Source organism: Cellulosimicrobium sp. BMG9.22 (assembly GCF_059159975.1).
Genome location: NZ_JBZGBY010000022.1, coordinates 1 through 57,671 on the forward strand (window position 1 = coordinate 1; position 57,671 = coordinate 57,671).

Here is a 57,671-nt window from a genome sequence, read left to right on the forward strand (position 1 = left end):
ACCCTGGTCCTCACTCACCCGGGCAGGCCCGCGGTGCCGCGCCGAGCATGTCGTTGCGGCTCGTCCTAGGCATCCGGCCGGCCACAACGGTCTGCTCGACCGGCTACGACCGCATGGTCGCCACGAGCACGACCGCGCCGGCTCGCCCGGCACGGCCCGCGCTGGCAGCGGTTGCCGTCGTCACCGGACCACGGTAATCCTTGGCGGAACCACGGTTCTACCTCGCGCGACCAGGGTTCTACCTCGGCAGACCACGGCTCTACCTCGGCGGACCCGGGGCACCGCCACGGTGCGATGACGGCTGAGCGGGCGGGGCGGCGTCGGATGCGAAGGGCGTCAAGGCCGCGCTCCTCAAACCCACGGCTGACAGACCACGGTGACGGCGCGGCCAGCCCGAGCACCGACGCCGCCCCGTCCGCGGACCCGACCACGAACCGCCCAGCCGAGCCCGAACACCGGCGCCGCCTCGCACGCGGATCCGACCGCGAGCCGCCACCGAGCGGTGTCGGGGATCAGTACAGGCTGATCGCGAGGCGCTGGCGGGCCTTGCCGACGCGGGGGTCGGTCGGGCCGATGATCTCGAAGTAGTCGAGGAGGCGGACGCGGAGCTTCTCCTTGCCGTCGGCGTCCGCCCCGGGCAGGAGGTCGAGGAGGCGGCCGAGCGCGTCGTCGACGTGTCCTCCGAGCAGGTCGAGGTCGGCGATCGCCAGCTGGGCGTCGAGGTCGTCGGGAGCTGCGGCGGCGGCCGCGCGCGCGGTCGCGAGGTCCGCGTCGCGCGTGCGCTGCAGGAGCCGAACCTGCGCTAGGCCGGCGACGGCGAGCGCGTCCTTCGGGTCCTGCTTGATCGCCTTCTGGTAGGCCGCGACGGCCGCGTCGAGGTCGTCGCGCTCGATCGCGTCGTACGCCTCCTGGTGCAGCGGCGGAAGCTCGGGCTCGGGCTCCGGCGTGGTCTCCGTGGGCACCTGGGGCGCCGCCTCGCCGTCCGCGCCCTGCGCGGGCGCGCGACCCGTGACGCCGTTCGCCTCGGCCGCCTCGAGCATCTGATCGAGCACGGCGCGGACCTGCTCGGCGGGCGCCGCGCCCTGGAACAGCGGGACGGGCTGGCCCTGGAGCACGGCCACGACCGTCGGCACGCCCTGCACCTGGAACGCCGCCGCGACCTGCGGGTACGCCTGCGCGTCGACGCGCGCGAGCAGGAACCGGCCCGCGTACTCGTCGGCGAGCGCGCCCAGGTCGGTGCCGAGCTGCGCGTTGGCCTGGTCGGTGGGGATCCACAGCAGCACCACGACGGGGTACTGCGTGGAGTCCTGGACCAGCTGGCCGAAGGTCTCCTCGGTCACGTCGACGACGTACCCGCCTGCGGCGGGAGCGCCGCCCTCGGCACCCGGAGGGGGTGCCTGCGGCCTGGTCAGCGCGGAGAGGTCGACCGCTCCTCGCACGTCGAACGCGGGCTGCTGGGTGGGTTCGCTCATGGGTGCATCCTACGGACGGTCAGGCAGGGATCACTGGTTCGCGATCGAGGTCGCGACGTGCGTGTAGCCGAGCAGGCGCGGCGTCTCCTCGCTGTCCGCCGGCGGGATGTACATCGCAACGATGTCGTTGTACCCGACCTTGAGGACGTTCGTCGGCGCGGCCGCCCCGAAGAGCGCCTTCTGCGTCTCCGTCGTCGGGCTCACGAAGCCGCCCGCCTCGACCTGGAACGTCTCGAGCGACGACAGCGCCGCCATGACCATCGCCCCGCCGTCGGCGGTGCGCACGGCCCGGACGGGCTCCTCGGTCGTCGCGAACGTCAGGGTGCGGCTGCCCGCCGCGGTCTCGAGCGGCACCCGGTGACGCTCCGCCTCGGCGGCGAGGAACTGGCGCAGCGTGTCGTCCGGGAACGCCGCGGCGAAGCCCGAGCCCGCGCCGAGGTTGAGCACGTCGACGTACTGCGCGACGGCGTCCGTCGGGGTGATCTGGAGCGAGTCGTCGTCGGGAGCGACGGCCTCGCTCCCGATGCTCGGGTCGGCGAAGCTCGGCATCGTGACGCCCGGCAGCAGCGGGACGAAGCCCCAGAGCGCGTACTGGTCGCGCGCACCCGCCTGCTCGAGCGCGACCAGCCGCGGCGACTCGAGGTTCTCCGGCTGGACGCTCACGGCGTACGAGGTGCGGGCCCAGGTCTGCGTCGTCGGGATGATCGTCTGCTGGACCTCGGTGGGGATCTCGGTCACGAGGTCGCTGTTGCCGCGAGCCGCGGCGACGGCGAGCTGGCTCGTCCGGATCCCGAGGGCGGGCCCGGTGACGCGGCCCTCGAGCTGCGCCGGGTCGTTCGCCTCGCCGGCCGCCGTGAGCGCGGCACCGACGGCGTCGAGCACCTCGGTCTCCTGGCCCTCGCTGAGCACGGGCGGCGGCGGGTCCTGCGTCTCGTCGGGCTGCGGCGTCGGGAGCGGCGCGGTGCAGCCGGCCAGCAGGACCGCACCGACTAGCCCGGTGGTCACGCCGAGGTGGCGGCGGGCACGGCGCGTGCGGGCCGTGGCTCGGGTGGTGGTGGTCATCGCGTGGTGTCCTTCGTCTCGTCCGCCGTGTCGTGCGGGTCCGCGGGCCGCTGCGCGTCGGGCGTCGTGCTCGCACTGAACCCCCAGGCGCGGCGCCAGGCGTCGGCGCGGGTCGTCGCGCTGTCCTGCGCGGTGGGGTGGCCGTCCGTCGCCTCGACCGTCGGCTGGGCGGCGGTCTTCGGGCGCCGCTCCCCCCGGGGGACGACGGGGATCTGCCCGGTCAGCCACGCGCGTCGCGGCTTCTGGGGCGCCGCCTGCTGCTGCGCGAGCCGCTGGGCGTCCTCGCGCTCGCGCAGCTCGCGGCGCGTGAGCATCCGCACCTGGGCGGTGTCGGTCAGCGCCTCGCCCGAGGTCGCGCCTGTGCCCGACGACGGCGCGTCGGTCGCGGGCGCGGTCGCCTCAGTGGTCGTCGCCGCCGGGCTGCGTCCTGTCGTCGGCCCGCGGCGCTTCGGGCGCAGGCTCGCCGCGCCGATGCCCAGGCCGAGCAGGATGAGCACCGCGCCGCCGATCACGCCCGGCCACAGGAACGGGGTCTCGACCTCTCGCGGCCACGAGAGCTCGAGCGTCGGCGCGACCGCGCCCTCGCCCACCCCGGCGGCCAGGAGCTGGAAACGGCCCTGCTGGTCCGACCAGCGCAGGCTCGCCGAGCCGGTGCCCGACGACTCCTCGAGCCACATGTCCGAGCCGGCCGGGTCCGCGCCGACGACGGGAGCCTCGTCTGCGGGCGTCTCACCCTCCGCAGGAGCCTCGCCCTCTGCTGGGGTCTCGGCCGGCTCCGGGGTCTCGGGGACGACGGCGCGCGTCGTGAGGGCGTCCCAGTCGGACAACCCCGTGACCACGCCGTGCGGGTCCGGGCCGACCCATCCCGTGACGTCGACCTCGCGACCGATCGCGAGCGTCACCTGCTGCTCGCCCGGCACGGTCGCGCGGATCGTGACGTCCTCCGCGACGAGGTCCAGGACCCCGGGATCGGTGACGAGCATGGTCCCGTCGCCCGTGAACGCCGTGGTCGCCACGACCGTGTCGCTGTCCCGCCACACCGTGGCGGACGCGACGCCGAGGCCGACGGCGGCGAGTCCTCCCACGAGCAGGAGGGCGGCGATGATTCGTTGCAGCACCGAGCTTCCCTTCGTCGATCGACGTTCCAGGATAGGTGCGAAACTCCTCGTCGATCGACTGCTGGCTCTCCCGGGCGGATCCTCACGAACCGTTCACGCCCTCCTTCCGGTCCGGTCCCACGAACATCGTGATCGCTGGCCGCGGCCAGCGGCCGGTCGCCGGTCCGTTCCCGGGCGCAGCGCCCCGATCCTCGTCTTTCGGGCACCATTCCGGGTATTCAGGACAGGGCGATCCCCGTATCCTGGTCGAAGCACGGCGGGGCCGTGGTGTGACCGCCGCCCCCTCAACCGGCTCTGGGGGCACCCGCCAGGGCCGGCGGGCAGCCGCCCAGCAGCGGCGAACCCGCGACGAACAGCACCGGAGGTCATCGACGTGTCCGACGAGCGCACGCTCTTCCCCATCACCATGCGTGGCTACGACCGCATCCAGGTCGAGTCCCAGCTCGCGAAGCTGGAGAAGGCGCTCGAGGACGCGCGCTCGCGCGTCGAGGCCGCGGACTCGCGCGCCATGCAGCTCACGAGCGAGCTGGGCGACGCCCAGCGTCAGCTCCGCGAGGCCGATCGTCCGTCGTACGCCGGCCTCGGGTCACGCATCGAGCAGCTGATGCGGTCCGCGGAGGAGCAGTCGGCGGACATCCTCTCCCAGGCGAACGCCCAGGCCGCGGACATCATGGCGCGCGCGAAGCTCTCCGCGGGCCAGGTCCGGTCGCGCGCGGAGAACGAGGTCGCGGAGCTGCTCAACAGCGCGCGGCTGGAGTCGGAGGAGATCCGGTCGACGAGCGCGTCGGAGGCCGAGGGCACGCTCCTCAGCGCCCAGCGTCGGGCCGAGGAGCTCGTGGGCTCGGCCGAGCGCGAGGCGGCTCGCATCCAGAGCATCGTCGCGACGGAGGAGAGCGAGCGCCGTGCGTCGCTCGAGCGTGAGCTCGGGACGCTGCGCGCCACCGTCGAGCGGGAGACCACCGAGCTCCGGGTCGCCACGGAGCGCGAGGCGGCCGAGCTGCGCGCCCGGGTCGCGGCCGAGACCGCGGCGCAGCGCGAGAGCGCGGAGCGCGAGTCCTCCGAGCTCCTCGAGAACGCTCGCCGCGAGGCGCAGCGCCAGGTCGACGAGGCGCAGCGGAAGGCGACCGAGGCCGCCAACGCGGTGACCTCCGAGATGGAGGAGCTGCGCGACAGGGCCCGCACGGCGCTCGCCGACGCCGAGCTCGAGGTCGTCCGCCGCCGCGAGGGGGCCGAGCGTGAGAACGCGGAGCGGCACACGGCTGCCAAGGCCGAGACGGAGAAGCTCGTCACGACCGCCGAGGAGCACGCCGCCGAGGCGGAGAAGCGCGTCGCGCTCGCGCTCGAGCAGGCGGAGAAGGTGCGCGCCGAGTCTGACGCCTACCTCAAGGAGCTCATGGGGACGGCGCGCCGCAACGCGGACCGCATCGTCGCGGAGGCGCGCGAGTTCGCCGAGCAGACCGTGAGCGACGCGAAGGCGGAGGCGGAGCAGCAGCGGGGTGCCGCGCAGCGTCAGCTCGAGGACCTCACGCGCCAGCACGACTCGATCAACACCTATCTCGACGAGCTGAGGGGTCTGCTCGGCAGCGAGAACGAAGCGGCCGCCAAGGCGCCCCCCACGGCGCCCGCCGTCCCGTCGGGCACGCCGGCCCAGCAGGCGCGAGCGGCCACGCTCCTCACGGCGGACCTTCCCGCCGTCCCCGAGGACGCCGCGCAGCAGCAGGTGGGGACGGTCGACACGCCGCCCGCGAAGCGTCGGGGGTCGACGCCGGCCGCGGCGGACACCGAGACCGACGCCCCCGCGCCCGCCTGACGGGAGATCGCGTCCCGTGGTCGCCTCGGTCCCCGATGCTTCCGCTGCCGCCGACGACTGGCGGCGGCAGCGGACGGAGGCCGCCGCCCACCAGCAGCGTGAGCTCGACCGGCGCCGGGCACGCGAGACCGAGGCGGCCCGGGCCCTGCTCGCCGGCTTCGTCGCCGACGCGCGAGCGCGAGGGCTCGAGCCCGAGCCGTTGCGCGCTCGCGCGTTCGACGGCTCGGCCACCTACCGGACGCCGCTGCGGGGCTGGTACCTGCGCCGCAACCGGAGCGTCGCCGTCGGGACCGACGGCGAGTTCTACGTGCTCAGCGTCCCCGGCAGCCTCGTCGCCCGCGTGCGCGGAACGACGGTCGAGCCCTCGGACCCGCCGCTCGTGCTCGGCAAGGGCGGCCGTGACGGTGAGTCGATCGACCTCGCGGACGCCCTCGCGCTCGTGCTCGACGCGCGCTGACCCGGGGTCAGCTCGACGCGCGCGCCAGGAGGTCCGCCAGCGCGTCCGCGACCGCGGCGGGGTCCTCGATCGCGCTCATGTGGCCCGCGCCGGTGACCTGGACGAGCCGGGCGTCCTGTGCGGCGGCGGTCATGTGCTCCGCCTCGGCGACCGGTGCGACGACGTCCTCCTCTCCCACGACGACCGCGACCGGGCCCGCGAAGGACTCGAGCACGTGGGTGCGGTCGGGCCGCGCCGCCATGGCGCGCTGCGTCCAGGCGACGCCGACGGGCCGCTGACCCCGGATCCACTCCTCGAGCCGCGCGGTGAGGTGCTTGCGCGCGGCCTTGCTCGTCTCCCCCAGGAGCACCCCGGGCATCCCGAGGACCGCCTCCACCGTCTGGTCGGCCGTCACCTGGTCCGCGATCCGCAGCCGGTTCGCCCGGGCCTCGTCGGTGTCGGCGGTGGACTTGGTGTCCACAAGACCGAGACCGGCGACGACGTCGGGGCGACGCTCCGCCAGCGCGAGCGCGACGTAGCCGCCCAGCGACAGCCCGGCGACCACGGCGCGTGTCACGCCGATGCGCGAGAGCGCCGCGACCGTGGCGTCGGCGGAGGTCTCGAGCGAGGGCGGGTCGCCGGCGACCGGGCTCCCTCCGAGACCCGGCAGGTCGACGGCGACGACGGTCGGTTCGCCGGGGAGCATCGCCGCGACCTCCGCCCACATGCGGTGGTCCAGGGGGAAACCGTGCAGCAGCACGAGCGGGAGGCCGTGGCCCTCGCGCAGCGTGAAGGTCTCGAGCGATGGCGTCGTCACGTCGTCTCCTCAGGTGGTCGTCGTCGCGTCCCGCGTCCCACGCTGCCACGTCGTCGCCGACCCTGCCGAGGCAGCGGGCCGGGCCCTCAGTCGGCGACGCCGTCCGAGCGGCTCGCGTCGTAGCTCGGCTGGTCCGAGTCGGCGGTGTCGCGGTCCGCGGTCTGCACGCCCGACGCCGCGGCCGGGCCGTCGTCCGAACCGTCGCCCGACCACTGCGTGGGCAGCGGGAGCGGGAACCCGGGCCGCACGTGGCCGACGATCTCGTCGAGCACGCGCCGCACCGACGGCTCCCCCACCCACAGGTGCTTCGCGCCGTCGACCCCGATGACCTCGGCGTTGCGCACGCGCGCGAAGCGTCGCCGTGCCTCGTCGGGACGCAGGTAGTCGTCGAGCTCGGGGACGAGCACGACGAGCGGCCTGCCGAACGCGTCCCACCGGTCGAGGTCCTCGTCGGTCGCGCGGTGCAACGGAGGCGAGAGCAGGATCGCGCCCTCGACGGCCGGGTCCGTCCCGTGCTTGAGCGCGAGCTCGGTCCCGAACGACCAGCCCACGAGCCACCGGTGCGGCAGGTCGCGGAACTCGGCGAGCTCGATCGCCGCGGCGACGTCGAGACGTTCCGCCGCGCCGCCGTCGAACGTGCCCTCGCTCGTGCCCCGCGGCGACGACGTGCCGCGCGTGTTGAACCGCAGGACCGCGAGGTCCGCGAGCGCCGGCAACCGCCAGGCCGCCTTGCGGTAGACGTGGGAGTCCATGTACCCGCCGTGGGTCGGCAGCGGGTGCAGCGTGACGAGGGTCGCGACGGGGTCGCGGTCCACGGGGAGGGCGAGCTCGCCGACGAGCGTCAGCCCGTCCGCGGTGTGCAGCTCGACGTCCTCGCGCCGCGCCGGCAGGACGGTCGTGGACCGGATGGGGGTCGGTTCGGGGGCCGGCGCGGCGGCGGGCCCAGGTGCGGTGCTCATCGACCCCGAGCCTAGTTCGTCACCGCGGTCGACGGCGGCCGCGCGCCTGCCAGCAGGCCGTGTGCCAGTGCCGGCGCTGCTCGAGCGCCGTCTCGGCCCCGAAGAACGAGTCCTCCTGCCAGGCGACGACGTGCCCCGTCCCGGGCGGGATCTCCTGGTTGCAGCCCGGGCAGACGTAGGACTTCGCGCCGCCGCGGACCGTGCGGACCGACCACTCGCCGTCGGACCCGGACTCGCGCCGTGCGCCACCGAGCGCACGGTCCAGGTCGAGGGGTGCGGGCTCCGCACCCCAGGGGCGCTTGCGGGAGGGTCGACGGGACGGCATGCCCACCATTCTCACCCGGCGGGCACGCCGCGTGCCGGGCGCCCTTGCCGGCAGGTCGGTGCTCCCAGCAAGGATTCAGCCTCGCCCGCTAGAGTGTCCGCGCCGGTGCTGCACCCGGCGCTCGGCCGCGAGGCGACCCGACCCCGGGACGCCGAGGACCGCCGTCGTGCCGGTGCGGCCCAGACCCGACGGCCACGCGCCGTCCCACCGACCGAAGGACTCCTACTCGTGAAGCACCGCACCCTGCGCGGCGTCGCCGCGCTCACCCTGGGCGCTGCCCTCGTCCTCTCCGGCTGCTCGTCCGACGGCGGCTCCGGCGACGAGTCGCCGTCGAGCCCGTCCGCGACCGACGGCGAGACCGACGGCGCGACGTCGTCGCCCGAGGACATCGCGGTTCTCGAGGCCGTGACGGTCACCGGCGACCCGGGCACCGAACCGACCCTCGCGTTCGAGTCCCCGCTCGAGGTCTCCGGCCCGGCCGCCCTCTCGCTGAGCGACGGCGACGGCGACGAGGTCGCCGAGGGCCAGGAGGTCACGCTGAACCAGGCGGCCTACTCCGGTGCGGACGGATCGAAGCTCGGGTCGTCCTGGGAGGACGACTCGGCACAGCCGGTCGTGCTCGACGACACCGTGTACCCGCAGCTGCTCGACGTGCTCGTCGGCAAGAAGGTCGGTACGCGCTTCCTCTTCGCCGCACCGGGCCAGGACGGCACGGTGGTCCTCACCGTCGGCGAGGTCGTCTCGGCGAAGGACGTGCCGAGCGTCGACGACGTCCCCTCGCGCGCCGAGGGCGAGGCCGTGACGCCGGCCGAGGGCCTGCCCGTCGTCACGCTCGACGACACGGGCAAGCCGAGCGTCGCGATTCCCGAGGGCTACACCGCCCCGACCGAGCTCGTCGTGCAGCCGCTCATCAAGGGCACCGGCCCGGAGATCACGGCGGACCAGACCGTCATCGCGCACTACACGGGCTGGAAGCTCGACGGCGAGCAGTTCGACTCGTCCTGGGACCGCGGCGAGCCGTCGACGTTCCCGCTGACCGGCGTCGTCGCGGGATGGACGCAGGGCCTCGCCGGGCAGACCGTCGGCAGCCAGGTCCTCCTCGTGATCCCGCCGTCGCTCGGCTACGGCGCGAACGAGGGGCACGAGCTGCAGAACGAGACGCTCGTGTTCGTCGTGGACCTCCTCGCGGCGTACTGACCGACGCCCCGAGCGCGAAGGGCCGCACCCTCTGGGGTGCGGCCCTTCGTGCGTCCGGGCCGGGCGCTCGTCCGGGCAGCCAGGCGGCGGCCCGTAGGCTCGAGGCATGACGGATGCTTCGCCGACCCCTGTCTCCCCGCCCTCCACGGTGCCCGACGGCGGCGCGCCGGCCGCTCCTGCCGTGTCGGCCGAGCGCGAGGTGCTCACGTGGGAGACGTTCGGCGTCGCCGCACGGGAGCTCGCCGAGCAGGTCGTCGCGAGCGGCTTCCGGCCCGAGGTCGTCGTCGCGGTCGCGCGCGGCGGGCTGCTTCCCGGCGGTGCGGTCGCCTACGCGCTCGGCACCAAGGGCGTCGGGACGCTGAACGTCGAGTTCTACACGGACATCGGCCAGACCCTCACCGACCCGCGCGTCCTCCCGCCGCTCATGGACACGTCCGACCTGCCGGGCGCGCACGTCCTCGTGGTCGACGACGTCGCCGACTCGGGCCGCACGCTCGCCCTGGTCATGGAGATGCTGAGCGACCACGGCGCGGAGACGCGCTCCGCGGTGCTCTACACCAAGCCGCGCACGATCATCCAGCCGGACTACTCGTGGAAGGACACCGACCTCTGGATCACGTTCCCGTGGTCGGCCGACCCGCCCGTCGAGGGCGCGCAGTCCCGCCCGAACGACTGACCGACGATCACGAACGGCCGCACCCCGCGGGGGACGGCCGTTCGTCGTCTGTCAGGGTCGCGCGGGCTCAGAAGTCCCAGTCGTCGTCCTCGGTGTTGACGGCCTTGCCGATGACGTACGACGAGCCGGACCCGGAGAAGAAGTCGTGGTTCTCGTCGGCGTTGGGCGACAGGGCCGAGAGGATCGCCGGGTTGACGTCGGCCTCGTCCTTGGGGAAGAGCGCCTCGTAGCCGAGGTTCATGAGCGCCTTGTTGGCGTTGTACCGCAGGAACTTCTTGACGTCCTCGGTGAGCCCGACGCCGTCGTAGAGGTCCTCCGTGTACTGCACCTCGTTGTCGTACAGCTCGAAGAGCAGCTCGAACGTGTACGCCTTGAGCTCGTCGCGCTCCTGCGGGCTGAGCTTCTCGAGCCCCTTCTGGTACTTGTAGCCGATGTAGTACCCGTGCACGGCCTCGTCGCGGATGATGAGGCGGATGAGGTCGGCCGTGTTGGTGAGCTTGGCACGCGATGACCAGTACATCGGCAGGTAGAAGCCGGAGTAGAAGAGGAACGACTCGAGCAGCGTGCTCGCGACCTTGCGCTTGAGCGGCGAGTCGCCCTTGTAGTACTCCATGACGATCTCGGCCTTGCGCTGCAGGTTCGGGTTCTCCTCCGACCAGCGGAACGCGTCGTCGATCTCGCGCGTCGAGCACAGCGTCGAGAAGATCGACGAGTAGCTCTTGGCGTGCACCGACTCCATGAACGCGATGTTGGTGTACACCGCCTCCTCGTGCGGCGTGATCGCGTCCGGGATCAGCGACACCGCGCCGACCGTGCCCTGGATGGTGTCCAGCAGCGTCAGCCCGGTGAACACGCGCATCGTGAGCTCCTGCTCCTGCGCGGTGAGCGTGTGCCACGACTGGATGTCGTTCGACACCGGCACCTTCTCGGGCAGCCAGAAGTTCCCGACGAGGCGGTCCCACACCTCGAGGTCTTTCTCGTCCTCGAGACGGTTCCAGTTGATCGCGCTCACGCGATCGATGAGCTTGAGCTTCCCCGTGGGCGACATCTGCCTTCTTCTCTCCTGCTGACCCGGACCGACCGGGTCGAACTCGACTGACCGAAACCCTACGTCGTCGGACACCGCGGCGACCGGCGACGAAGGTGAGCCGCACGCTGAGCGGCGGGAGGAGAGAGGGGCGCCGGTCGTGGCGGGCCTGGCGGGAGGCCGCGAGGCACGAGCGGCCGGATGGTAGACCGGCGCCCCTCTCTCCGGACGTCGCGACGGCGGGACCGCCGCGACGTCAGCGACTCACAGCATGCACGAGACGCAGTTCTCCACCTCGGTGCCCTCGAGGGCCATCTGGCGGAGACGGATGTAGTACAGCGTCTTGATGCCCTTGCGCCACGCGTAGATCTGCGCGCGGTTGACGTCACGCGTCGTGACCGAGTCCTTGAAGAACAGCGTGAGGCTCAGGCCCTGGTCGACGTGCTGCGTCGCGGCGGCGTACGTGTCGATGATCTTCTCGTAGCCGATCTCGTACGCGTCCTCGTAGTACTCGAGGTTGTCGTTCGTCAGGTAGGGCGCCGGGTAGTAGACGCGCCCGATCTTGCCCTCCTTGCGGATCTCGATCTTCGACGGCACCGGGTGGATCGACGACGTCGAGTTGTTGATGTAGGAGATCGAGCCGGTCGGCGGGACGGCCTGGAGGTTCTGGTTGTAGATCCCGTGCTCGACGACCGAGGCCTTGAGCGCCTTCCAGTCGTCCTGCGTCGGGATGTGCACGCCGGCGTCGGCGAACAGTGCACGGACGCGGTCGGTCTCGGGCTCCCACACCCGGTCGGTGTACTTGTCGAAGTACTCGCCGCTCGCGTACTTCGAGTCCTCGAAGCCGGCGAACGCGCGACCGCGCTCGATCGCGAGCCGGTTGGAGGCCGCGATCGCGTGGTACGCGACCGTGTAGAAGTAGATGTTCGTGAAGTCGACGCCTTCGGTGGAGCCGTAGTGGATCCGCTCGCGCGCGAGGTAGCCGTGCAGGTTCATCTGCCCGAGGCCGATGGCGTGGCCACCCTCGTTGGCGCGCTTGATCGACGGCACGGACTCGATGCTCGTCTGGTCCGAGACGGCGGTGAGCGCGCGGATCGCGGTGTCGATGGTCTTCGCGAAGTCGGGCGAGTCCATCGCCTTGGCGATGTTCAGCGAGCCGAGGTTGCAGGAGATGTCGCGGCCGACGTGGTCGTACGAGAGGTCCTCGTTGAACGTCGACGGCGTCGAGACCTGGAGGATCTCCGAGCACAGGTTCGAGTGGGTGATGCGGCCCTTGATCGGGTTCGCCTTGTTCACCGTGTCCTCGAACATGATGTACGGGTAGCCGGACTCGAACTGCAGCTCGGCGATCGTCTGGAAGAAGTCGCGCGCCTTGATCTTCGTCTTGCGGATGCGCGAGTCGTCGACCATCTCGTCGTACTTCTCGGTGACCGAGATGTCGGCGAACGGCGTGCCGTAGACGCGCTCGACGTCGTACGGCGAGAAGAGGTACATGTCCTCGTTCTTCTTCGCCAGCTCGAACGTGATGTCCGGGATCACGACGCCGAGGGACAGCGTCTTGATGCGGATCTTCTCGTCCGCGTTCTCGCGCTTGGTGTCGAGGAACCGCATGATGTCCGGGTGGTGCGCGTGCAGGTAGACGGCACCGGCACCCTGGCGCGCGCCGAGCTGGTTCGCGTAGGAGAAGGAGTCCTCGAGGAGCTTCATCACGGGGATGACGCCCGACGACTGGTTCTCGATGTGCTTGATCGGCGCGCCGTGCTCGCGGATGTTCGACAGGAGCAGGGCGACGCCGCCGCCGCGCTTGGAGAGCTGCAGCGCGGAGTTGATGCCGCGCGCGATGGACTCCATGTTGTCCTCGATGCGCAGCAGGAAGCAGGACACGGGCTCGCCGCGCTGCGCCTTGCCGACGTTGAGGAACGTCGGGGTCGCGGGCTGGAACCGGCCCGAGATGACCTCCTCGACGATGTCGAGCGCGGCCTGCTCGTTGCCGTCGGCGAGGCCGAGCGCGACCATGCACACGCGGTCCTCGAAGCGCTCGAGGTAACGCTTGCCGTCGAACGTCTTCAGCGTGTACGAGGTGTAGTACTTGAACGCGCCGAGGAACGTCTCGAACCGGAACTTCTTCGAGTAGGCGAACTCGAACAGCGACTTGACGAACGCGCGGTCGTACTTCCCGAGCACGGCCGGGTCGTAGTACTTGTTCTCGACGAGGTAGTCGAGCTTCTCCGCGAGGTCGTGGAAGAAGACGGTGTTCTGGTTGACGTGCTGCAGGAAGTACTGCCGCGCGGCCTCACGGTCCTTGTCGAACTGGATCTCGCCGTTCGGGCCGTAGAGGTTGAGCATCGCGTTGAGCGCGTGGAAGTCGAGCTGCGCGCTCGTGAGCGGGACCTTGATCTCGCTCACCGTCGCCGACCCACCGCCTGCCACGCTCACGCTGGAATCCGTGACTGTCGTTGCCAAAATCGTCCCAATCCGTCGCGGACGCGCGCGGCGTCCTCGGCTGTTCCCAGGAGTTCGAAGGCGTACAGGTAGGGCACCTGGCACTTCGCGGAGATGATGTCGCCGGCGATGCAGTACGCCTCGCCGAAGTTGGTGTTGCCCGCGGCGATGACGCCACGGATCAACGACCGGTTGTGCACGTCGTTCAGGAACTTCACGACCTGACGCGGGACGGCGCCGCCCTCGTTGCCGCCGCCGTAGGTCGGGACCATGAGCACGAAGGGCTCGTCGACCCGCAGGAAGTCGTCGGTCGGACGCACCGGGATGCGCCGCACGTCGATGCCCAGGTGCGGGAGGTCGAGGCGCTGGACGAACCGGTGCGTGTTCTCGCTGACGCTGGAGAAGTACACGAGCGACCCCACGGGGACGCACCTCCGTCCTGCTGAACCTCGCGCGTGCTGTGCCGGGGCCCGCTCTCGCGGGCCGGCGGGTGCGACGGCCGTCACCGGCCGACGCTGCCGGTCACGTCAGGCGACGACCGACGAGACCTTCTGGGCGAGCGCGTTGATCTGGTCGGGCCGGAACCCGGACCAGTGCTCCTCGTCGGCCACGACCACAGGCGCCTGCAGGTAGCCGAGCCCGCGCACGAGCTCGAGCGCCTCGGCGTCCTGGCTGATGTCGACGACCGAGTACTCGATGCCCTTCTTGTCGAGGGCGCGGTACGTCGCGTCGCACTGGACGCAAGCCGGCTTGCTGTAGACCGTGACGCTCATGGGGTGACTCCTCGTCTCTCGCCGCTCTGCCCGGGCGTGGTCCTCGGGGAGGGAGAAGAGTCTCTGACCTCGAAGGACACCGGTGGAACTACGTCTGTGTGATTCGCCAGGAGGCCTCCGGCCCCCTGGGTGTGCAACCACTATACCTAGTGGTCGACACCGTGCCACCGCACTAGATGTCGTGGTTGAACTTCACCCACGCACCTGTGGTAGCAGCCATGGATCTATCGTCCCAGCCCCCTCTGACACGCCCTGAGGAGCGTCATCCACAGCTCGTCGTCCACCGTCGCCGAGGCCGGAATCGGCTCGTTCTCGCCCCCGCCGAGGCGCCGTCCACAGGGTGGGGACGGGGTCGATCCACAGCCTGTGCGGCGCGATGGAGGACGCGTCCATGAGGCCGACACCCGCCGTCGGACAGGGGCGCGCCATCCCGCGAACCGCTCAATCCGGACACGACAGGCATCGAAGTTCTCGGCGTGTCGCGTCCCTTCGGCGTGTCGCCGCTGCGAGCCGTGGGTGCGAGAAGGATCACCCACCCGGCTCGGCCCCGTCCCACGCCCACCCCGCGCGCGCCCGACGCCGCTGACGTGGCTCCGCTCGCCCGACCAGGGTTCTCTCTCGCCCGACCAGGGCTCTACCTGACCGGACCAGGGTTCTACTTCAGCGAACCACGGTTCTACCTCGGCAGGTGCGGCGACGGACGAGCGGGTGGGGCGGAGCGGGCGGGGCGCGGGTCGTGGTGGGTCTGGCGGGAGGCCGCGAGGCACGAGCGGCCGGATGGTAGACCCGCGCCCCCGCCCGTGGAGCCCCACCCGCGGACGCACGCCAGACCCGCGAGGTGCGTCCTGAAGACGGGCGAAGGCCCGCCCGGAAAGTCCGGACGGGCCTTCGGTGCGGAACGGTTCAGGCGGTCTCGTCGACCCCCGGGAGCACGTTCGACGTCGCGAGCCGGCGGTACCAGTGCGCGGAGTCCTTCCACGTGCGCTCGAGCGTCTCGTAGTCGACGCGGATGATGCCGAACCGGCGGTCGTAGCCGTAGCCCCACTCGAAGTTGTCGAGCAGGGACCACGCGAAGTACCCGCGCACGTCGGCGCCGGCGTCGACCGCGGCGCCGACGGCGTCGACGTGGTCGTGCAGGTACGCCACGCGCCGGTCGTCGTGCACGCGGGCGCGGCCGTCGTCGTCGACCGTGACCTCGTCGTCGAACGCGGCGCCGTTCTCGGTGACCATCATGGGCTGGCCGGGGTACGTCTTCGCGACGGACACGAGCAGCTCGGTCATGCCGGCGGGCTCGATGTTCCAGCCCATCGCGGTGTAGGGGCCTGGCTGCTGGACGAACTCGACGTCGGTGACGCCGATCCACGGGCTGTGGGTGGAGGCGCCGTGGCCGTCGTTCTCGGTCCGCTCGCCCTCGCCCGAGAAGTGGCGCACGCGCACGGTCGAGTAGTAGTTCACGCCGAGGATCGACAGCGGCTGGCGCACGGTCTCGAGGTCGCCCTCCTGCACGAACGACCAGTCGCTGACGTGCGCGGTGTCGGCGAGGAGGTCCGCAGGGTACTCCCCGTCGAGGATCGGGCTGAGGAACGCGCGGTTGGCGAGCGCGTCGATCTTGCGCACGGCGTCGAGGTCGGCGTCGGACGTCGGGTCGTCGGGCCGGATGACGTGGAGGTTGAGCGTGACGGACGTCTTGGCGTCCTCGCCGAGCTCGTCGCGGATGGCCTGGACGGCGAGGCCGTGCGCGAGGTTGAGGTGGTGCACGGCAGCGAGCGCCGCGGCGGGCTCGGTGCGGCCGGGCGCGTGCACGCCGGAGCCGTACCCGAGGTAGGCGGAGCACCACGGCTCGTTGAGCGTGGTCCACGTGTCGATGCGGTCACCGAGCTCGCGCGCCATGTGACGGGCGTACTCCGCGAACGCGTACGCGGTGTCGCGGTTGGCCCAGCCGCCCGCGTCCTCGAGCTCCTGGGGAAGGTCCCAGTGGTAGAGCGTGACGACGGGCTTGACGCCCTTCTCGATGAGCGCGTCGACGAGCCGGGAGTAGAACGCCACGCCCTCGGGGTTGATCGGGCCCGTGCCGCCGGGCTGCACGCGCGACCACGCGATGGAGAACCGGTACGCGCCGAGGCCGAGGTCGGCGATGTGCTGCACGTCCTCCTCCCACCGGTGGTAGTGGTCGTCCGCCACGTCGCCGGTGTCACCGTTGAGGATCTTGCCGGGCGTGTGCGAGTACGTGTCCCAGATGGAGGGGGTGCGGCCGCCCTCGGCGGCGGCGCCCTCGATCTGGTAGGAGGCGGTGGCGGAGCCCCAGAGGAAGTCTGTGGGGAACGCCCGGGCGCCCGACGGCGTGGGCGTGGCCCGGGTGCCGACGGCGGACGGCGCGGTGGTGGTCTCGGTGGTCACGGGATCCTCGCTGATCGGTCTCCCCCGGGTCGTCTGCCGCCCGGGTCGTGGCTGTTCGGAGAGCATGCTGTGGAAGCGCTTCCATGCTCTGCGTCCAGGATACGTCCTCGACCAGGGTCTCAGGTCCGGGGCGGCGAGCGCCTGCGAAGAGTGCCGAGCGGGCGGGGCGTCCTCAGCCGATCTCGGCGCACCTGTCGGCAACGGCCTCGCCCGCACGCAGCACGTCGCGCACCCTCAGGTCGTGGTCCGTCACGACGACGTCGGCACGGCGGCCGGCGACGAGGCCGCCGCGGTCGTCGAGGCCGAGCACCCCGGCGGGGGTCCACGACGCTGCCCGGACCGCGTCGACGAGCGGGACGCCCGCGCCCACCGTCTCGCGCACGACGTCGAGCAGGTGGTAGGTCCCGCCCGCGATGGATCCGCCCTCGGCGAGACGGGCGACGCCGTCCGCGACGGTGACGCGCATCGGGCCGAGCTCGTACGCGCCGTCGGGCATCCCCGCGGCCGCCATCGCGTCGGTGACGAGCGCGACGGCGTCGTGCCCGGCGACCGTGCCGTCGGCACCGACGTGCGACCCCACGAGCTCGACGACGCTGCGGGTCGTCCCGTGCGCGAGGTGCGTCCCGTCGGCGACGAGCTCGACGACCATCTCGCCGCGGGCCGCGGCCGCCAGGCATGCCGCGACGGGCCCGGGCTCACGGTGGTGCAACGGCCGCATGCCGTTGAACAGGTGCGTGGCGGTCAGGCGCGCACCCGGTCGCCCGGCGGCGGCGAGCGCCGCGACGCCGGAGGCGATGGCGGCCTCGGTCTGCTCGGTGGTCGCGTCGGTGTGGCCGATCGACGGCACGGCGCCCACCTCGACGAGCGCCTCGATCACTCCCCCGGGCCCGACGACGCCCGGCACCTCGGGCGCGACCGTCATGGTGCGCAGGTGGCCGCGCGCGGCGGCCGCGATCGCGCGCACGAGGTCCGCGTCGCCGTCGAGCATGTCGTCGGGGTTCTGCGCGCCGCAGCGGACCACGGAGAGGAACGGGCCCTCGAGGTGGATGCCGACGATCTCGCCCGCGTCGGCGAGGTCGGCGAGGTTCGCGGTGCGTGCGAGGAGCACGTCGCGTTGCGCGGTGACGAGCGACGCGACGAGGCTGGTCGTGCCGTGCCGCAGGTGCTCGCGCGCGGCGACGCGCGCCTCGTCGAGGCTCGTCGCGTCGGGGAAGCTCGCGCCGCCGCCGCCGTGGTCGTGCAGGTCGACGAGCCCCGGAAGGAGCGTCACGCCCGGCGCCGGCTCGACGGCCCCGTACCCGGCCGCCTCGGCGGCGGCGCGCTCCCCGACCCACTCGATCCGCTCGTCCCGCACGACGACGACCCCGTCCTCGACCACGGTCGTCGGGGTGACGACGCGTCCCGCGAGGACGCGAGGGAAACCGGGCTGCTCGTCGGGGTGAGGGAGGCGTGCGTCGTCGGTCATGGGCCCATTCTGGCGCACTTCGTACACCCGGCGTGCAAACTCGTCAGCGGCCGGACTCCTGGAGCAGACGGCGTGCGCCGCGGCCCAGGTTCAGGGCGAACAGCCGCTGGAACGTCGGCACGGCGAACGCCAGCGGTCGCACCCACCAGAGCACGGGACGGCTGAACACGTCGATGCACCACCACAGGTCGCCCGCGTCGTCACGCTCGACCGCGAACGACTCCTCCCCCACGAACGCGTGCCCGGGCAGCGTCCCGTAACCGAACGCGATCCGGCGCTCGGAACGCTCTACCCAGACGACCTCGCACGGCTCGACCAGGCGCAGGCGACCGACACCGAGGCGCGTCGTCACCCGGGCGCCCGGTACCGCGGCGCGAGGCTCCGTCTCGAGCCGGACCCCCGCGGCCGCGTGGACGCGCCAGGTGAGAAGCTGTTCGCCGAGCCGCACGAGGTCGTCGGGGGTCCGGGGCCGGTCGGTGAGCCGGCGACGCACGCGCAGATGCCGGTACCCCGCGGGCCACGTGCCGGTGCGGGTCGCGCCGACCTCCGGGTAGGTGAACGTCACGTCGTGCTCCTCTCGTGGTCCCGGGCGGGACCGTCCGGTCGGCCGGCCGCGCTCGGTCGGGCAGCGGTGCTCGGCCGAGCGCCGTCGTCGCCGCGGTCGCCGCGGTCGTCGCGGTCCAGCAGGCGCAGCCCGAGCAGCGTGCACAGCACGAAGCCGACCGCGTTGGCGACGCCGTGAGTCGCGGCCATCACGTCGAGCCCCGGGTGGACGAGGCCGAACGCCTCGCCCGCGGCCCACCACAGGGCGAGCAGCATCGACAGCCCGACGGCCACGGCGCCTGTCCAGAACAGCGCCCGCGCTGCGGTGGCCGCCCGGACAGATGCCGATGATGCGCCGGGACGCACGAGCGTGCGGAGCGTCGCGACCGCCGTCGCCCACAGCGCGAGCGTGAGCACGAGCGCGCCGACGAGCTCGGCGACGTCGCCCACGAAGTACCCGACGAGCACCAGCCCTGTCCCGAGCGGGACCCCCCAGGCGCCGGCGTCGGCGAGCCGGTCGCGGTCGGCGAGCCGCGCGACCGTGCCCGCGACCAGCGCCGCGCCGAAGCCGGCGTAGAGCATGTGCGGGACCGTGAGCGCGAGGTACGTCCCGGAGAAGCCGAGCAGGCCCCAGCCGCCGCGCTCCGCGACGAGCGCGCTCGCCCCCACGGCGGGCAGGGCGAGCGCGGTGACGGTCGCGGCGACCGGAGCGAGGCGCACCGTCGTCCCGTCGCCCGAGCGCCGCGCACCCAGACCCGTTCCACCGTGCACACGGGCCCCTCCGAGCGCACGGGCAGCGACGCGGGCGGCCGAAGCGAGCAGCACCCCCGTCGCGAGGGCGAACACCATCGCGAGCACGACGGCCGTCCCGCCCCGGGGCAGCAGGAGGCTCGCCACCGCGGCAGCGCCGACGACCGGCCACGCCGCGCTGCGCGGCGCCGGGACGACGCGCGGGCCGAGCAGCCGCAGCCCGAGCGGCAGCACGACGACCGCCCCGACCGCCAGGAGCAGACCGACGAGCGCCTCTCCGGCCGGGCTCACGTCGGCTCCTGGCGCACGGGCTGTTCGGCAACCTGGCGGACCGGCGCGATCGTGGCACGGCTCGGCGCCCCGTCAGGTGACCGCCGGCCGGCCACGCCACCGTCAGCCGCAGCGACCTCAGCGCCCGGGACGCCCGGTCCGTCGCCGGTCGCCACGGTCGGGGACGCCTCGCGCACGAGTCGCAGCACGTCGTCGACCACCTTCCGCGCGACGGGCAGCCGCGCGAGCCGCACGAGGCTGCCGACGAGCGCCGCCCCGCCGTCGGCCAGACGCCGCGTGCGCGCGAAGCCCGGCGACGCGTCGTGGACCCAGAACAACGTCACCCCGAGCTGCGCCAGCCACAACAGCTCGGGAAGCTGCGCGCGCAGACGCGGCGGGACGGGCGGCGTCGCCCCGGTGACGACCTCCTCGAACAGCCCGCGCGACAGGTCGCGCGCCTCGGCGGACGCCCCGGAGAACGGGCTCGCCGCCGACCCCGGCCGGATCGCGACCGCCACGAACTCACCGCCGAACGCATGGAACGGCGCGAACGCGTCGATCGACGCGCCCCACACGCCGGCCAGGCGCTCGGCGAGCGTCCCGCCCCCGGCGAGCACCGGCGCCGCGCGCTCGGCGTGCTCACGCTGCACCTCGACGTAGAGCTCCTGGACCAGCGCGTCCTTCGACGGGAAGTGGTAGTACGCGTTGCCCGTGCTCACGCCCGCCTCGGCCGCGATCGCCCGCATCGTCGTCCCTTCGTACCCGACGTCCCGCAACATCCGGATCGCGACGTCACGCACCTGAGCCCGCGTCCGCTCCGACTTGACCGTCGCCCCGCTCACCGCACCGGCCGATCGATGCCATTTCTGAACATGTTCAAAAACTATCAGACACGAGAGGACGCGCGGAACGCGACCGAACGAAGACGTATCGACGAAGGCGAGCGAACGAAGACGATGCGACGACGAAGGTGCGACGAAGAGGGCGGACGGGACGGGTTCCGGCGGGTCGTGGCGGGTCTGGCGGGAGGACCCGAGGAACGAGGGTCCGGATGGTAGACCCGCCGGGACCCGTCCCGTCCGCCACCCAACCCAACCCGCGGGCCCAACGAAAGTCAGAAGAGACGCGAGTCCACGTCGTCGACGCCCCGCATCGCGTCGTAGTCCAGCACGAGACACCCGATCCCCCGGTCCGTCGCGAGCACGCGCGCCTGCGGCTTGATCTCCTGCGCGGCGAACACGCCGCGCACGGGCGCCAGCAGGGGGTCGCGGTTGAGCAGCTCGAGGTAGCGCGTGAGCTGCTCGACGCCGTCGATGTCGCCGCGCCGCTTGATCTCCACGGCGACGGTCGCGCCGTCGGCGTCCCTGGCGAGGATGTCGACAGGACCGATGGCCGTCGGGTACTCGCGGCGCACGAGCGTGTGCCCGGTACCGAGCAGCCCGATCTGCGCGGCGAGCATCTCCTGCAGGTGCGCCTCGACGCCGTCCTTGACGAGCCCGGGGTCGATGCCGAGCTCGTGCGAGCTGTCGTGGTGCACGTCGTGCAGCTCGATCTCGAGCCGGTCGTCGGTCTTCGCGTGCTGGACCGCCCAGACCTCGGTCACGCCGCGCTCCCGCGCCTCGTCGGACGGCTCGCGCACGGCGAGCGCGCACGGCGGGCTCATCCAGTTGAGGGGCTTGTACGACCCGCCGTCGGAGTGCAGCAGCACGCTGCCGTCGGCCTTGACGATGAGCACGCGCGTCGCGAGCGGCAGGTGGGCCGAGAGCCGGCCCGTGTAGCGGGCGGAGCAGCGGGCGACGACGAGACGCAAGATGGTTCCTCAGGGTCGTGGTGGGCGGTCGCGGCGGTCGTGCGAGCGCGCCGGTGAGACCGTCAGACGACGACGTCCCGACGGCCGGGAGGTGCGGCCTCCAGCCAGGAGGAGAGTCCCTCGTACGCGGCGCGCGACATCGTCAGCTCGAAGTCCTGGCCGCGGTAGCGGCAGTGCACGAGGTAGGTGTCCGCGACGTCGTCGGCGAACGGCTCGCGACCCGCGATGACGAGGTCGTAGCGCGACCAGGTGCGTGCGGGGCGGATCGAGACGGACCAGAGGCGCCACCAGTCGATCCGTCCGACGCCGTAGTGGGCGATACCCGCGACCCAGGGTGCCCCGGGCACTCCGGCACGGCGCGCACCGCACTCGAACGACCCGACGCGGCGCGAGAGCGCACGCAGCCGCCACACCCCCAGCCCGACCGCGACCAGGACTGCGGCGAGCAGTCCGATCGCGATCCAGGCGGGGAGGGTCATGATCGTGCGGCGTCCGGGGTCAGCGCGCCGGTACGGACTCGACCGAGTCCGCGACGATCGTGACCTGGTTCGCGTCGACGGAGATGAACCCGCCCGAGACGCGCACCTCGACGTTCTCCGCGTCGGCCGCGACGATCCGGACCGATCCCTCGCGCAGCACGGAGAGCAGCGGCGAGTGGTCCGCGAGGATACCGATCTCACCGTCCGCGGCGGGTGCGCTCACGCGCTGGGCGCGGCCCGACCAGATCTTGCGGTCCGCCGCCACGAGGTCGACGTTCAGCTGTGCCACTGGAACTCCTTCATGCCCGGTTCATACCCTCCCGCGGTGTCCGGGACGGTGTTCGGCCCGCGTCGCGCGGCCGGATGTGGTGCGACGACGTGCGGGGCCGGCCCGTTCGGTCCGGCCCCGCACGTGCGTCGGGTCAGGCCCCGTACTCCTTCTGGATACGGGCCCAGTTCGCCTCGAGCATCTCGAGGCCACCGATGTTGTAGAAGGCCTGCTCGGCGATGTGGTCGAACTCGCCGCTCGCGATCTTCTTGAAAGCCTCGATGGTCTCCGACAGGGGCACCGTGGAGCCCTCGACGCCGGTGAACTTCTTGGCCATGTAGGTGTTCTGGGAGAGGAACTGCTGGATACGACGCGCGCGGGCGACGACCGTCTTGTCCTCCTCCGAGAGCTCGTCCACACCGAGGATCGCGATGATGTCCTGCAGCTCCTTGTTGCGCTGCAGGATCTGCTTCACCTGGGTCGCGACGTCGTAGTGCTCCTGGCCCACGTACCGCGGGTCGAGGATGCGCGACGTCGACGTGAGCGGGTCGATCGCCGGGTACAGACCCTTCGAGGCGATCTCGCGGGAGAGCTCCGTCGTCGCGTCGAGGTGGGCGAACGTCGTCGCCGGCGCCGGGTCGGTGTAGTCGTCGGCCGGCACGTAGATCGCCTGCAGCGAGGTGATCGAGTGACCGCGCGTCGAGGTGATGCGCTCCTGCAGGAGGCCCATCTCGTCGGCCAGGTTCGGCTGGTAGCCGACCGCTGACGGCATGCGGCCGAGCAGCGTCGAGACCTCGGAGCCCGCCTGCGTGAAGCGGAAGATGTTGTCGATGAACAGCAGCACGTCCTGGTTGCGCACGTCGCGGAAGTACTCCGCCATCGTCAGCGCCGACAGGGCGACGCGCAGACGCGTGCCCGGCGGCTCGTCCATCTGGCCGAAGACGAGAGCCGTCTTGTCGAAGACCCCCGCCTCCTCCATCTCCGCGATGAGGTCGTTGCCCTCACGCGTGCGCTCGCCGACACCTGCGAACACGGACACACCGCCGTGGTCCTGGGCGACGCGCTGGATCATCTCCTGGATGAGGACCGTCTTGCCGACGCCCGCACCGCCGAAGAGGCCGATCTTGCCACCCTGGACGTACGGGGTGAGCAGGTCGATCGACTTGATGCCGGTCTCGAACATCTCGGTCTTCGACTCGAGCTGGTCGAACGCCGGGGGCTTGCGGTGGATCGGCCAGCGCTCGGTGATCTCGATCTTCTCGCCCGGCGCCGCGTTCAGCACCTCGCCGGTCACGTTGAACACGCGGCCCTTGGTGACGTCGCCGACCGGGACGCTGATCGGCGCGCCGGTGTCGGTGACCTGGGCGCCGCGGACGAGACCGTCCGTCGGCTTGAGCGCGATCGCACGCACGAGCGAGTCGCCCAGGTGCTGGGCGACCTCGAGCATGAGCGTGAAGGACTGCTCCCCCTCACCCTGGGACGAGAGGTCGATCGGCACGGAGAGCGCGTTGTAGATGTCGGGGATCGCGTCCGCCGGGAACTCGATGTCCACGACGGGGCCGATCACTCGCGCGACACGGCCGGTTCCGGGCTCAGCCGGGGCCGCGCCGGAAGCTGCTTCCACGGTGGTGGCGGTCATTGCTTGCCTCGCTTCGCAGTGCCGGTACGCTGCCCGGCGGTTTCGGTCAGGATGTCGGTGATGGTGGTGGCGGCGCGGGACGCGACGGCCTGGCGCCGGGTCATGACGCGGCCAACGCGTCGGCACCCGAGACGATCTCGCTGATCTCCTGGGTGATGTCCGCCTGTCGCGCCTGGTTCGCCAGTCGGGTGTAGTTGCGGATGAGGTCCTCCGCGTTGTCCGTCGCCGTGTGCATCGCGCGCTGACGAGCGGCGAGCTCGGACGCCGCGGCCTCCAGGAGGCAGCTGAAGATGCGGCTGCGCACGTAGCGTGGCAGGAGCGCGTCCAGGACCGCCTCGGGCGAGGGCTCGAAGTCGTACAGCGGGAGCACGTCGTGCTTGCCTGCCGGTGCGACGCCCTCGACGACCTCGAGAGGCAGCATCCGCACGACGCGCGGTCGCTGCGTCACCATGTTCACGAACTGCGTGTACACGATGTGCAGCTCGCTCACGCCGCCGTCGGCCACCGGGGCGAGGAACGCCCCGAGCAGGGTGTCGGCGATCTCGCCGGCCACCTCGGAGTTCGGTGCGTCCGACCCGTACGACCACGAGCCGGCGAGCTGGCGCCCGCGGAACGTGTAGTACGAGACCGCACGACGACCGGACGCGTAGAGCACGACCTCCTTGCCCTCGGCGGTCAGCCGCTCGACGAGCCGCTCCGTCTCGCGCAGGATCGACGCCGAGTAGGCGCCGGCCATGCCACGGTCGGACGCCACCACGAGGACCGCGACACGGTTCGTGTCGCTGCGCTCGCTCGTGAGCGGGTGCTGCGTCGACGTGTGCGTCGCGACCGCCGACACGGCGCGCGTGAGCGCGCGCGCGTACGGCGTCGAGGCGGCGGTGCGGGCGCGCGCCTTGCCGATCCGCGACGCAGCGATGAGCTCCTGCGCGCGGAACATCTTCTTGAGGGACTGCGTCGACTTGATCCGCTGCTTGTAGACGCGCTGGGACCCGGCCATCGTCAGGCCCTCTTCTGCCGGACGATCTGCTCCTGCTCGACGTCCACGGACTCACCCTCGGTGTCGGAGTCGCCCCCGACGAGCGGCGAGCCGTCGCCCTTGAGGAAGCCGGAACGGAAGGCGTCGACCGCCGAGGCGAGCTGCGTCTCCGTCGCGTCCTCGAGCTTTCCGGTCTCCGCGATCGTCGACAGGACGTCGGTGTTGCGGCGCAGGTGCTCGAGCAGCTCGGACTCGAAGCGGCGCACGTCCTCGACCGGGACGTCGTCGATCTTGCCCTTGGTGCCCGCCCAGATGGAGGCGACCTGGTCCTCGACCGGGAACGGCGAGTACTGGCCCTGCTTGAGCAGCTCCATGAGGACCGCACCACGTCGCAGCTGGCCGCGCGACGCCGCGTCGAGGTCGGACGCGAACATCGCGAACGCCTCGAGGGAGCGGTACTGAGCGAGCTCGAGCTTCAGCGTTCCGGAGACCTTCTTCATCGCCTTGACCTGGGCGTCACCGCCGACGCGGGACACCGAGATGCCGACGTCGACGGCGGGGCGCTGGTCGGCGTTGAACAGGTCGGACTGGAGGAAGATCTGCCCGTCGGTGATGGAGATGACGTTCGTCGGGATGTACGCCGAGACGTCGTTCGCCTTGGTCTCGATGACCGGGAGACCTGTCATCGAGCCCGCGCCGAGCTCGTCCGACAGCTTGGCACAACGCTCGAGGAGGCGGGAGTGCAGGTAGAACACGTCACCGGGGTACGCCTCGCGGCCCGGCGGGCGGCGCAGGAGGAGCGACACGGCGCGGTACGCCTCGGCCTGCTTCGACAGGTCGTCGAAGATGATGAGGACGTGCTTGCCGTCGTACATCCAGTGCTGGCCGATGGCCGAACCGGTGTACGGGGCGAGGTACTTGAAGCCGGCCGGGTCGGACGCGGGCGCCGCGACGATCGTCGTGTACTCGAGCGCGCCTGCCTCCTCGAGGGCGCCGCGCACCGCGGCGATCGTCGAGCCCTTCTGGCCGATGGCGACGTAGATGCAGCGGACCTGCTTCGATGGGTCGCCCGACTCCCAGTTCGCCTTCTGGTTGATGATCGTGTCGATCGCGATCGCCGTCTTGCCCGTCTGACGGTCGCCGATGATCAGCTGGCGCTGACCACGACCGATCGGGATCATCGAGTCGATCGCCTTGAGACCGGTCTGCAGCGGCTCGTGGACCGACTTGCGGGCCATGACGCCGGGCGCCTGGAGCTCGAGGGCGCGGCGACCCTCGGTCGCGACCTCGCCGAGGCCGTCGATCGGGTTGCCCAGCGGGTCGACGACGCGACCCAGGTACCCGTCGCCGACGGCGACCGACAGCACCTCACCGGTGCGGCGGACCTCCTGGCCCTCCTCGATACCGGTGAACTCGCCGAGGACGACGACACCGATCTGCCGGACGTCGAGGTTGAGGGCGAGGCCCAGGGTCCCGTCCTCGAAGCGCAGCAGCTCGTTGGCCATCGCGCCCGGCAGGCCCTCGACCTGGGCGATGCCGTCGGCGGCCAGGGTGACCCGGCCCACCTCCTCGGACGCAGCGCCCTCGGGCTCGTAGGACTTCACGAAGCTGTCCAGCGCGGCCCGGATCTCTTCCGGCCGGATCGTCAGCTCAGCCATTGCTCTTCTCCTGTCGTGGCCGCACCTCGTGGTTCGGGTGCGGTCGAACGTTTGTCGGTTGTGCGGCCAAGGGCCGGCAGGACGGTCGTCGGTCGGAAGGTCGCGTCAGCTCACGAGGCGTCGCCGCGCGTCGGCGAGGCGGGACAGCACGGTCGAGTCGACGACGTCGGCGCCCACCTGGACCCGGAGACCGCCGAGCACGCCCGGGTCCACCGTGACGTTGAGCTGCACCGCACGCCCGTAGGCCTGCTCGAGCAGCGCGCCCAGTCGGTCGAGCTGCGCCTGGGACAGCACAGCCCCGGACGTCACCGAGGCGACGAGGCGCTGGCGACGTTCGGCGGCGATGTCACCGATCCAGCCCAGCGTCGGGACGAACCGACGGCCGCGCAGCGCACGCGTCGCGTGCAGCGCGAGGACCTCGGTCACACGATCGACCTTTCCCGCGAGCAGCGTGCGCAGGAAGTCTGCGCGGCGCTCGGGCGCGGTCGTGGAGTCCGACAGGACCTGCCGGGCGTCGCGCTGCCCCACGAAGGTCCGTGAGACGCGGAACAGCTCGTCCTCGACCTTCTCGAGAGCGCCACGGGCCTCGGCGGACGCGAGGACGGCGTCCAGGCCCAGGCGCTCGGTCGCCGCCGCGAGGTCGCGCTCGTGCGCCCACCGTGACCGGACGAGGCCGGCCACGAGGTCGACGACACGACCGTCGAAGCCCGAGCCGAGCACCGCGGTCGCGAGACCCGCCTTGTCCTCGCCGGACCGCGACGGGTCCGCGAGGGACCGGCGCAGAGGCGCGGACTCGTCGAGCGCCGCCGTGACCGCGAAGAGCTGCTCGCCCAGCGCGAGCGCGCCCTCGCCCGCCGAGCGCAGGACCGGCTCGAACCGGTCCCGCGCCTGCGTCAGGGAGTCTCCGCTCGTACCGCGCATCAACGCTCCTCGGAAGCCGTGTTCGCCGCGCTCGCCGCCGCGGGGCCCGCGGCCTCGAGCTCGTCGAGGAACCGGTCGACGACGCGGCTCTGGCGCGCGGAGTCGGCGAGGGACTCGCCGACGATCTTGGACGCGAGCTCCGTCGCGAGCAGACCGACGTCGTTGCGCAGCGAGACCGCGGCCTGCTGACGCTCGGCCTCGATCTGGCGGTGCGCCGTCTCGACGATCCGCGCGGCGTCGTCGGACGCCTTGACACGCAGGTCCGCCACGATGGCCGAGCCCTCGGCGCGCGCCTCCTCGCGGATCTTCGCCGCCTCGGTGCGCGCCTCCTGGAGCTGCTGGTGGTACTCCGCCAGCGCCGCCGCGGCCTCCGCCTGCGCGGACTCCGCCTTGGCCAGCCCGCCCTCGATCTTCGCGGTGCGCTCGTCGAGCACCGCCTGGAACTTGGGCAGGACGGACCGGTAGAAGACGATCGCGATGACGAGCATGATGACGGACGACCACAGGAGGTCGTACCCGGCGGGGAGGAAGAGCTCGATGCCCGAGTGCTCCTCGCCCGTCTCCGCCGCGACGACGAGCGCGGCGTCAGCCAGCGCCGTCATCACGAGAACAGGAAGCCGGCGACGAGACCGAGCAGCGCGAGCACCTCGACGAATGCGACACCGATGAACATGGTGGCGCGGAGCTGCCCGGCGACCTCGGGCTGGCGGGCGATGCCCTCGATGGTCTTGCCGATCAGGATGCCGAGGCCGATGCCCGGGCCGACCGCGGCGAGGCCGTAACCGACGGTGCCGATGTTGCCGGTGACCTCAGCGAGAGTGGTGACGTCCACGATTGCTCGTTCCTTCCGTTGGGCGCCCGACCGGGTGACCGGGCGTCGCGTTGGTACTGCGCTTGATGGTGTGTCTGGTGGAGCGGAGTCGGTGCACGGACCCGGAGGTCAGTGCTCCTCCTCGAGCGACATGTTGATGTACACGGCCGCGAGGAGCGCGAAGATGTAGGCCTGCAGGAAGGCCACGAGGATCTCGAACAGCGTGATCGCGAAGCCGCCGACGAGAGTCAGCGCACCGAACGCCTTCATCGCGGGGACCGCCTCGAAGATGAAGTACTGCGTCGCCGCGAAGCAGAGCACGAGCATGATGTGCCCGGCGATCATGTTGGCCGCGAGTCGGATCGCCAGGGATGCGGGCCGGATGATGAGGATCTGCAGCAGCTCGATCGGCGCCACGATGAGGTAGATCGGCCAGGGGATCCCCGGGGGGAAGAGGTTGTTCTTCAGGTAGCCGCCGAGGCCGTGCTTCCTGATGCCCACGGCCCAGTAGGTCACGAAGACCCACAGCGCGAGGACGATCGGCAGGCCGATGCGCGAGGACCCGGCGAGGTTGAGGCCGGGGATCACGCTCGTGATGTTGAACGCGAGGACCGCGAAGAAGATCGTCGCGATCATCGGGACGAACCGACGCGCGTTCTCCTTCCCCATGATCTCCTCGACGATCTGGACGCGCACGAAGTCGATGAGCATCTCGAGGGCGTTCTGGAACCGGCCGGGGACGAGCCTCGCGCGGCGCGCGCCGATGACGAAGATCGTCAGCAGGACGACGGTCGCGATGATACGGATGATCCAGATGCGGTCGATCTGGAAGATCGTGTCCTCGAAGAGGATGGCCGGCGGGAAGAAGTCGGCGATCGACGGCGCGTGGAAGCCACCTTCGCTCTCGGAAGCAGCGAGGAGCACGGGGGTCGCAAGCGTGGACAGGGTGGACTCCCAATGGTCGTGTGGTCCGGGCAGCAGCCACTCGATCGTGGGCACGCCGTCGGACCTGGCCGTCATGGATTCGCCAGTAGCCTAACGTATGGATCGGCGTGCTCACGCCGATCCCGCGGGCTTGTGACATTTTGCTCATGCGTGCGAAACGTCAGCGCGGGTCGGGCTCCACGTACGGGATGCGGCCCCGGTTCACGGCGCGGTAGTCGAGCACCGCGGACCCGATCACGCCGACGAGCAGGACCCCCGCGAAGACCCAGCGGTCGTAGAAGTCCATGCCCCGCAGGACCACGAGCACGGCGATGAGCACGACCATCTTCGCGAGCCAGCTGCCCATGACGACGGCGGCCGTCGTCGTCGGGCTCGAGTCGACCGTGCGCAGCATCGTCCAGACCGTGGTCGCGGAGAAGATCAGGGCGACGCCGACGCCGAGCAGCGCGCCCCACAACCCGGCGAGCCCGGCGACGAGCACGCCGACCGCGATCCCGACGACCGCGAGTGCCCCGAGCAGCACGAGCACGTCGCGCAGCGCCGTGCGGAACACGGCGCGCACGGCGGCGCCGCGCGGTCCCACCGTCTGCTCGGCGGCCTGCACGGCCGCCTGTCCTGCGTCCGGTCCCGTCGCCGGCTCACCGGTCACGGGGTTCTCGTCGGGTCGGGTGGGCTCGGGCTGGCTCGTCGTCATCTCAGGTTTCCTTCGGGTGGTGCGGTCACGGCGGGGGTGGGCCCGGGAGGCGCTTCGACGAGGGGCACGGCGGACGCGGCCGCGGCGTCGTCGTCCAGGAAGCGCCCGCGCGTGCGCAGCGGGCCGAGCGTGAGGATCGCGGCGAGCACGACGGCGACCCCGAGACCCACCGCGACGATGCGCGCGGGCCACTCCACGACCGCCACGGCGCCGAACGCGAACACCGCCGTCCAGACGTAGAGGATGAGCACGGCGCGGCGGTGCGAGTGCCCGATCGCGAGCATGCGGTGGTGCAGGTGCAGCCTGTCCGGGTGGAACGGAGACTTGCCCGAGAGCGTGCGGCGGGCGACGGCCATGCCCATGTCGAGCAGCGGCAGGAGGATGACGGCGAGCGGGAGCACGATCGGGAGGAACGCCGGGAGCTGCGCCCCGGTCGACAGCGTCTGCGGGTCGATGTTGCCCGTCACGATGATCGCTGCGGCGGAGAAGACGAGCCCGAGCACCATCGACCCGGAGTCGCCCATGAAGATCCGGGCGGGATGGAAGTTGTGCGGCAGGAACCCGATACAGATCCCGACGAGCACGGCGATGACGAGCGTCGCGAGGCTCGAGTAGTCGTCCGCGCTCGACCTCTGGGTGAGCACGTACGAGTAGACGAAGAAGGCCAGACCGCCGATGGCGACGAGGCCGGCCGCGAGGCCGTCGAGCCCGTCGACGAAGTTGACGGCGTTCATCGCGACGACGACGACGAGGATCGTCGCGGCGAGCTGCAGACGCGAGGACCAGATGAGCTGCTGGTCGCCGAAGCCGAGGGGCAGCCGGTAGAGCACGACGCCCTGCGCGGCCATGAGGCCCGCGGCGAGCACCTGCCCCGCGAGCTTGGTCATCCAGTCCAGGTCCCAGATGTCGTCGGCGACGCCGAGCAGGCACACGATCGCCGCGGCACCGACGATCCCCCAGACGCGCGTGTCCGCGACGAGCACCCCCGCGACGTCCTTGACGAACACGCCCTCGAGGAACGGCATCTGCGACGCGAAGACGACGGCGACGACCAGCCCGAGCAGCATCGCGAGGCCACCGAGCCGGGGCGTCGGGATGGTGTGGACGTCACGGTCGCGGACGGCGGTGATCGCCCCGGTGCGGAGCGCGACCCAGCGCGCGAACGGCGTCGTCAGGAACGTCACCACGGCGGCGACGAGCAGGACGAGCAGGTAGACCCTCACCCGCCGCTCGCCTCCGGATCCCCGGCCCCGTCAGGGTCGGTCGACGCGTCGGTCGGGTCGTCCTCGGTCGGCTGGTCAGCAGGTGCCGGGTCCTCGGGCCCGTCGACGGGCGCGACCTCACGCAGCCGGTCGAGCGGCACCGCGCCCTGGCGCACGACGCGCAGCGTGCCCGACGTCGCGTCGAGGATCGTCGAGGCCACTCCCCCGGGCGCGGTCCCGCCGTCGAGGTACACGGTGACGGCGTCGCCGAGCTGGGCGCGCGCGTCGTCGACGTCGAGCGCGGCCGGGTGGCCGGTCGCGTTGGCGGACGACACCGCGAGCGGGCCCGTGCGGCGCAGGAGTGCGAGCGCGGCCGGGTGGTCGGGCATGCGCAGAGCGACCGTCCCGTGCGTCTCGCCGAGGTCCCACGCGAGCGACGGCTGGGCGCGCAGGATGATCGTGAGACCGCCGGGCCACAGCTCCTCGACGAGCCGGCGCACGTCGTCGGGCACGTCGGTCGCGAGGCCGTCGAGCGTGCGGGCGTCAGGGACGAGCACGGGCGGCGGCATGTGGCGGCCGCGGCCCTTGGCCGCGAGGAGCGCGGAGACGGCCTCGGCGTCGAACGCGTCGGCGCCGATGCCGTAGACGGTGTCGGTGGGCAGGACGACGAGGCCACCGCGGGAGACCGCGTTGACCGCCTCGTCGATCCCGGGGCCCCAGCTGTTCGGGTCGGTCACGGGGTGGACGGTGCTCACGGGTCCATCCTTCCACGGCGCGCGACGACCATCCGGTCACGCCCCGTGAGGTCGGCGACCGTGCGCACGTCGACGAACGCCCCCGTCGCCTCGACCATCGCGCGGGCGGCGGTGGCCTGGACCTCGGCGTGCTCCATGACGTACAGGCCGCCCGGGCGCAGGAGCCGCGCCGCGGCGGCGGTGATCCCGCGCGGCACCTCGAGGCCGTCGGCACCGAGGCCGTAGAGCGCGACGGCGGGGTCGTGGTCGGCGACCTCCGGGTCGCGCGGGACGGCGTCAGGTGGCACGTAGGGCGGGTTGGAGACGACGACGTCGCACGCGCCGTCGAGCCCGCCGTCGCCCGGCGCTCCCGCGAGCGCCGTGCGCGCGTCGCCCCGCACCAGGTGCACGACGGCGCCCGTCGCCTCGCGCACCGCGCTCACGTTCCGCGCGGCCCAGTCGTGCGCCGCGGCGTCGAGCTCGACCGCGTGGACGTCCGTGCCGTCGACCTCGCTCGCGACGGCGAGCGCGATCGCCCCCGACCCGGTGCACAGGTCGACGACCGTCCCACGCCCCGTGCGCGCGACGACGGCGCGCGCCTCGTCGATCGCGACCTGCGCGACCTGCTCGGTCTCCGGCCGCGGGACGAAGACGCCGGGCCCGACGACCAGCTCGAGGTGCCGGAACGGCGCGCTGCCGACGAGGTGCTGGAGCGGGACGCGCGTGGCACGCCGGGCGACGAGGTCCGCGAAGGCGCGCGCGGCGTCGTCGGGCACGGGGGTGCCGAGGACCGCGCGGCGCGCCAACTCGGCGCGGGGGACGGCGAGCGCGTGCGCGAGCAGGAGCTCCGCGTCGGCGCGCGGCGACGGCACACCCGCCGAGCCGAGCGCGTCCGTCGCGTGACGCAGCGACGCCGCGACGTCCTCAGGCATCGCCGGCCGCGGCCAGTCGCGCGGCCTCGTCCGCGTCGATCGCGGACCGCACGACGGGGTCCAGGTCGCCGTCGAGCACGTGGTCGAGGTTGTACGCCTTGTAGCCCGTGCGGTGGTCCGCGATGCGGTTCTCGGGGTAGTTGTAGGTGCGGATGCGCTCGGAGCGGTCGACCGTGCGCACCTGGGAGCGCCGCAGGTCCGCGGCCTCGGCGGCGGCCGCCTCCTGCTGCGCGGCCAGCAGTCGCGCACGCAGCACGCGCATCGCCTGCTCGCGGTTCTGGAGCTGCGACTTCTCGTTCTGCATCGACACGACGATGCCCGAGGGCAGGTGGGTGATGCGCACCGCGGAGTCCGTCGTGTTGACCGACTGGCCGCCCGGGCCGGACGAGCGGTAGACGTCGATCCGCAGGTCGCCCGGGTCGATCGCGACCTCGCCCGCGTCCTCGACCTCGGGGAACACGAGCACGCCCGCGGCGGACGTGTGGATGCGGCCCTGCGACTCGGTCACCGGGACGCGCTGCACGCGGTGCACGCCGCCCTCGTACTTGAGGTTGGCCCAGACGCCGTCGGCCGGGTCCGACGGGGTGCTCCGGGCCTTGACCGCGACCTGGACGTCCTTGTAGCCGCCGAGGTCGGACTCGGTGGACTCGAGGACCTCCGTCTTCCAGCCGCGACGCTCGGCGTACCGCAGGTACATGCGCAGCAGGTCGCCCGCGAACAGGGCGGACTCCTCGCCGCCCTCGCCCGCCTTGATCTCGAGGATCACGTCGCGCCCGTCGTCCGGGTCGCGCGGGACGAGCACGCGGCGCAGGCGCTCGCGCGCCTCGTCCGCCGCGGACCGCAGGGCGGGCAGCTCGGCGGCGAACGCGTCGCCGTCGGCTCCCCCGAGCGTCGCGAGCTCCGCCGCGGCCTGGGCGTCGCCGTCGGCCTCGCGCCACGCGCGGTACGCGCCCACGACCTGGTTGAGCTCGGCGTAGCGGCGCCCGAGCGTGCGCGCGCGTCCCGCGTCCGCGTGGACCGCGGGGTCGGCGAGCTGGGCCTCGATGTCGGCGTGCTCGGCGAGCAGCGTCTCGACGGCGGCGAACGACTCGGTCACGGACGGCTCCTCGGTGGCGGGCGGGTCGAGGACGGCACCGGCTGGGGCGACCTCGCGGCGATCGGACGGCGATCACGCGGGCAAAGCAACAGCGCCGGTGGTCCGAGCTCGCCGACTGCCCCTGGAGAGGTTGTCGGGCTCGGACCACCGGCGCTGCGGTGTCGCTAGTTGGCGGCGTCCTTCTTGCCGTAGCGCGCCTGGAAGCGGGCCACGCGGCCACCGGTGTCGAGAAGCTTCTGCTTGCCCGTGTAGAACGGGTGGCAGGCGCTGCACACGTCGGAGCCGATCTTGCCCGACGTCTCGGTGCTGCGCGTCACGAACGTGTTCCCGCAGGTGCACGTCACCTCGGTGACGACGTACTCGGGGTGGATACCAGACTTCACGATTCTCCTTGGGGGGGTGACGTCTCCGGGTCGGGTGCGGCTGCCGCACCCGTGAACCGCAGACAAGCGGCCAGACGACATCAGGCCGACGAACCATTGTGCCAGAACGCGCGGCCGTCCGAAAACCTTCCGGACGGCCGCGAGGTCAGACCGTGCGACCGACGCTGTCGTCGTCCGCGAAGGCGCCGGGCGTCGTCTTCTGCACGTGGAGCAGGAACTCGACGTTGGTCGGCGTCTTCTTCAGCTGGCCGAGCAGCAGCTCGATGGCCTGCTGCTGGTCGAGGGCCCCGAGCACGCGCCGGAGCTTGTAGACGATGGTCAGCTCGTCCTTCGAGAGCAGGACCTCCTCGCGGCGCGTGCCGGACGCGTTGACGTCCACGGCCGGGAAGATGCGCTTGTCGGCGAGGTTGCGCGACAGGCGGAGCTCCATGTTCCCCGTGCCCTTGAACTCCTCGAAGATGACCTCGTCCATCTTGGAGCCGGTCTCGACGAGCGCCGAGGCGAGGATCGTGAGCGACCCGCCGTTCTCGATGTTGCGCGCCGCGCCGAAGAACCGCTTGGGCGGGTAGAGGGCCGAGGCGTCCACACCACCGGACAGGATGCGGCCGGACGCGGGCGCCGCGAGGTTGTAGGCCCGCGACAGGCGCGTGAGCGAGTCGAGGAGCACGACGACGTCCTGGCCGAGCTCGACCAGGCGCTTCGCGCGCTCGATCGCGAGCTCGGCGACGATCGTGTGGTCGGACGCGGGGCGGTCGAACGTCGAGGCGATGACCTCGCCCTTGACCGTCCGCTCCATGTCGGTGACCTCTTCGGGCCGCTCGTCCACGAGCACCACCATGAGGTGGACCTCGGGGTTGTTCGCGGTGATCGCGTTGGCGATCTGCTGCATGATGATCGTCTTGCCCGCCTTGGGCGGCGCGACGATGAGACCGCGCTGGCCCTTGCCGATGGGCGCGACGATGTCGATGACGCGCGGCGTGAGCCGGGTCGCCTCGGTGTTCTCCAGGCGCAGCCGCTCCTGCGGGTACAGCGGCGTGAGCTTGGTGAAGTCGGGGCGCTCGCGCGCCTCGTCGGGCGCCATGCCGTTGACCGAGTCGAGGCGGACGAGCGCGTTGAACTTCTGGCGCGCGGTGTTGCCCGCGTTCTCGCCCTCGCGCGGCTGGCGCACCGCGCCGGTCACCGCGTCGCCGCGGCGCAGGCCGGCCTTCTTGACCTGGCCGAGCGAGACGTAGACGTCGTTCTGACCCGGCAGGTACCCGCTCGTGCGCACGAACGCGTAGTTGTCGAGGATGTCGAGGATGCCCGCGACGGGCAGCAGGACGTCGTCGTCGTTGACCTCGACATCGTCGATGTCGGCGACGTCCGGGCCCTGACGGCGTGCGCCGCGCTTGCGGTCGCGGTCGCGACCACGGTCGCGGCCCCGGCGACGACGCCCGCCGCGCTCGTCGTCCAGGAGCTGGCGGTCGTCGCGGCGCTCGGCCTGGCGCTCGGGACGCTGGCCGGCCTGCGCGTCACCCTGCTGCGGGGCCGGCTGGTCCCGCTGACCCTGCTGTTCGCGCTGGCGCTCGGGACGCGAGCCGTCGCCGTCGGTCCGGGGTGCTCCGGAGCCACGAGCGGCGCGGCGCGAGCCGCGCTCGCCCGTGACGAGGCCGACGGCGGCAGCCGCGCGGGCGGCGCGCTCGTCGGGGGTCTCGTCGGACGCGTCGCGCGTGCGCACACCCTGCTCGCCGAGCGCCTCGGCGACGGCCGCGGCCGCCTCCGAGCGGGCGTCGCGACCGCCGTTCTGGCCACCGGACCCGGCGCGCGTCTCGGTGCGGCTCTCGGTACGCGGTCCCTCGCTGCGGACCGGCAGGTCGAGCACGGGAGCGACGCGCTCCTGGCTCGCGGCCGCCGGCGCGGAACGTCGCGCCGTGGCCGACGCGCCGTCGGAGGAGCCGTCGGGGCCGACGGTCGCCGCGCTCACGGCGGGCCGGTCGGCGCGACGGCTGCGGCCGCGTCCCGACGCGGCGGGCGCCTCCGGGGTCTCGCGGCCGTTCTCACGCCCCGCGGCGGCCGGCGTCTCGCCGGTGCGGGAGCGGATGACGTCCACGAGATCGCTCTTGCGCATCTTGGACGTGCCCTTGACCCCGAGCTGCGAGGCGAGCGCCTGCAGCTCCGGGAGGCGCAGCGTGGAGAGCGCGCCGGTCCGGGCGATCCCGCCCGCAGCGGCCGAACCGGTCGCGCTGCTGGCGGTGTCGATGGTGTCTGTCACGAAGGACCCTTCCCCCTCGTTTGCGCCCACCTCTCAGAGGGTGGGCCGCGGGTGGTCGACGCCCGGCCGTGACGGCCGGTGCGCAGGTTTTACCACGCGTCAGTGGTACGACGACGTCAGCTGACGTGGGCTGGATGCCTTCTCACGGACTGGCTCTGTCGCGGCGCATCCGCTCCGTAGAGCGCGCTCAGGTGCTGGATGCGCTGGTGCGAGAGCGTGACCGAAGGCTGGGGTCAATCGTAGCACCGGGCTACGTCTCCGAGAGCCGTTCTCCCTGGACGCCGCGCGTGTCGACGTCGAGCCGGTGCACGGCCCAGTCCACCGTCCCGCCGACGAGCGCGTCGAGGACGCGCGCGACGCGGTCGTGGTCGCCCGACGCGGAGAGGACGAGGACGGTGGGGCCGGCACCGGACACCGTCGCGGCCAGCCCCTGCGCCCGCAAGGCCTGCACGAGCTCGAACGACGACGGCATGACGTCGGCGCGATAGGCCTGGTGCAGCCGGTCGTCCGTCGCGTCGAGCAGGAGGTCGGGACGACGGGTGAGCGCCTCGACGAGGAGCGCCGCGCGCCCGGCGTTGAACGCGGCGTCGGCGTGCGGGACGCGTTCGGGCAGCACTCCGCGGGCGCGGCTCGTGGCGAGCCGCGCGGAGGGCACGAGGACCGTCGCGCGCAGGTCGGGGTGCACGTCGAGCCGGACGGCGCGCGCGCCGGCGTGCGACGCACCTCCCGCGCCGCTCGCCGTCGACGCGCCCGTCCACGCCACGGTCGCGCCGCCCAGGAGAGCGGGCGCCGCGTTGTCGGGGTGCCCCTCGATCGCGGTCGCGAGGCCCAGCGCGACCTCGTCGTCGAGGACCGTCGGGTCGGCGACGAGCTCCCGCGCCGCCACGATGCCCGCGACGACCGCCGCGGCGGACGAGCCCAGGCCGCGACCGTGCGGGATGCGGTTGACGCAGGTCAGGTGCAGGCCGGTCTGCGGGGCGCCGGCCACGTCGAGCGCGGCGCGCAGCGCGAGCACGACGAGGTGCGTCTCGTCCGAGGGCACCTCCCCCGCCCCCTCGCCCTCGACGTCGACGACGACCTCGTCGCTCGCGAGGGCTCGCACCTCGAGCACGTCGTGGAGCGCGAGGGCCAGGCCGAGCGCGTCGAAGCCCGGGCCGAGGTTCGCGCTCGTCGCCGGCACGCGCACGCGGACGTGGTCCGCGCCGAGCTGCATCAGTCGAGCCCGAGCGCGTCGGCGATCGACACGACGTCGGCGGACACGCGCGTCGGCTCCACCTCGGCGCCGTCGAGCGTGCGCAGCGCCCACTGCGGGTCCTTGAGCCCGTGACCCGTCACCGTGACGACGATGCGCGCGCCCGCAGGCACGAGCCCGCGCTCGGCGCGCGCCAGGATCCCCGCGACGCCCGCGGCCGACGCCGGTTCGACGAACACGCCGACCTCGCTCGACAGGATGCGGTGGGCCGCGAGGATCTGCTCGTCCGTGACGGCCTCGATGACCCCGCCCGAGTGGTCGCGCGCCTCCTCGGCCAGCTCCCACGACGCCGGGTTGCCGATCCGGATCGCCGTCGCGATCGTCTCGGGCTCGGTGATCGGGTGGCCGGCGACGATGGGCGCCGCACCGGCGGCCTGGAAGCCCCACATCCGCGGGACGTGCGTCGCGACGGCGGGCAGGCCCTCGCCCGGGTGACCGGGTGCGCCCTGGCCCGCGTACTCCCGGAAGCCCTTCCAGTACGCCGTGATGTTCCCGGCGTTGCCGACAGGCAGCGCGTGGATGTCCGGCGCGTCGCCGAGCGCGTCGACGATCTCGAACGCGCCCGTCTTCTGCCCCTCGATACGGTCGGGGTTCACCGAGTTCACGAGCTCGATGGGGTACGCCTCGGCGAGCTTGCACGCCGCGACGAGGCAGTCGTCGAAGTTGCCGTCGACCTGGAGGAGCCGTGCGCCGTGCGCGATCGCCTGGCTCAGCTTGCCCATGGCGATCTTGCCGTCCGGGACGAGGACCGCGCAGACCATACCGGCCCGGGTCGCGTACGCCGCCGCGGACGCCGACGTGTTGCCGGTCGAGGCACACACGACGGCCTTCGCGCCGCGCCCGGCGGCGGCGGAGATCGCCGCCGTCATGCCGCGGTCCTTGAACGAGCCGGTCGGGTTCATCCCCTCGACCTTGACGAAGACCTGCGCGCCCGTCCGCGCCGAGAGCGCGGGAGCCTCGACGAGCGGCGTCCCGCCCTCGCCGAGCGTGACGACGCGCTCGGACACGTGCGCGGGCAGACGCTCACGGTACTCGGCGATGATTCCCTGCCACTGGTGGGCCATCAGGCTCCTTCGACTCTCAGGACGGACGTGATCGTGCGGACGGGCTCGAGCTCGGCCACCGCCGCGACGGTGGCCGCCAGCGCCGACTCCGGCGCCGCGTGCGTGGTGATGAGCAGCTCCGCGACGCCGGCCGCGGCGTCCTCGCTCGCCCCGCCGGGCGCCGTCGGCTGCCGGACCGCCTCGATCGACACGCCGTGCTCGGCGAGCGCGTGCGCGACCTGCGCGAGCACGCCCGGCCGGTCGTCGACCTCGAGGCGGACCTGGTACCGGGTGACCGCCGCGCTGGCGGGCAGGATCGGCAGCTCCGCGTACGTGGACTCCTGCGGTCCCTTGCCCCCGAGCACGCGGTGGCGCGCGGCGGAGACGACGTCGCCCAGCACGGCCGAGGCGGTCGGCGCACCACCGGCGCCCCGCCCGTAGAACATGAGCTCGCCCGCCGACTCGGCCTCGACGAAGACGGCGTTGAACGAGCCACGCACGTTCGCGAGCGGGTGCGACGTCGGCACGAGCGCCGGGTGGACGCGTACGGAGACGCCGTTCGGCCCGCCGGGCCCGTCGTGCAGCTCCGCGATGGCGAGCAGCTTGATGACGTGACCGGTCTGCGTGGCCCACGCCACGTCGTCGGCGGTGACGGACAGGATGCCCTCGCGCGCGACGTCGTCGAGCGAGACGCGGGTGTGGAACGCGAGGCTCGCGAGGATGGCGGCCTTGGCCGCGGCGTCATAGCCCTCGACGTCGGCGGTCGGGTCGGCCTCGGCGAACCCGAGGTCCTGGGCCTCCTTGACCGCCTCCTCGAGATCCATCCCCGTGGTGGCCATCTGGTCCAGCACGTAGTTCGTGGTCCCGTTGACGATGCCGAGGACGCGGCGCACGTGGTCGCCCGCGAGGGACTCGCGCACGGGGCGCACGATGGGGATCGCGCCCGCGACGGCGGCCTCGAAGTAGATGTCGACGCCGGCCGCGTCGGCGGCCTTGTAGAGCGTCGGCCCGTCCTCGGCGAGGAGCGCCTTGTTCGCCGTGACGACGGCGGCGCCCGCGTCGACCGCGCGCAGCAGGAGGGACCGCGCGGGCTCGGTGCCGCCCATCACCTCGACGACGATGTCCGCGCGCTCGACGAGCCCCTCGGCGTCCTCGGTGAGCAGCGCCCGGTCGATCGCGCGGTCGCGCGGCGCGGCGGCGTTGCGCACGGCGATGCCGACAAGCTCGAGGCGCGCTCCCACGCGGGACGCGAGGTCGTCGGCCTGCTCCGTCAGCAGCCGCGCGACCTGGGTGCCGACGACGCCGCAGCCCAGCAGGGCGACGCGCAGGGGCGGGTGGGACTCTGCGGCAAGGGGCACGGCGCTGCTTTCGGTCGGCCGGCGACGGGGCCGGTCAGGCTCCTGGGAGAGGCGGCGGGACGCCGCACGGCACAGGATACGTGCGCGACGGAGCTCGTCGACGCCCCTCCCGAGGAGTGGTCACGACCTCGTCCCGAGCCGCCCTGCCCGTGCGCGGCGGCGGATCGGGCAGGTCAGCCGTGGTCGAGCGCGAGGAGGTCCTCGACGGTCTCGCGCCGCACGAGCACGCGGCTCGCACCCTCGCGGACCCCGACGACGGGCGGACGCGTCAGCAGGTTGTAGTTCGACGCCATCGAGCGCCCGTAGGCCCCCGTCGCCGGCACCGCGAGGAGGTCTCCCGCGCGGACGTCGCCCGGCAGCATGACCTCGTGCACGACGATGTCGCCGCTCTCGCAGTGCTTGCCGACGACGCGCGCGAGCACGGGCGCCGCCTCCGACGACCGGCCCACGACCTCCGCGTGGTAGCGCGCGCCGTACAGGGCGGGACGGATGTTGTCGCTCATGCCGCCGTCCACCGAGACATAGGTGCGGACGAACGTCGTCGCTCCCTGGTGCTCGTCGCCCGGGGCCGCGGACGCAGGGTCCTGCGTGACCGTGACGGGCTTGACCGTCCCGACCGTGTAGAGCGTCATCCCCGCCGGCCCGACGATCGCGCGCCCGGGCTCGATCGAGAAGCGCGGCAGGGTCGTGCCGAGGTCGCGGGCCGCGCCGGACACCGCGCGGGCGACGGCCTGCGCGACCGGCGCGGGGTCGAGAGCCTCCTCGCCGGGGAGGTACGCGATGCCGTACCCGCCGCCGACGTCCACCTCGTCGACGAGCACGCCCGTGCGCGCCGCAAGGTCGGCGCGCAGGCCGAGGACGGCGCGGGCCGCGACCTCGAAGCCCGACGCGTCGAGGATCTGCGAGCCGATGTGCGAGTGGATCCCGAGCAGGTGCAGCGAGGACCGGTCGAGCACGGCGAGCAGGGCGGTCATCGCCGGGCTGTCCGGAGCGACGCCGTCGGGCCCGGGCGTTCCCGCCGCGACGGACAGGCCGAACTTCTGGTCCTCGTGCGCCGTCGAGATGTACTCGTGGCCGCCCGCGTGCACGCCCGTCGTCACGCGCACCATGACCGGTGCGACGACTCCGCGCGCCTCCGCGATCCGCGCGACGCGGTCCACCTCGACGAGCGAGTCGACGATGATGCGCCCGACGCCGACCTCGAGCGCGCGCTCGAGCTCCGCGTCCGACTTGTTGTTGCCGTGCAGCCCGATCTCGGCGCCGGGGACGCCCGCGCGCAGCGCGACGGCCAGCTCTCCCCCGCTCGCGGTGTCGACCCGCAGGCCCTCCTCGCGCGCCCAGCGCGCGACCGCGACCGTGAGCAGCGCCTTGCCCGCGTAGTACACGTCGACGTCCGAGCCGACGGCGCGGAACGCGTCCTCGAACGCCGTCCGGTAGGCCCGGGCGCGCGCACGGAAGTCCGCCTCGTCGAGCACGTACGCCGGGGTGCCGTGCTCGGCCGCGAGGTCGCGCACGTCGACGCCGGCGACCTCGAGCACACCGTCCGCGCGGCGCCGCACGCCGCTCGACCAGGGCTCGCCCGGGTAGGTCGCGTCGGCAGGGGCGGCGCTCACATGCGCTCCGGCGCGGAGACGCCGAGCAGGCCGAGGCCGTTGGCGAGGACCTGGCGCACGGCGTCGTTCAGCCACAGGCGCGTGCGGTGCGTGTCCGTGACCTCCTCGTCGGGGTAGGGCAGGACGCGCTGCGACTTCTGCTGGTACCACGTGTGGTAGTCGCCGGCCAAGGCCTCGAGGTAGCGCGCGACGCGGTGCGGCTCGCGCAGCTCCGCGGCCTGCGCGACGATCCGCGGGAACTCGGTCAGGCGCCCGATGAGGGCGGTCTCGGACGGGTGGTCGAGCAGCGCGGGCTCGAACCCGTCGGCGCGGGACACGCCACGGTCGGCCGCGTTGCGGTCCACGGCGGAGGTGCGCGAGTGCGCGTACTGCACGTAGAAGACGGGGTTCTCGTTCGTCGCGCGCGCGAGCAGGTCGAGGTCCAGGTCGATCGACGAGTCCGCCGACGAGCGCGCGAGCGAGTACCGCGCGGCGTCGACGCCGACCGCGCCGACGAGGTCGTCGATCGTCAGGACCGTCCCCGCGCGCTTGGACATGCGCACGGGCACGCCGTCCTTCACCAGGTTCACCAGCTGCCCGATGAGGATCTGCAGGTTCTTCCCGGGAGTGTCACCGAACGCCGCGCACACGGCCATCATGCGGCCCACGTACCCGTGGTGGTCCGCGCCGAGCATGATGATGACCTCGTCGAAGCCGCGCTCGCGCTTGTCGAGGTAGTACGCGATGTCGCCCGCGATGTAGGCGGCCTCGCCGTCGGACTTGATGACGACGCGGTCCTTGTCGTCGCCGAAGTCGGTCGTGCGCAGCCACGTCGCGCCGTCCTGCTCGTAGACCTGGCCCGCCTCGCGCAGGCGTGCGACCGCGCGCTCGACGGCGCCCGACTCGTGCAGCGAGTCCTCGTGGAAGTAGACGTCGAAGTCGACGCCGAAGTCGTGCAGCGACTTCCGGATCTCGCCGAACATGCGCTCGACGCCGCGCGCGCGGAACGCCTCCTGCGCCTCGGCGTCGGGCAGCGTGCGCGGGTCGGGCTCGCCCGCGGCGAGCGCTTCGGCGATGACCGCGTCGGCGATCTCGGAGATGTACTCGCCGCCGTACCCGTCGTCGGGGGCGGCCTCGCCCCGGGCACGCGCGAGGAGCGAGCGCGCGAAGCGGTCGATCTGCGCCCCGTGGTCGTTGAAGTAGTACTCGCGGGAGACGTCCGCGCCGCTCGCCTCGAGCACGCGTGCGAGCGAGTCGCCCACGGCAGCCCAGCGGACGCCGCCGATGTGGATCGGGCCGGTCGGGTTGGCCGAGACGAACTCGAGGTTCACGCGCTTGCCGGCCTCGGAGGCCCCCCGGCCGTACGCCGGGCCCGCCTCGACGATGGTGCGCGCGAGCTCGCCGGCGGTCGCGGCGTCGAGCGTGATGTTGAGGAAGCCCGGACCCGCGACGTCCACGGCCTTGACGCCCGGCGTCGCGGCGAGGCGGTTCGCGAGGTCCTCGGCGAGCGCTCGCGGCGTCGTGCCCGCCTTCTTGGCGAGCTGCAGCGCGACGTTCGTGGCCCAGTCGCCGTGCTCGCGCTGGCGGGGTCGCTCCACGTGGACGCGCTCGGGGACCGCGCCAGGGTCCAGGGCGAGGGTGCCGTCGGCGACGGCGGCGGCCAGGGCAGCGCTCAGCGCTTCGGAGAGCTCGTCGGGGGTCACCGGGCGATTCTACCGAGGCGCGCGCACCCGCCGTCGCGACCGGTTCCGGCGACGTCCTCGGACGAGCGGGCGTCCTCGTGACGGGCGAGACCCACGCATCCCGGACGGGCTGGTAGTCTCGTGCATCGCGTCGGCGGACACCGCAGGCGCACGCCCTCGTAGCTCAGTGGATAGAGCGTCTGCCTCCGGAGCAGAAGGTCGTAGGTTCGAATCCTATCGAGGGCACTTCCGACATGTCGGACTCCGAGCCCGGACCGCCTCAGGCGGACGGGCTCGACCCGTCTCCCGACGGGAGCGTGGCATCTCCTGTGCCGCCCGTTCCCGTCCCGCTACGGTGTCACCATGACCGACGGCGGCTACGGGGACTTCGAGTTCGAGCGCCGGTTCCTCGTGCACGAGCTCCCCGGCGACCTGCGCGACGCGCCCGCGCTCATCGTCCAGAGCTACTACCTCGCGGACGAGGGGTACGCGCTACGGCTCCGCGCCAAGGCGTCTGCGGTCGACGCCCCGATGGACGCGTCGACGGATCCGGTACGGCTCCTCGACCGGCACGCGGGCGCCGTCGACCTGTGCACGCTCACCGCGAAAGGGCCCGTGGCGGGCGGGACCCGCTACGAGGCGGAGCGCGAGATCGACGTCGCGGTCGGCCTGCAGATGATCCGGCGCGGCGGCGCGAGGATCGTCAAGACCCGCTACTCCGCCTGGCTCGGTGCCGACGGCTGGGTCGTCGACGTGTTCGGCGGCCCGAACCACCCGCTCGTCGTCGCGGAGTGCGAGCGCACCGGCCCAGTGACGGACCTGCAGATCCCTGCCTTCTGCGTCACCGAGCTCACCGACGACCCGCGCTTCTCCAACGACGCCCTCGCGAGCCGCCCCTACGGCGCCTGGCGCGACACGTTCGAGGCCGAGCTCGCCGCGACCGGCCCGCGGTTCCTCCAGGACTTCGGCCACAACGAGCGCCTCTCCGGCCCGTAGCCCGCACGGGGAGCCAGCTCGCGGAGCCAACTCGCGTGCAGCGTCGGATCGCCGGCAGGACGACGCCGACGACCGCCGACGAGATGCGAGAAGTGGTCCCTCGGACCGGAGCGAGAAGGGCCACTTCTTGCATCTCGCGCCTCCGACGACCCGGAAGGTCCCGGGCAGGACGAGCGGCGGGGTCGGACCGTGTGCGAAGGACGTCAAGGCGCGCTCGCGAAGCGAGGACGAACGACCACGGTGACGGCGCGCCAGTCCGAGCACACGGTCCGACGCCGCCGCGGACCGGACCACGCGGGCCGTGCACCCGGGCCCACGACGGACCCGGGCGGATCAGGAGTTCTGGACCTCTTCGACACCCTGCACGAACTCGAAGTGCCACGGCTCGTACGCGCCGCTGCCGCCGCGCTTGGCCCACGCCGGGTTCGCCCAGCCGTACGTGCCGCCGTTCTGGTTGATCCACGCGTAGACCTCGCGCGAACCGGTCTCGACCGAGCACAGGTCGATCGCGAGGCCCCAGCCGTGCATGGACCAGCCGGGAGGTGCGGCGAACGCGCCTCGGGTCGACTTGAGCGAGACCTGCGTCGAGAGCGTGCGGTACGACGAGACGAGGCACAGGTCACGACCGAAGTTCGCACGGAACGCCTCGTTCATGGCGGACAGGGCGACGGCCGCGTCGGGCCGCAGGTGCTCCCCGGCCTGCCAGAGCTCGCACAGCGCGTGCTGGTCGAGGTTGCCGTTGGTGCCCGCGGGGCGGATCGCCGGGTCGCAGCCCGGGAGAGGATCGCGGGCGGACGACCGGGATGCGGCTTCGGCACGCAGCTCCGTGCGGGGGGCGGCGGCGACGCTCTGGGAGACGGCGGGCGCCGTCGACCCGGCGGTCGCGAGGTCGAGCGCGCTCGGTCCGAGCGGCCGGGTCTCGGGCTCGAAGGGGGACCCCGTCCCGATGCCGTCCTCGGCACCCGCGGACAGGGGCATGGCGATCGTCGCGACGGCGAGCGTGCCGAGCACGGCCATGCGGGGGGCCCAGCGATGCTGGCCGGGGACCTGGACCTGGGACCGACGACGACGAGGGCCTTGCTCCGCCTCGCGCCGGGCGCGTCGGGACTCGAGAGCGGGGGCGCCCGTGCCGTGCGACTCCACCCGCCACCTGCCTTCCACGTTCCGGGGCCCACGAGGGGCGACCAGCACACGTCCGTGGGCCGGGATCCCGCTGGAACGGGGCCCTCGGCTCGCGGACGGCCGGTGGACTGCACCGACGACCGGGTCAATCACGGAACAGTAACGAAGCACCTCGACGATGCCAAGTCCCCTGCTCAGGACACCGCTCCGGGTACAGGACCGGGCTCACAGCCGGCCTCCGTGCCGGCGCTGCATCGCGTCGCGGACCTCCCCCACCAGCTCCTCCAGGATGTCCTCGAGGAACACGACGCCGAGCGGGCCCGCGCGCCCGGGTCCGTCGACGCGTGCCAGGTGGGCACCGGAGCGCTGCATGGCGCGCAGCGCGTCCTCGACCTCGTCGTCCGGCGCCGCCGTGGCGAGCGCCCGCACGCGCCACGCCGGGACGGGGAGCGCACGCGTCGCGTCGTCCGCGTAGAGGACGTCCTTCACGTGGAGATAGCCCACGAGGTCGCCCGTCGGGTCGGCGACGGCGAAGCGCGAGTAGCCCGTCCGCGCGACGAGCCGCTCCACCTCCTCGGGCGTGCACCCCTCGGTGACGGTGACGAGGTCCGCGAGCCGGATCATGACGTCGCTCGCGGTGCGCTCGGAGAACTCGATCGCACCCGAGAGCAGCCCTTGCTCGTCGTGGAGGACACCTTCCGCCTGGGAGTGCTCGACGATCGACTGCACCTCCTCGGCGGTGAACGCCGACGCGACCTCGTCCTTGGGCTCGACCCCGGTCGCGCGCACCGCGTGGTTGGCGAGCCAGTTGAGCGCGGCGATGATCGGACGCAGGACGCGGCCGATCCACACGAGCGGCGGCCCGAACCACATGACGGCGGTCTCCGGGCCGGCGACGGCGAGGTTCTTCGGGACCATCTCGCCGAGCACGACGTGCAGGTACACCACGATCCCGAGCGCCACGACGAACGCGATCGGGTGCGCGAGGGAGGTGCTCACGCCCAGCGCGTGCAGCGGGTCCTCGATGAGGTGCGCGAGCGCGGGCTCCGCGACGACGCCCAGGCCGGTCGAGCAGACGGTCACGCCGAGCTGGGCGCACGCGAGCATGAGCGACACGTTCTCCATGGCCCACAGCACGGTCCGGGCCCGCCGGTTGCCCTGCTCGGCGAGGGGCTCGATCGCCGATCGACGGGCGGAGATGACGGCGAACTCCGCGCCGACGAAGAACGCGTTGCCGGCGAGCAGGAGGACGGCGACGAGGAGCGCGGTGGTGGAGCTCATACGTCCGCCTCCGTCCCGGGCACGTGACGCACGCCGAGGCGCTCGACGCGACGGCCCTCCATCGCCTCGACGCGCAGCACCACGCCTCCTCCGGCGCCGGCGATCACGACGACCTCGTCGCCCGGTCCGGGCACCCGGCCCAGGCGGGCCATGACGAGGCCGCCGAGGGTCTCGTACGCGCCGTCCTCGGGCACCCGCAGCCCGGTGACCTCCGTGAGCTCGTCGGGCCGCATGACGCCGGGCACGAGCCACGAGCCGTCGGCGCGGCGGGCGGCACCCGAGCGGCGCGGGTCGTGCTCGTCGGCGACGTCCCCGACGAGCTCCTCGACGACGTCCTCGAGGGTCACGACACCGGAGGTGCCGCCGTACTCGTCGACGACGACCGCCATCTGGAGCCCGAAGCCGCGGAGCTCGACGAGGAGCGGGCCGAGACTCACCGTCTCGGGCACGCGCGGGGCGTCGACCATGAGCGCGGCGGCGGGAACCTCGTCGCGCCGCTCGTACGGGACGCCGACGGCGCGGCGCAGGTGGACGAGCCCGACGACGTCGTCCCGGTCCTCGCCGATGACGGGAAACCGTGAGTGGCCGGTCCGGCGTGCAGCGTCGACCACGTCCGCAGCGGTTGCGTCACGTGCCACGACGACCATGCGCATGCGGTCCGTCATGACGTCGACGGCGCTCAGCGCGTCGAGCTCGATGGAGTTGGTGAGCAGGGTCGCGACGGACACGTCGAGGGTGCCCTCCTGCGCGGAGCGGCGGACGAGCGCCGCGAGCTCGGACGCGGAGCGCGCTCCGGACAGCTCCTCGCGCGGCTCCACGCCGACGCGCCGCAGGATCGCGTTCGCGGAGCCGTTGAGGACGGCGATGACCGGGCGGAGGAGCTTGGTGAACTGACGCTGCACCGGCACGACCTGCCGTGCCGTCGCGTACGGAGCGCTCAGGGCGAAGTTCTTGGGGATGAGCTCCCCGAACAGCATCGAGAAGAAATTCACGACCAGGAGGGCCAGGACCCCCGCGAGGACGGCGGCGGCAGCCTCTCCCAGCGCCGTGCCGCGCAGGCCGGCGCCGAAGAGCGAGAGGAGGGCGGGCTGGGCGGTGTAGCCCAGGAGGATCGTCGTGACGGTGATGCCGACCTGCGCCGAGGAGAGCTCGGTCGACAGGTGCTTGAGACCGGCGCGCACGCTGCGGTCACGGCGGTCCGCCCGCGACGGCCGAGGAGGACGTGAGGTCCCCGGTCTGTCGCCCTCCTGGTCGGCCGGGTCGTCGTCGCCGGCCGGGAGGACGGCGGGGTCGAGGGTGACCAGGGAGAACTCGCTGGCCACGAAGACGGCGGTGCCTGCGGTGAGGAGCACCCCGAGCGCAACCATGACCCAGTCGCCTACCACGAGGTGCTCCACCGATATCGGGAAGTGCGCTTCATCGTGCCGACGATGCTAGCGCCCGCTGCACCGCACGCGCTCGGTGCGCACGCGGTGCGTGGACCGTGGGCGCCCGGGAAATCCGGCCGACCTGGGCCGACGTGTGCCACGCTGTATCCCATGGCAGATCCGAGGGCAGCGAGTGCGTTCCCGACCGGCGCCGGCGCCGGTCCCGTCCCGGGCCGGGCCACCGCGCCCACGACGGGCACGTCGGCCGGCGCCGGCGGTCCCGCCCAGCAGGCCGCCACGGTGCTCGTCGTCGAGGACGAGCCCGCGATCGCGACGGCCATCGCGCAGCGGCTCAGCGCCGAGGGGTGGCGTGTCGAGGTCGCCCGCGACGGCCTGTCGGGCGTCGAGGCGGCGACCCGGCTGCGTCCGGACGTCATCGTCCTGGACGTCATGCTGCCGGGGATCGACGGGCTCGAGGTGACACGACGCATCCAGGCCGACCAGCCCGTGCCGATCCTCATGCTCACCGCGCGCGACGACGAGACGGACATGCTCATCGGTCTCGGGGTGGGCGCCGACGACTACATGACGAAGCCGTTCTCGATGCGCGAGCTCGTCGCCCGGATCAAGGCGCTGCTGCGCCGCGTCGACCGCGCCACGCAGGCCGCGAGCGCCGCGCCCGCGGACCCACCCATGGCCGTGGGCGACGTGACGATCGACAAGGCCCAGCGACGGGTCTACCGCGCGGGCGAGGAGGTCCATCTCACGCCGACCGAGTTCGAGCTGCTCGTCATGCTCGCGAGCTCGCCCAAGACCGTGCTCACGCGCGAGCGGCTCCTCGCCGAGGTGTGGGACTGGGCGGACGCGAGCGGCACACGCACGGTCGACTCCCACATCAAGGCGCTGCGCCGCAAGCTCGGGGCGGACCTCATCCGGACCGTGCACGGCGTGGGCTACGCGTTCGAGCCGCCCGCCGGATGACTCTCCCTGCCGGCGACCCCGGCCCCCAGGGGGACGAGCGGCCGCCCGCGCCCGGGCACCGGTCCCACACGATCCGCCCGCACCTGCCCGACGTCCGGCCGCTCGACTCGTTCCGCTCGCTGAAGATCAAGCTCGGCGTGCTCGTCGCGGCGACGGTGACGCTCGCCGTCCTCATCACGTGGATCGGGCTGCAGAACCAGCTCGGCCCGTCGCGCACGTTCCCGCTCGCGATCGTCCTCTCGCTGCTGCTCACCCAGCTCCTCGCGCGCGGCATGACGTCGCCGCTGCGCGAGATGACGGCCGCGGCGCGCGCCATGGCCGACGGCGACTACACGCGCCGCGTGCGCGCGACGAGCCGTGACGAGGTGGGCCAGCTCGCGGTCGCGTTCAACGTCATGGCGGAGGACCTCGCGACGAGCGACCAGGTGCGCCGCGAGCTCATCGCCAACGTGTCGCACGAGCTGCGCACCCCCATCGCGGCGCTGCAGGCGCAGCTCGAGAACGTGGTCGACGGCGTCACGCAGCCCACGCCCGCGACGATGGAGATGGCGCTCGCGCAGACGGAGCGGCTCACGCGCCTCGTGTCCTACCTGCTGGACCTGTCCCGCATCGAGGCCGGGGCGGCGGCGCTGAACATCACCGAGATCGACGTGGGCGACTTCCTCGAGGAGAACGCCGATGCCGTGTCGATGGTCGAGGCGGGCAAACAGCTGCAGTACGTCGTCGACGTCACTCCTCCGGACCTCGTGCTCGAGGCCGACCGCGAGCGCCTCCACCAGGTCGTGGTGAACCTCCTGCAGAACGCGATCCGGCACTCCCCGCAGGGCGGCGAGATCCGGCTCGAGGCGTACCCGGTGGACGACGACGTCGTCATCGAGGTCGTCGACGAGGGGCCGGGGATCGCCAAGGAGGACCGCGAGCGCATCTTCGAGCGGTTCGCCCGGGCCAGCGCGACGGGGTCGCACACGACGACGGGCGGCTCGACGGGCGGCACGGGTATCGGCCTCGCGATCGTGCGGTGGGCGGTGGACCTGCACGGCGGCCGGATCGAGGTCGCCGACTCGCGCAGCGGTGCCGTGATGCGGGTGACGTTGCCCGCGCGAGCGGGCGCCGTCGCGGACGACGAGACGGGCCCCGACCCCGGTGTGCTCGCGTGAGATGCCTCACACATCGGCGGTCGGATACCTCGCGATGGGGTGGAATTCCGCGATCTTGCCCTCCGACGAGGTGAGCGTGGCATCGCGTTTGCCTCGCGCAGACGCGGCGTGAAGAACCGGCGGACGGGTCGCACGGGAAGCCCCCGCGCGGCCTCCTCGGCGGCCGTCGAGGGCCTAGGCTGGAGGGGTCCGGAATCCGGACGAGTCTGCGCCGACGTCGGTCGTCACGCTTCCCGCGCGCCGTCCCGCGTCGACACGACTGTGACCGACAGCGAACTCCGTGTGTGAAAGTGGGCGATCCTCGCGTGTCCCCGAAGGCTGAGTCAGAGGCGATCAGCGACGCAAGCTCCGTGTTCGGAGCGAACGAGTGGCTCGTCGACGAACTGTACGAGCAGTACCTCCAGGACAAGAACGCGGTCGACCCCGCGTGGTGGGACTTCTTCGAGGACTACCGTCCCGCGGAGCGTGCCGAGGAGGCCGGGCAGCAGGACGAGCGGGCGAGCGATGCCGCGACGAGCGCCCCGGTGAACGGCGCGTCGCCCGCGACTTCGGGCAACGGCTCCCCCGCCGCCGCGCCTCGGACGGCCCCCGCACCCTCCGCCGTGACGGACGGTTCTGCCGCCGCCGAGGCCGCGCAGCGCGTCAAGCCGCCGAAGCTCCCGGCCGACCCGGCGGTCAACGCCGCAGTCGAGGCCGTGCGCGCGACCAAGCCGGTCGCGACGGCGCAGCCCGCGACAGCGCCCTACGCGCAGGTCCCCGCGCGCAAGGTGGCCGGCGCCCCGAGCGCCGAGGCCCAGCCCGTCGACGACGTGCAGAAGCTCCGCGGTCCGGCAGCGCGCGTCGTGACGAACATGGAGTCGAGCCTCACGGTGCCGACCGCGACGTCGGTGCGCGCCGTGCCGGCCAAGCTCATGGTCGACAACCGCACCGTCATCAACAACCACCTCGCGCGCGGCCGCGGCGGCAAGATCTCCTTCACGCACCTCATCGGGTTCGCGCTCGTCGAGGCCCTCGCGGACATGCCCGTCATGAACGCGAGCTACACCGACCTCGACGGCAAGCCCGCGGTCAACCAGCCCGCGCACGTCAACTTCGGCCTCGCGATCGACCTCGCCAAGCCCGACGGCTCGCGCCAGCTCCTCGTGCCGAGCATCAAGAAGGCCGAGACGATGGACTTCGCCCAGTTCTGGGCGGCCTACGAGGACCTCGTCCGCCGGGCGCGCGGGGCCAAGCTCGGCGTCGACGACTTCGCCGGCACGACCATCTCCCTCACCAACCCGGGCGGCATCGGCACGGTGCACTCCGTGCCGCGCCTCATGCAGGGCCAGGGGACGATCATCGGCGTCGGGGCGATGGACTACCCCGCCGAGTTCGCGGGCGCCTCCACGGAGCGCCTCGCGCGCCTCGGCATCTCGAAGGTCCTCACGATCACGTCGACGTACGACCACCGCATCATCCAGGGTGCGCAGTCGGGTGAGTTCCTGCGGATCCTCTCGCAGAAGCTCCTCGGCGAGGACGGCTTCTACGACCGCGTGTTCGCGTCGCTGCGGATCCCCTACGAGCCGGTGCGCTGGGTCCGTGACAACACGACGGACGCCGAGATCGAGGCGGCCAAGCCCGCGAAGATCGCGGAGCTCATCCACTCCTACCGCTCGCGCGGCCACCTCATGGCGGACACCGACCCGCTCGCGTACCGCCAGCGCAAGCACGGCGACCTGGACATCCAGAACCACGGCATGACGCTGTGGGACCTCGACCGCACGTTCCCCACGGGCGGGTTCGGCGGCAGCACGAAGTCGTCGCTGCGCGACATCCTCGGCCTGCTGCGCGACTCGTACTGCCGCACGGTGGGCATCGAGTACATGCACCTCGCGGACCGCACGCAGCGCAAGTGGCTGCAGGAGCGGCTCGAGTCCGGGTACGCCCGCACGCCGCGCGAGGACCAGCTGCGCATCCTGCGCCGCCTCAACTCCGCCGAGGCGTTCGAGACGTTCCTGCAGACGAAGTTCGTCGGCCAGAAGCGCTTCTCGCTCGAAGGCGGCGAGTCGCTCATCCCGCTGCTCGACGCGATCCTGTCGAAGGCGGCGGAGAACGGCCTCGACGAGGTCGGCATCGGTATGGCGCACCGCGGGCGCCTCAACGTGCTGGCGAACATCGCCGGCAAGAGCTACGCGCAGATCTTCGCCGAGTTCGAGGGCAACCTGGACCCGAAGAGCGTGCAGGGCTCGGGCGACGTGAAGTACCACCTCGGCACCGAGGGCGTCTTCACCGCCGAGACCGGCGCGACGACCAAGGTCTACCTCGCGGCGAACCCGTCGCACCTCGAGGCGGTCGACCCGGTGCTCGAGGGCATCGTGCGCGCCAAGCAGGACCGCATCGACCTCGGCGGCGACGGCTTCTCCGTGCTGCCGATCCTCATCCACGGCGACGCCGCCTTCGCGGGCCAGGGCGTCGTGCCCGAGGTGCTCAACCTCGCGCAGCTGCGCGGCTACCGTACCGGCGGCACCGTGCACGTCCTCATCAACAACCAGGTCGGGTTCACCACGGGCCCGTCGTCGTCGCGCTCGACGACGTACGCGACCGACGTCGCCAAGGGCTACCAGGTCCCGATCTTCCACGTGAACGGCGACGACCCCGAGGCGTGCGTCCGCGTCGCCGAGCTCGCCTTCGCGTTCCGCGAGCAGTTCGACCGCGACGTGATCATCGACCTGATCTGCTACCGCCGCCGCGGTCACAACGAGGGCGACGACCCCTCGATGACGCAGCCGCTCATGTACAATCTCATCGAGGCCAAGCGCTCGGTGCGCAAGCTGTACACCGAGAACCTCGTCGCGCGCGGGGACATCACGCTCGAGGAGGCCGAGCACGTCCTGCAGGACTACCAGGCCCAGCTCGAGCGCGTCTTCACGGAGACGAAGGAGGGCGGGTACACGCCGAGCGCCGACAAGGAGCCGGTGGCCGGTCTCGAGCGCCCCGAGTCCCAGCTCGAGGACGCCGGCACGATGGTCGGCTGGAAGACCGCGATCGACCGCTCCGTCCTCGAGCGCCTCGGCCAGGTCCACGTCGCGCCGCCCGAGGGCTTCACCGTGCACCCCAAGCTCGCGCAGCTCCTCGAGAAGCGGCGCCAGATGTCCGTCGACGGCGGCATCGACTGGGGCTTCGGCGAGCTCGCCGCGTTCGGCTCCCTCCTCATGGAGGGCACCCCCGTCCGCCTCGCCGGCCAGGACTCGCGCCGCGGCACGTTCGTGCAGCGCCACGCCGTCCTCCACGACCGCGAGACCGGCGCCGAGTGGACGCCGCTGCTCTACCTCTCCGCGGAGCAGGCGAAGTTCTGGGTCTACGACTCGTCCCTGTCCGAGTACGCCGCCCTCGGCTTCGAGTACGGCTACTCCGTGGAGCGACCCGACGCGCTCGTCCTCTGGGAGGCGCAGTTCGGCGACTTCGTCAACGGTGCCCAGACGGTGATCGACGAGTTCATCTCGTCCGCCGAGCAGAAGTGGGGCCAGTACTCGTCCGTCGTCATGCTGCTCCCCCACGGCTACGAGGGCCAGGGGCCGGACCACTCGTCCGCGCGCATCGAGCGCTTCCTGCAGCTCGCGGCCGAGAACAACATGACGATCGCCCAGCCGTCGACGCCCGCGTCCTACTTCCACCTGCTGCGCCGCCAGGCGTACGACCGTCCGCGTCGTCCGCTCGTCGTCTTCACACCGAAGCAGCTGCTGCGCCTCAAGGCCGCCGCGTCGAACGTCGAGGAGTTCACGACCGGGACGTTCCAGCCCGTCGTCCCCGACGCCGCGGTCGACCCGGCCAAGGTCGAGCGCGTGCTCCTGTGCACCGGCCGCGTCTACTACGACCTCCTCGCCGAGCGCACCAAGCGCGGCGACGAGGGCGTGGCGATCGTCCGGCTCGAGCAGCTCTACCCGCTCGACGTCGACGGCATCCGTGCCGAGCTCGCGAAGTACTCCGGTGCCGAGGTCGTGTGGGTCCAGGACGAGCCCGAGAACCAGGGCGCCTGGTCGTTCATCCACATCAACCTGCCCGACGACCTGCCGCGAGTCAGCGTCGCGTCCCGCCCGGCATCCGCATCGACGGCGACCGGCACGGCGAAGAAGCACCAGGCCCAGCAGTCCGTGCTCCTCGAGCAGGCGTTCGCCCGCTGACGATCGCTTTCGTCTGAGCGCGCACGAAGGCCCCTTCCGTACGGAAGGGGCCTTCATCGTACGGGCGGGCGGCGTCATGGGTACGTCCGGGCGGTGGGTGCGGTGCGGGGGCGCGGGTCTACCATCCGGCCGCTCGTGCCTCGCGGCCTCCCGCCAGGCCCTCCACGACCCGCGCCCCCGCACCGCACCCACCCCCCTCGTAGGCACCTCGCCTCCGCGCGCGGCGGACCAGGCCCACGCTCCGCACCTCGACCCGTTCGTGACAGCCCGTCTCGCGCCCGCGCCGCCGTCGCTCGGTCGCTCGGTCGCTCGGTCGCTTGGTCGCTCGGTCGCTCGGTCGCTCGGTCGCTCGGTCGCTCGGTCGCTCGAGCACGACACCACACGCCGTCGAACATGACCTGGGTGTCGGCAAGCGGTGCACAACGACGCTCAGGTCGTGTTCGGCGGGTGCCGCGCGCGGCGCCGGACCGTCCGCCGTCGGCGGGCCGGCTGCAGGCCGCGCATCGACGCCGATGCTGGCGGCCGCGACCGGGCCAGACCGCGTCGGGCCGGGCCAGGCCAGGCCAGACCAGGCCGGGCCGGGCCGGGCCGGGCCGGGCCGGGCCGGGCCAGGCCGTGCCCGGTGGTCGTCGCGCGGGTGCGCGACATGTCGGCGACGCGACGGCAGGTCGGGGCGGGAGGGGCGGCGGCGGGTCGTGGTGGGTCTGGCGGGAGCCGCGAGGGACGAGCGGCGGATGGTAGACCCGCCGCCGCCCCTCCCGCTCCGACCACCCAGCCACGGCCACCGGACCCCGGAACCCGGAACCCGGAACCCGGGACCGGACCCGGACCCGGACCCGGACCCGGACCCGGACCCACCTCACCAGCGGTCGTGGATCTTCGCCCTCAGGTGCTCGTCGTAGATCTCCCGGACGCCGGACGCGAAGAGCGGGCCGAGGACGTCGGCGCTTCCCGCGACGGCGTTGGCGCGCGCCTGGTCGGCGCTGCGGGCGCCGGGGATGACGGTGGTGACGCCGGGCTGCTGCCAGACCCATGCGAGCGCGACCTGCGCGGGCGTGAGGTCCTGCGCGACGACGTCGCGCACCAGCGTGGAGAACTCGTCCGCCGCCTGCACACCCGTCTCGAAGTCGACGCCGGAGAACGTCTCGCCGACGTCGAACGCGCTGCCGTCGCGGTTGTACGTGCGGTGGTCGTCGGCGGCGAAGGTGGTGTCCTTGGTGTACTTCCCCGTGAGCAGCCCCGACGCGAGGGGGACGCGTGCGATGACGCCGACGCCGGCGTCGGACGCGGCGGGCAGCACCTGGTCGAGCGGCTTGAGGCGGAACGCGTTGAGGATGATCTGGACGCTCGCGACATGGGGCCGGGCGATGGCGGTCAGGGCCTCGTCGACGGTCTCGACGCTCACCCCGTAGGCGGCGATCGCTCCCTCGGCGACGAGGGTGTCCAGCGCGTCGTAGACCTCGTCGCGCGAGTACACGGCTGTCGGTGGGCAGTGGAGCTGCACGAGGTCGAGCCGCTCGGTGCGCAGGTTGGCGCGCGAGCGGTCGGTCCACTCGCGGAACTTCGCGAGCGTGTAGTTGTCGGGGTCCTGCGCCTCGCGACGGCCCATCTTGGTCGCGACCGTGATGCCGTGGCCGGGGTTGTCGGCGAGGTAGGAGCCGATGATCTGCTCGCTGCGGCCGTCGCCGTAGACGTCGGCGGTGTCGAAGAACGTCACGCCGGCCTCGGCGGAGGCGTCGAGGACCGCGCGCGCGTCGCCCTCGTCGACGTCGCCCCAGTCGGCGCCGAGCTGCCACGTCCCGAGCCCCACCACCGAGACGAGCCGTCCCGTGCGTCCGAGCACACGTCGTTCCATCGTTCCTCCTCGTGCTGCGTCGGGCGCGCAGGTGCACGTGCCCGGGCACCGAGTCTGACGGTCGGCGGGCCATCGTGCACCCGCGCACGCCGAGTACCGTGTGTGAGCGTGAACACCGACGCACCCTCCGGCGCACAGCTGCGCATCTCCCACGGCGACCACGTCGCCACGATCACCGAGGTCGGAGCGGCCGTCCGCGAGTACGCGGTCGCCGGTCGCCCGGTCTTCGTCCCCTTCGCCGAGCACGAGGTCTCGCCCGCCTTCAACGCGGCGGTGCTGCTGCCCTGGCCGAACCGCCTGCGCGACGGCCAGTACGAGCTCGACGGGACCGCGTTCCAGGTTCCCGTCACCGAGTTCGAGCGCAGCACGGCGCTGCACGGCCTCGCCTGCTGGGAGCGCTGGTCGGTCGTGGAGCACAGGGATGCCGAGGTCGTCCTCGAGCTGCGCCTCGTCCCGACACCGGGCTACCCGTTCGCGCTCGTCTCGCGCGTCACGTACACGCTGGGCGACGACGGGCTCCGGGTGCAGGTGCGCACGACCAACTCCGGGACGGGGACGGCGCCCTACGGCGTGGGCTTCCACCCGTGGCTCTCCCCCGCGGGCGCGGACCTCGACGACTGCACGATCCGCCTCGACGCGTCCACGCGGGTGACGACCGACGACCGTCTGCTCCCGACGGGCACGGAACCGGTCGCCGGCAGGTTCGACCTGCGCGAGACGCGGTCGCTGCGGGGCGTGGACGTCGACGACGCGTACGTCGACGTGACGCGCGACGACGCGGGCCTGTCGTGGATCCGCCTGGGTGCACCCGACGGTCGCACGGCCGCGGTCTGGATGGACTCGTCGATGGACACGTGGCAGATCTGCACGGGCGACCACGTGGGCGACGTCGCGTTCCGGCGTTCGGGTGTCGCCGCGGAGCCCATGAGCTGTATCGCGGACGCGTTCCGTACGGGTGACCGGCTGGTCCGGCTCGCACCGGGCGACGCCCACGAGGTGACGTGGGGCGCGACGCTCCTGTGAGCGCGCCGTGGGTGGGTGGGGTGGGTGGGTGGGTGCCCATCCACCCCGCCCGACGTGAGGCGCCGGGCACCGACACGCCGGGCGGACCGGCCGCGATCGACCGACGCTCCCCGCGTCGGGGAGAATGACCCCCGTGGAAGACGCGGCAAGTCGAGAGGTACGGATCTGCGTCGTCGGCGACGAGCTGAGCGCCGGCGTCGGTGATGCCAAGGCACTGGGGTGGGCGGGGCGCGTCGTGGCGCGCACGCGCTTCCCGCAGCCTGCCTACGTGTTCCCGCTGGCGATCCCCGGCGAGACGACGACGGCGCTCAGCCAGCGCTGGGAGGCGGAGACCGCACGGCGCTTCTCCACCGAGCTCGACGTGGACAACCGCCTCGTCATCGGCCTCGGCCGGCACGACCTCGACGCGGGGCTGTCCGTCGCGCGCTCGCGCCTCAACCTCGCGAACGTCCTGGACGTCGCGG

Annotated in this window: 51 protein-coding genes and 1 tRNA gene (1 of these 52 running past the window's edge); 11 read left to right on the plus strand and 41 right to left on the minus strand. The window is 72.6% G+C overall.

What is annotated here, in order from left to right:
• Nucleotides 1-512 precede the first annotated feature (512 nt).
• From AC4H2H_RS14350 to AC4H2H_RS14360, 3 genes are read right to left on the minus strand one after another with little or no spacing between them, the layout of a single operon-like run.
• Entirely contained in the window at nt 513-1,472 is a 960-nt protein-coding gene (locus AC4H2H_RS14350) for a tetratricopeptide repeat protein (protein ID WP_494371490.1), read from the minus strand.
• Between the two features lie 30 nt (nt 1,473-1,502).
• Entirely contained in the window at nt 1,503-2,534 is a 1,032-nt protein-coding gene (locus AC4H2H_RS14355; protein ID WP_494371491.1) for a DUF8094 domain-containing protein, read from the minus strand.
• Nucleotides 2,531-3,652, minus strand: a complete 1,122-nt coding sequence (locus tag AC4H2H_RS14360) for a hypothetical protein (RefSeq protein WP_494371492.1) — start codon at nt 3,650-3,652, stop codon at nt 2,531-2,533. The genes AC4H2H_RS14355 and AC4H2H_RS14360 overlap by 4 nt, the downstream gene beginning before the upstream one ends.
• 373 nt (nt 3,653-4,025) lie before the next feature.
• Here AC4H2H_RS14360 and AC4H2H_RS14365 point away from each other — a divergent pair, with 373 nt between their 5' ends.
• Together AC4H2H_RS14365 and AC4H2H_RS14370 are read left to right on the plus strand one after the other, a co-directional pair.
• Nucleotides 4,026-5,462: a hypothetical protein gene (locus tag AC4H2H_RS14365; protein WP_494371493.1), complete on the plus strand. Its 1,437-nt coding sequence runs from the start codon at nt 4,026-4,028 to the stop codon at nt 5,460-5,462.
• A 16-nt stretch (nt 5,463-5,478) separates the two neighbouring features.
• Nucleotides 5,479-5,919, plus strand: coding sequence for a hypothetical protein (locus AC4H2H_RS14370; RefSeq protein ID WP_494371494.1), 441 nt, complete (start codon nt 5,479-5,481; stop codon nt 5,917-5,919).
• Nucleotides 5,920-5,926: 7 nt separating this feature from the next.
• Here AC4H2H_RS14370 and AC4H2H_RS14375 read toward each other — a convergent pair whose 3' ends face one another.
• The 3 genes from AC4H2H_RS14375 to AC4H2H_RS14385 all read right to left on the minus strand — a co-directional run bounded on the left by AC4H2H_RS14375 (nt 5,927) and on the right by AC4H2H_RS14385 (nt 7,999).
• Entirely contained in the window at nt 5,927-6,715 is a 789-nt protein-coding gene (locus AC4H2H_RS14375; RefSeq protein ID WP_494371495.1) for an alpha/beta fold hydrolase, read from the minus strand.
• 86 nt (nt 6,716-6,801) lie between these two features.
• Entirely contained in the window at nt 6,802-7,674 is an 873-nt protein-coding gene (locus AC4H2H_RS14380; RefSeq protein ID WP_494371496.1) for an alpha/beta hydrolase, read from the minus strand.
• Nucleotides 7,675-7,693: 19 nt separating this feature from the next.
• On the minus strand, nt 7,694-7,999 hold the full coding sequence (locus tag AC4H2H_RS14385) for an Rv1322 family protein (protein ID WP_494371497.1): 306 nt from the start codon (nt 7,997-7,999) through the stop codon (nt 7,694-7,696).
• Between the two features lie 228 nt (nt 8,000-8,227).
• Here AC4H2H_RS14385 and AC4H2H_RS14390 point away from each other — a divergent pair, with 228 nt between their 5' ends.
• The gene (locus AC4H2H_RS14390) at nt 8,228-9,196 is read left to right on the plus strand and encodes an FKBP-type peptidyl-prolyl cis-trans isomerase (protein WP_494371498.1); all 969 of its coding nucleotides are present in this window, start codon (nt 8,228-8,230) and stop codon (nt 9,194-9,196) included.
• A gap of 106 nt (nt 9,197-9,302) precedes the next feature.
• The gene (locus tag AC4H2H_RS14395; RefSeq protein WP_494371499.1) at nt 9,303-9,872 is read left to right on the plus strand and encodes a phosphoribosyltransferase; all 570 of its coding nucleotides are present in this window, start codon (nt 9,303-9,305) and stop codon (nt 9,870-9,872) included.
• Nucleotides 9,873-9,939: 67 nt separating this feature from the next.
• Here AC4H2H_RS14395 and nrdF read toward each other — a convergent pair whose 3' ends face one another.
• The 31 genes from nrdF to argS all read right to left on the minus strand — a co-directional run bounded on the left by nrdF (nt 9,940) and on the right by argS (nt 43,286).
• A complete protein-coding gene (nrdF, locus tag AC4H2H_RS14400; protein ID WP_494371500.1) occupies nt 9,940-10,920 on the minus strand; it encodes a class 1b ribonucleoside-diphosphate reductase subunit beta in 981 nt (326 codons plus the stop codon).
• Between the two features lie 243 nt (nt 10,921-11,163).
• Entirely contained in the window at nt 11,164-13,305 is a 2,142-nt protein-coding gene (nrdE, locus tag AC4H2H_RS14405) for a class 1b ribonucleoside-diphosphate reductase subunit alpha (protein ID WP_494371557.1), read from the minus strand.
• A 26-nt stretch (nt 13,306-13,331) separates the two neighbouring features.
• Nucleotides 13,332-13,763 carry a class Ib ribonucleoside-diphosphate reductase assembly flavoprotein NrdI gene (gene nrdI, locus AC4H2H_RS14410; protein WP_494371501.1) on the minus strand — a complete coding sequence of 144 codons (432 nt, stop codon included), beginning with the start codon at nt 13,761-13,763 and terminating at the stop codon, nt 13,332-13,334.
• A gap of 105 nt (nt 13,764-13,868) precedes the next feature.
• On the minus strand, nt 13,869-14,114 hold the full coding sequence (nrdH, locus tag AC4H2H_RS14415) for a glutaredoxin-like protein NrdH (protein ID WP_494371502.1): 246 nt from the start codon (nt 14,112-14,114) through the stop codon (nt 13,869-13,871).
• Nucleotides 14,115-15,017: 903 nt separating this feature from the next.
• Nucleotides 15,018-16,577, minus strand: a complete 1,560-nt coding sequence (locus AC4H2H_RS14420; protein WP_494371503.1) for a GH1 family beta-glucosidase — start codon at nt 16,575-16,577, stop codon at nt 15,018-15,020.
• Nucleotides 16,578-16,683: 106 nt separating this feature from the next.
• Nucleotides 16,684-17,976 (minus strand): N-acetylglucosamine-6-phosphate deacetylase, encoded by a 1,293-nt coding sequence (locus AC4H2H_RS14425; protein ID WP_494371504.1) that lies wholly within the window; start codon nt 17,974-17,976, stop codon nt 16,684-16,686.
• A 43-nt stretch (nt 17,977-18,019) separates the two neighbouring features.
• The gene (locus AC4H2H_RS14430; RefSeq protein ID WP_494371505.1) at nt 18,020-18,541 is read right to left on the minus strand and encodes a DUF1990 domain-containing protein; all 522 of its coding nucleotides are present in this window, start codon (nt 18,539-18,541) and stop codon (nt 18,020-18,022) included.
• Nucleotides 18,538-19,560: a YndJ family transporter gene (locus AC4H2H_RS14435; protein WP_494371506.1), complete on the minus strand. Its 1,023-nt coding sequence runs from the start codon at nt 19,558-19,560 to the stop codon at nt 18,538-18,540. The genes AC4H2H_RS14430 and AC4H2H_RS14435 overlap by 4 nt, the downstream gene beginning before the upstream one ends.
• A complete protein-coding gene (locus tag AC4H2H_RS14440) occupies nt 19,557-20,381 on the minus strand; it encodes a TetR/AcrR family transcriptional regulator (protein WP_494371507.1) in 825 nt (274 codons plus the stop codon). Before AC4H2H_RS14440 ends, AC4H2H_RS14435 begins: the two co-directional genes overlap by 4 nt.
• Before the next feature lie 272 nt (nt 20,382-20,653).
• On the minus strand, nt 20,654-21,349 hold the full coding sequence (nucS, locus tag AC4H2H_RS14445) for an endonuclease NucS (protein ID WP_494371508.1): 696 nt from the start codon (nt 21,347-21,349) through the stop codon (nt 20,654-20,656).
• 62 nt (nt 21,350-21,411) lie between these two features.
• Complete coding sequence (locus AC4H2H_RS14450; protein WP_494371509.1) at nt 21,412-21,828, minus strand: DUF2550 domain-containing protein; 417 nt, start codon at nt 21,826-21,828, stop codon at nt 21,412-21,414.
• A gap of 19 nt (nt 21,829-21,847) precedes the next feature.
• The gene (locus AC4H2H_RS14455) at nt 21,848-22,117 is read right to left on the minus strand and encodes a F0F1 ATP synthase subunit epsilon (RefSeq protein WP_494371510.1); all 270 of its coding nucleotides are present in this window, start codon (nt 22,115-22,117) and stop codon (nt 21,848-21,850) included.
• A 133-nt stretch (nt 22,118-22,250) separates the two neighbouring features.
• A complete protein-coding gene (atpD, locus tag AC4H2H_RS14460) occupies nt 22,251-23,735 on the minus strand; it encodes a F0F1 ATP synthase subunit beta (protein ID WP_494371511.1) in 1,485 nt (494 codons plus the stop codon).
• A 100-nt stretch (nt 23,736-23,835) separates the two neighbouring features.
• On the minus strand, nt 23,836-24,732 hold the full coding sequence (locus AC4H2H_RS14465; protein ID WP_494371512.1) for a F0F1 ATP synthase subunit gamma: 897 nt from the start codon (nt 24,730-24,732) through the stop codon (nt 23,836-23,838).
• Nucleotides 24,733-24,734: 2 nt separating this feature from the next.
• Entirely contained in the window at nt 24,735-26,369 is a 1,635-nt protein-coding gene (gene atpA / locus AC4H2H_RS14470; RefSeq protein ID WP_494371513.1) for a F0F1 ATP synthase subunit alpha, read from the minus strand.
• A gap of 105 nt (nt 26,370-26,474) precedes the next feature.
• Nucleotides 26,475-27,290 (minus strand): F0F1 ATP synthase subunit delta, encoded by an 816-nt coding sequence (locus tag AC4H2H_RS14475; RefSeq protein WP_494371514.1) that lies wholly within the window; start codon nt 27,288-27,290, stop codon nt 26,475-26,477.
• Nucleotides 27,290-27,892 (minus strand): F0F1 ATP synthase subunit B, encoded by a 603-nt coding sequence (locus tag AC4H2H_RS14480; RefSeq protein WP_494371515.1) that lies wholly within the window; start codon nt 27,890-27,892, stop codon nt 27,290-27,292. The genes AC4H2H_RS14475 and AC4H2H_RS14480 overlap by 1 nt, the downstream gene beginning before the upstream one ends.
• On the minus strand, nt 27,892-28,122 hold the full coding sequence (locus tag AC4H2H_RS14485; RefSeq protein ID WP_494367583.1) for an ATP synthase F0 subunit C: 231 nt from the start codon (nt 28,120-28,122) through the stop codon (nt 27,892-27,894). The genes AC4H2H_RS14480 and AC4H2H_RS14485 overlap by 1 nt, the downstream gene beginning before the upstream one ends.
• 108 nt (nt 28,123-28,230) lie before the next feature.
• On the minus strand, nt 28,231-29,121 hold the full coding sequence (gene atpB, locus AC4H2H_RS14490) for a F0F1 ATP synthase subunit A (RefSeq protein WP_494371516.1): 891 nt from the start codon (nt 29,119-29,121) through the stop codon (nt 28,231-28,233).
• An 85-nt stretch (nt 29,122-29,206) separates the two neighbouring features.
• Nucleotides 29,207-29,740, minus strand: a complete 534-nt coding sequence (locus AC4H2H_RS14495; protein WP_494371517.1) for a Cg1360 family ATP-synthase-associated protein — start codon at nt 29,738-29,740, stop codon at nt 29,207-29,209.
• A complete protein-coding gene (locus tag AC4H2H_RS14500) occupies nt 29,737-30,963 on the minus strand; it encodes an MraY family glycosyltransferase (protein ID WP_494371518.1) in 1,227 nt (408 codons plus the stop codon). The genes AC4H2H_RS14495 and AC4H2H_RS14500 overlap by 4 nt, the downstream gene beginning before the upstream one ends.
• Nucleotides 30,960-31,697, minus strand: coding sequence for an L-threonylcarbamoyladenylate synthase (locus AC4H2H_RS14505; RefSeq protein ID WP_494371519.1), 738 nt, complete (start codon nt 31,695-31,697; stop codon nt 30,960-30,962). Before AC4H2H_RS14505 ends, AC4H2H_RS14500 begins: the two co-directional genes overlap by 4 nt.
• Complete coding sequence (gene prmC, locus AC4H2H_RS14510) at nt 31,694-32,608, minus strand: peptide chain release factor N(5)-glutamine methyltransferase (protein ID WP_494371520.1); 915 nt, start codon at nt 32,606-32,608, stop codon at nt 31,694-31,696. Before prmC ends, AC4H2H_RS14505 begins: the two co-directional genes overlap by 4 nt.
• On the minus strand, nt 32,601-33,704 hold the full coding sequence (prfA, locus tag AC4H2H_RS14515; RefSeq protein WP_494371521.1) for a peptide chain release factor 1: 1,104 nt from the start codon (nt 33,702-33,704) through the stop codon (nt 32,601-32,603). The genes prmC and prfA overlap by 8 nt, the downstream gene beginning before the upstream one ends.
• Before the next feature lie 164 nt (nt 33,705-33,868).
• Complete coding sequence (gene rpmE, locus AC4H2H_RS14520) at nt 33,869-34,087, minus strand: 50S ribosomal protein L31 (protein WP_494371522.1); 219 nt, start codon at nt 34,085-34,087, stop codon at nt 33,869-33,871.
• Between the two features lie 145 nt (nt 34,088-34,232).
• A complete protein-coding gene (gene rho / locus AC4H2H_RS14525; protein ID WP_494371523.1) occupies nt 34,233-36,338 on the minus strand; it encodes a transcription termination factor Rho in 2,106 nt (701 codons plus the stop codon).
• A gap of 250 nt (nt 36,339-36,588) precedes the next feature.
• Nucleotides 36,589-37,551: a homoserine kinase gene (gene thrB / locus AC4H2H_RS14530; protein ID WP_494371524.1), complete on the minus strand. Its 963-nt coding sequence runs from the start codon at nt 37,549-37,551 to the stop codon at nt 36,589-36,591.
• Entirely contained in the window at nt 37,551-38,654 is a 1,104-nt protein-coding gene (gene thrC, locus AC4H2H_RS14535; protein WP_494371525.1) for a threonine synthase, read from the minus strand. Before thrC ends, thrB begins: the two co-directional genes overlap by 1 nt.
• Entirely contained in the window at nt 38,654-39,991 is a 1,338-nt protein-coding gene (locus AC4H2H_RS14540; RefSeq protein ID WP_494371526.1) for a homoserine dehydrogenase, read from the minus strand. The genes thrC and AC4H2H_RS14540 overlap by 1 nt, the downstream gene beginning before the upstream one ends.
• A gap of 173 nt (nt 39,992-40,164) precedes the next feature.
• Nucleotides 40,165-41,604, minus strand: a complete 1,440-nt coding sequence (gene lysA / locus AC4H2H_RS14545) for a diaminopimelate decarboxylase (RefSeq protein WP_494371527.1) — start codon at nt 41,602-41,604, stop codon at nt 40,165-40,167.
• Nucleotides 41,601-43,286 (minus strand): arginine--tRNA ligase, encoded by a 1,686-nt coding sequence (gene argS, locus AC4H2H_RS14550; RefSeq protein WP_494371528.1) that lies wholly within the window; start codon nt 43,284-43,286, stop codon nt 41,601-41,603. Before argS ends, lysA begins: the two co-directional genes overlap by 4 nt.
• A gap of 152 nt (nt 43,287-43,438) precedes the next feature.
• On the opposite strand from argS, the gene AC4H2H_RS14555 reads away from it, so the two are divergent.
• Both AC4H2H_RS14555 and AC4H2H_RS14560 read left to right on the plus strand, forming a co-directional pair.
• Nucleotides 43,439-43,511, plus strand: a tRNA-Arg gene (locus AC4H2H_RS14555).
• A 117-nt stretch (nt 43,512-43,628) separates the two neighbouring features.
• Nucleotides 43,629-44,261, plus strand: coding sequence for a CYTH domain-containing protein (locus tag AC4H2H_RS14560; protein WP_494371529.1), 633 nt, complete (start codon nt 43,629-43,631; stop codon nt 44,259-44,261).
• Nucleotides 44,262-44,594: 333 nt separating this feature from the next.
• On the opposite strand, the gene AC4H2H_RS14565 is transcribed toward AC4H2H_RS14560, so the two are convergent.
• The 3 genes from AC4H2H_RS14565 to AC4H2H_RS14575 all read right to left on the minus strand — a co-directional run bounded on the left by AC4H2H_RS14565 (nt 44,595) and on the right by AC4H2H_RS14575 (nt 48,049).
• Nucleotides 44,595-45,404, minus strand: coding sequence for a M15 family metallopeptidase (locus AC4H2H_RS14565; protein ID WP_494371530.1), 810 nt, complete (start codon nt 45,402-45,404; stop codon nt 44,595-44,597).
• Nucleotides 45,405-45,608: 204 nt separating this feature from the next.
• Entirely contained in the window at nt 45,609-46,664 is a 1,056-nt protein-coding gene (locus AC4H2H_RS14570) for a hemolysin family protein (RefSeq protein WP_494371531.1), read from the minus strand.
• On the minus strand, nt 46,661-48,049 hold the full coding sequence (locus AC4H2H_RS14575) for a hemolysin family protein (protein WP_494371532.1): 1,389 nt from the start codon (nt 48,047-48,049) through the stop codon (nt 46,661-46,663). The genes AC4H2H_RS14570 and AC4H2H_RS14575 overlap by 4 nt, the downstream gene beginning before the upstream one ends.
• 282 nt (nt 48,050-48,331) lie before the next feature.
• Here AC4H2H_RS14575 and AC4H2H_RS14580 point away from each other — a divergent pair, with 282 nt between their 5' ends.
• The 3 genes from AC4H2H_RS14580 (at nt 48,332) to AC4H2H_RS14590 (ending at nt 54,329) form a co-directional block, all read left to right on the plus strand.
• Nucleotides 48,332-49,012: a response regulator transcription factor gene (locus AC4H2H_RS14580; protein WP_494371558.1), complete on the plus strand. Its 681-nt coding sequence runs from the start codon at nt 48,332-48,334 to the stop codon at nt 49,010-49,012.
• Entirely contained in the window at nt 49,009-50,169 is a 1,161-nt protein-coding gene (locus tag AC4H2H_RS14585) for a HAMP domain-containing sensor histidine kinase (protein WP_494371533.1), read from the plus strand. Before AC4H2H_RS14580 ends, AC4H2H_RS14585 begins: the two co-directional genes overlap by 4 nt.
• Nucleotides 50,170-50,519: 350 nt before the next feature.
• Nucleotides 50,520-54,329: a multifunctional oxoglutarate decarboxylase/oxoglutarate dehydrogenase thiamine pyrophosphate-binding subunit/dihydrolipoyllysine-residue succinyltransferase subunit gene (locus AC4H2H_RS14590; protein ID WP_494371534.1), complete on the plus strand. Its 3,810-nt coding sequence runs from the start codon at nt 50,520-50,522 to the stop codon at nt 54,327-54,329.
• A gap of 859 nt (nt 54,330-55,188) precedes the next feature.
• Here AC4H2H_RS14590 and AC4H2H_RS14595 read toward each other — a convergent pair.
• Nucleotides 55,189-56,184 carry an aldo/keto reductase gene (locus AC4H2H_RS14595; RefSeq protein ID WP_494371535.1) on the minus strand — a complete coding sequence of 332 codons (996 nt, stop codon included), beginning with the start codon at nt 56,182-56,184 and terminating at the stop codon, nt 55,189-55,191.
• Between the two features lie 108 nt (nt 56,185-56,292).
• On the opposite strand from AC4H2H_RS14595, the gene AC4H2H_RS14600 reads away from it, so the two are divergent.
• The gene (locus AC4H2H_RS14600) at nt 56,293-57,207 is read left to right on the plus strand and encodes an aldose 1-epimerase family protein (protein WP_494371536.1); all 915 of its coding nucleotides are present in this window, start codon (nt 56,293-56,295) and stop codon (nt 57,205-57,207) included.
• Between the two features lie 133 nt (nt 57,208-57,340).
• On the plus strand, nt 57,341-57,671 hold the 5' portion of the coding sequence (locus AC4H2H_RS14605; protein WP_494371537.1) for a GDSL-type esterase/lipase family protein. 284 nt of this gene lie beyond the right edge of the window; only the first 331 of its 615 coding nucleotides appear in the window; the start codon lies at nt 57,341-57,343; the stop codon falls past the right edge of the window.

Coding starts and splice junctions, on each gene's coding strand:
- AC4H2H_RS14350 (WP_494371490.1), bottom strand. CDS start 1,472: ATGAGCGAACCCACCCAGCAGCCCGCGTTCGACGTGCGAGGAGCGGTC.
- AC4H2H_RS14355 (WP_494371491.1), bottom strand. CDS start 2,534: ATGACCACCACCACCCGAGCCACGGCCCGCACGCGCCGTGCCCGCCGC.
- AC4H2H_RS14380 (WP_494371496.1), bottom strand. CDS start 7,674: ATGAGCACCGCACCTGGGCCCGCCGCCGCGCCGGCCCCCGAACCGACC.
- AC4H2H_RS14385 (WP_494371497.1), bottom strand. CDS start 7,999: ATGCCGTCCCGTCGACCCTCCCGCAAGCGCCCCTGGGGTGCGGAGCCC.
- AC4H2H_RS14395 (WP_494371499.1), top strand. CDS start 9,303: ATGACGGATGCTTCGCCGACCCCTGTCTCCCCGCCCTCCACGGTGCCC.
- nrdF (WP_494371500.1), bottom strand. CDS start 10,920: ATGTCGCCCACGGGGAAGCTCAAGCTCATCGATCGCGTGAGCGCGATC.
- nrdH (WP_494371502.1), bottom strand. CDS start 14,114: ATGAGCGTCACGGTCTACAGCAAGCCGGCTTGCGTCCAGTGCGACGCG.
- AC4H2H_RS14420 (WP_494371503.1), bottom strand. CDS start 16,577: ATGCTCTCCGAACAGCCACGACCCGGGCGGCAGACGACCCGGGGGAGA.
- AC4H2H_RS14425 (WP_494371504.1), bottom strand. CDS start 17,976: ATGACCGACGACGCACGCCTCCCTCACCCCGACGAGCAGCCCGGTTTC.
- AC4H2H_RS14450 (WP_494371509.1), bottom strand. CDS start 21,828: ATGACCCTCCCCGCCTGGATCGCGATCGGACTGCTCGCCGCAGTCCTG.
- atpD (WP_494371511.1), bottom strand. CDS start 23,735: ATGACCGCCACCACCGTGGAAGCAGCTTCCGGCGCGGCCCCGGCTGAG.
- AC4H2H_RS14465 (WP_494371512.1), bottom strand. CDS start 24,732: ATGGCCGGGTCCCAGCGCGTCTACAAGCAGCGGATCAAGTCGACGCAG.
- atpA (WP_494371513.1), bottom strand. CDS start 26,369: ATGGCTGAGCTGACGATCCGGCCGGAAGAGATCCGGGCCGCGCTGGAC.
- AC4H2H_RS14475 (WP_494371514.1), bottom strand. CDS start 27,290: ATGCGCGGTACGAGCGGAGACTCCCTGACGCAGGCGCGGGACCGGTTC.
- AC4H2H_RS14480 (WP_494371515.1), bottom strand. CDS start 27,892: ATGACGGCGCTGGCTGACGCCGCGCTCGTCGTCGCGGCGGAGACGGGC.
- atpB (WP_494371516.1), bottom strand. CDS start 29,121: ATGACGGCCAGGTCCGACGGCGTGCCCACGATCGAGTGGCTGCTGCCC.
- AC4H2H_RS14495 (WP_494371517.1), bottom strand. CDS start 29,740: ATGACGACGAGCCAGCCCGAGCCCACCCGACCCGACGAGAACCCCGTG.
- prmC (WP_494371520.1), bottom strand. CDS start 32,608: ATGCCTGAGGACGTCGCGGCGTCGCTGCGTCACGCGACGGACGCGCTC.
- thrB (WP_494371524.1), bottom strand. CDS start 37,551: ATGCAGCTCGGCGCGGACCACGTCCGCGTGCGCGTGCCGGCGACGAGC.
- thrC (WP_494371525.1), bottom strand. CDS start 38,654: ATGGCCCACCAGTGGCAGGGAATCATCGCCGAGTACCGTGAGCGTCTG.
- AC4H2H_RS14560 (WP_494371529.1), top strand. CDS start 43,629: ATGACCGACGGCGGCTACGGGGACTTCGAGTTCGAGCGCCGGTTCCTC.
- AC4H2H_RS14570 (WP_494371531.1), bottom strand. CDS start 46,664: ATGAGCTCCACCACCGCGCTCCTCGTCGCCGTCCTCCTGCTCGCCGGC.
- AC4H2H_RS14585 (WP_494371533.1), top strand. CDS start 49,009: ATGACTCTCCCTGCCGGCGACCCCGGCCCCCAGGGGGACGAGCGGCCG.
- AC4H2H_RS14595 (WP_494371535.1), bottom strand. CDS start 56,184: ATGGAACGACGTGTGCTCGGACGCACGGGACGGCTCGTCTCGGTGGTG.